At 64.4% G+C, this 57,671-nt stretch carries 49 protein-coding genes, 3 tRNA genes, 1 pseudogene and 2 riboswitches (1 of these 55 only partly in view); of the genes and pseudogenes, 24 read left to right on the top strand and 29 right to left on the bottom strand.

Annotated features, from left to right (window positions below):
* The 9 genes from mobF to GGD90_RS11595 form a co-directional block, all read right to left on the bottom strand.
* A protein-coding gene (gene mobF, locus GGD90_RS11635) for a MobF family relaxase (RefSeq protein WP_153116902.1) crosses the window boundary here: on the bottom strand, positions 1–2,981 show its 5' portion. The gene continues 574 nt to the left of window position 1, outside the view; only the first 2,981 of its 3,555 coding nucleotides appear in the window; it begins with the start codon at positions 2,979–2,981; the stop codon falls past the left edge of the window.
* Positions 2,975–5,188: a type IV secretion system DNA-binding domain-containing protein gene (locus tag GGD90_RS11630; protein WP_153116903.1), complete on the bottom strand. Its 2,214-nt coding sequence runs from the start codon at positions 5,186–5,188 to the stop codon at positions 2,975–2,977. Before GGD90_RS11630 ends, mobF begins: the two co-directional genes overlap by 7 nt.
* Before the next feature lie 15 nt (positions 5,189–5,203).
* The gene (locus GGD90_RS11625; protein WP_153116904.1) at positions 5,204–5,587 is read right to left on the bottom strand and encodes a hypothetical protein; all 384 of its coding nucleotides are present in this window, start codon (positions 5,585–5,587) and stop codon (positions 5,204–5,206) included.
* A complete protein-coding gene (locus tag GGD90_RS11620) occupies positions 5,584–5,814 on the bottom strand; it encodes a hypothetical protein (RefSeq protein ID WP_153116905.1) in 231 nt (76 codons plus the stop codon). The genes GGD90_RS11625 and GGD90_RS11620 overlap by 4 nt, the downstream gene beginning before the upstream one ends.
* Positions 5,815–6,690: 876 nt before the next feature.
* Positions 6,691–7,455, bottom strand: a complete 765-nt coding sequence (locus GGD90_RS11615) for a hypothetical protein (protein WP_153116906.1) — start codon at positions 7,453–7,455, stop codon at positions 6,691–6,693.
* Positions 7,452–7,904, bottom strand: coding sequence for a hypothetical protein (locus tag GGD90_RS11610; protein WP_153116907.1), 453 nt, complete (start codon positions 7,902–7,904; stop codon positions 7,452–7,454). Before GGD90_RS11610 ends, GGD90_RS11615 begins: the two co-directional genes overlap by 4 nt.
* A 632-nt stretch (positions 7,905–8,536) precedes the next feature.
* Positions 8,537–8,612: transfer RNA gene (locus GGD90_RS11605), tRNA-His, on the bottom strand.
* A gap of 8 nt (positions 8,613–8,620) precedes the next feature.
* Positions 8,621–8,697: transfer RNA gene (locus GGD90_RS11600), tRNA-Arg, on the bottom strand.
* Between the two features lie 83 nt (positions 8,698–8,780).
* Positions 8,781–8,857, bottom strand: a tRNA-Pro gene (locus tag GGD90_RS11595).
* A gap of 256 nt (positions 8,858–9,113) precedes the next feature.
* Here GGD90_RS11595 and dksA point away from each other — a divergent pair.
* Positions 9,114–9,536, top strand: a complete 423-nt coding sequence (gene dksA / locus GGD90_RS11590) for an RNA polymerase-binding protein DksA (RefSeq protein WP_153116908.1) — start codon at positions 9,114–9,116, stop codon at positions 9,534–9,536.
* Between the two features lie 138 nt (positions 9,537–9,674).
* Here the strand turns inward: dksA and pnp are convergent, their stop codons facing one another.
* The 16 genes from pnp to GGD90_RS11510 all read right to left on the bottom strand — a co-directional run bounded on the left by pnp (position 9,675) and on the right by GGD90_RS11510 (position 25,658).
* Positions 9,675–11,786, bottom strand: a complete 2,112-nt coding sequence (gene pnp, locus GGD90_RS11585; RefSeq protein WP_153116909.1) for a polyribonucleotide nucleotidyltransferase — start codon at positions 11,784–11,786, stop codon at positions 9,675–9,677.
* A gap of 174 nt (positions 11,787–11,960) precedes the next feature.
* On the bottom strand, positions 11,961–12,230 hold the full coding sequence (gene rpsO, locus GGD90_RS11580) for a 30S ribosomal protein S15 (RefSeq protein WP_153116910.1): 270 nt from the start codon (positions 12,228–12,230) through the stop codon (positions 11,961–11,963).
* 250 nt (positions 12,231–12,480) lie between these two features.
* A complete protein-coding gene (truB, locus tag GGD90_RS11575; protein ID WP_153116911.1) occupies positions 12,481–13,374 on the bottom strand; it encodes a tRNA pseudouridine(55) synthase TruB in 894 nt (297 codons plus the stop codon).
* Complete coding sequence (gene rbfA, locus GGD90_RS11570) at positions 13,371–13,802, bottom strand: 30S ribosome-binding factor RbfA (protein WP_153116912.1); 432 nt, start codon at positions 13,800–13,802, stop codon at positions 13,371–13,373. The genes truB and rbfA overlap by 4 nt, the downstream gene beginning before the upstream one ends.
* Positions 13,803–16,718: a translation initiation factor IF-2 gene (gene infB / locus GGD90_RS11565; protein WP_153116913.1), complete on the bottom strand. Its 2,916-nt coding sequence runs from the start codon at positions 16,716–16,718 to the stop codon at positions 13,803–13,805.
* Between the two features lie 19 nt (positions 16,719–16,737).
* On the bottom strand, positions 16,738–18,210 hold the full coding sequence (gene nusA / locus GGD90_RS11560; protein ID WP_153116914.1) for a transcription termination factor NusA: 1,473 nt from the start codon (positions 18,208–18,210) through the stop codon (positions 16,738–16,740).
* Between the two features lie 44 nt (positions 18,211–18,254).
* The gene (gene rimP, locus GGD90_RS11555; protein WP_153117001.1) at positions 18,255–18,695 is read right to left on the bottom strand and encodes a ribosome maturation factor RimP; all 441 of its coding nucleotides are present in this window, start codon (positions 18,693–18,695) and stop codon (positions 18,255–18,257) included.
* 227 nt (positions 18,696–18,922) lie between these two features.
* Positions 18,923–19,891 carry a 23S rRNA pseudouridine(2605) synthase RluB gene (gene rluB / locus GGD90_RS11550; protein WP_153116915.1) on the bottom strand — a complete coding sequence of 323 codons (969 nt, stop codon included), beginning with the start codon at positions 19,889–19,891 and terminating at the stop codon, positions 18,923–18,925.
* Positions 19,881–20,477, bottom strand: a complete 597-nt coding sequence (gene scpB / locus GGD90_RS11545; protein ID WP_153117002.1) for an SMC-Scp complex subunit ScpB — start codon at positions 20,475–20,477, stop codon at positions 19,881–19,883. The genes rluB and scpB overlap by 11 nt, the downstream gene beginning before the upstream one ends.
* Before the next feature lie 16 nt (positions 20,478–20,493).
* The gene (locus GGD90_RS11540; protein WP_153116916.1) at positions 20,494–21,327 is read right to left on the bottom strand and encodes a segregation and condensation protein A; all 834 of its coding nucleotides are present in this window, start codon (positions 21,325–21,327) and stop codon (positions 20,494–20,496) included.
* Between the two features lie 13 nt (positions 21,328–21,340).
* Positions 21,341–22,543, bottom strand: coding sequence for a tryptophan--tRNA ligase (locus tag GGD90_RS11535; protein WP_153116917.1), 1,203 nt, complete (start codon positions 22,541–22,543; stop codon positions 21,341–21,343).
* A gap of 14 nt (positions 22,544–22,557) precedes the next feature.
* Positions 22,558–23,211, bottom strand: a complete 654-nt coding sequence (locus GGD90_RS11530; protein ID WP_153116918.1) for a site-2 protease family protein — start codon at positions 23,209–23,211, stop codon at positions 22,558–22,560.
* A gap of 13 nt (positions 23,212–23,224) precedes the next feature.
* Positions 23,225–23,851, bottom strand: coding sequence for an L-threonylcarbamoyladenylate synthase (locus GGD90_RS11525; protein ID WP_153116919.1), 627 nt, complete (start codon positions 23,849–23,851; stop codon positions 23,225–23,227).
* 9 nt (positions 23,852–23,860) lie between these two features.
* Positions 23,861–24,691: a 3',5'-nucleoside bisphosphate phosphatase gene (locus GGD90_RS11520; protein ID WP_153116920.1), complete on the bottom strand. Its 831-nt coding sequence runs from the start codon at positions 24,689–24,691 to the stop codon at positions 23,861–23,863.
* A gap of 238 nt (positions 24,692–24,929) precedes the next feature.
* Positions 24,930–25,394 (bottom strand): bacterioferritin, encoded by a 465-nt coding sequence (gene bfr / locus GGD90_RS11515; protein WP_153116921.1) that lies wholly within the window; start codon positions 25,392–25,394, stop codon positions 24,930–24,932.
* Positions 25,395–25,460: 66 nt separating this feature from the next.
* The gene (locus GGD90_RS11510; RefSeq protein ID WP_153116922.1) at positions 25,461–25,658 is read right to left on the bottom strand and encodes a (2Fe-2S)-binding protein; all 198 of its coding nucleotides are present in this window, start codon (positions 25,656–25,658) and stop codon (positions 25,461–25,463) included.
* Positions 25,659–25,880: 222 nt separating this feature from the next.
* Positions 25,881–25,967, top strand: a riboswitch (glycine riboswitch).
* A gap of 3 nt (positions 25,968–25,970) precedes the next feature.
* Positions 25,971–26,126: riboswitch (glycine riboswitch) on the top strand.
* A gap of 74 nt (positions 26,127–26,200) precedes the next feature.
* Between GGD90_RS11510 and gcvT the strand changes: the two genes are divergently transcribed.
* The 10 genes from gcvT to ettA all read left to right on the top strand — a co-directional run bounded on the left by gcvT (position 26,201) and on the right by ettA (position 37,872).
* Positions 26,201–27,277, top strand: coding sequence for a glycine cleavage system aminomethyltransferase GcvT (gcvT, locus tag GGD90_RS11505; RefSeq protein WP_153116923.1), 1,077 nt, complete (start codon positions 26,201–26,203; stop codon positions 27,275–27,277).
* A 97-nt stretch (positions 27,278–27,374) separates the two neighbouring features.
* Positions 27,375–27,761, top strand: a complete 387-nt coding sequence (gene gcvH / locus GGD90_RS11500; RefSeq protein ID WP_153116924.1) for a glycine cleavage system protein GcvH — start codon at positions 27,375–27,377, stop codon at positions 27,759–27,761.
* Positions 27,762–27,808: 47 nt separating this feature from the next.
* Positions 27,809–30,736 carry an aminomethyl-transferring glycine dehydrogenase gene (gcvP, locus tag GGD90_RS11495; protein ID WP_153116925.1) on the top strand — a complete coding sequence of 976 codons (2,928 nt, stop codon included), beginning with the start codon at positions 27,809–27,811 and terminating at the stop codon, positions 30,734–30,736.
* A gap of 103 nt (positions 30,737–30,839) precedes the next feature.
* Positions 30,840–32,003 (top strand): Na+/H+ antiporter NhaA, encoded by a 1,164-nt coding sequence (gene nhaA, locus GGD90_RS11490; RefSeq protein WP_153116926.1) that lies wholly within the window; start codon positions 30,840–30,842, stop codon positions 32,001–32,003.
* A 94-nt stretch (positions 32,004–32,097) separates the two neighbouring features.
* On the top strand, positions 32,098–32,745 hold the full coding sequence (locus tag GGD90_RS11485; RefSeq protein WP_153116927.1) for a CCXG family PEP-CTERM protein: 648 nt from the start codon (positions 32,098–32,100) through the stop codon (positions 32,743–32,745).
* 161 nt (positions 32,746–32,906) lie between these two features.
* The gene (locus GGD90_RS11480) at positions 32,907–33,413 is read left to right on the top strand and encodes a glutathione peroxidase (RefSeq protein WP_153116928.1); all 507 of its coding nucleotides are present in this window, start codon (positions 32,907–32,909) and stop codon (positions 33,411–33,413) included.
* Positions 33,414–33,459: 46 nt separating this feature from the next.
* Positions 33,460–34,239, top strand: coding sequence for a ferredoxin--NADP reductase (locus tag GGD90_RS11475; protein ID WP_153116929.1), 780 nt, complete (start codon positions 33,460–33,462; stop codon positions 34,237–34,239).
* 38 nt (positions 34,240–34,277) lie between these two features.
* Positions 34,278–34,547, top strand: coding sequence for a biotin/lipoyl-containing protein (locus GGD90_RS11470; protein WP_153116930.1), 270 nt, complete (start codon positions 34,278–34,280; stop codon positions 34,545–34,547).
* A gap of 87 nt (positions 34,548–34,634) precedes the next feature.
* A complete protein-coding gene (locus GGD90_RS11465; protein ID WP_153116931.1) occupies positions 34,635–36,125 on the top strand; it encodes a sensor domain-containing diguanylate cyclase in 1,491 nt (496 codons plus the stop codon).
* Positions 36,126–36,207: 82 nt separating this feature from the next.
* Positions 36,208–37,872 (top strand): energy-dependent translational throttle protein EttA, encoded by a 1,665-nt coding sequence (gene ettA / locus GGD90_RS11460; protein WP_153116932.1) that lies wholly within the window; start codon positions 36,208–36,210, stop codon positions 37,870–37,872.
* A gap of 231 nt (positions 37,873–38,103) precedes the next feature.
* Here ettA and GGD90_RS11455 read toward each other — a convergent pair whose 3' ends face one another.
* Positions 38,104–38,388 carry a hypothetical protein gene (locus tag GGD90_RS11455; protein WP_153116933.1) on the bottom strand — a complete coding sequence of 95 codons (285 nt, stop codon included), beginning with the start codon at positions 38,386–38,388 and terminating at the stop codon, positions 38,104–38,106.
* 118 nt (positions 38,389–38,506) lie between these two features.
* On the opposite strand from GGD90_RS11455, the gene GGD90_RS11450 reads away from it, so the two are divergent.
* Positions 38,507–40,684, top strand: coding sequence for a peptidase U32 family protein (locus tag GGD90_RS11450; RefSeq protein WP_221227748.1), 2,178 nt, complete (start codon positions 38,507–38,509; stop codon positions 40,682–40,684).
* 21 nt (positions 40,685–40,705) lie between these two features.
* On the opposite strand, the gene GGD90_RS18055 is transcribed toward GGD90_RS11450, so the two are convergent.
* On the bottom strand, positions 40,706–41,005 hold the full coding sequence (locus GGD90_RS18055) for a SlyX family protein (RefSeq protein WP_228273735.1): 300 nt from the start codon (positions 41,003–41,005) through the stop codon (positions 40,706–40,708).
* 122 nt (positions 41,006–41,127) lie between these two features.
* Between GGD90_RS18055 and GGD90_RS11440 the strand changes: the two genes are divergently transcribed.
* Complete coding sequence (locus GGD90_RS11440; protein ID WP_184415135.1) at positions 41,128–41,736, top strand: YitT family protein; 609 nt, start codon at positions 41,128–41,130, stop codon at positions 41,734–41,736.
* 102 nt (positions 41,737–41,838) lie between these two features.
* Here GGD90_RS11440 and ylqF read toward each other — a convergent pair.
* Positions 41,839–42,726, bottom strand: a pseudogene (gene ylqF, locus GGD90_RS11435) (ribosome biogenesis GTPase YlqF); the annotation flags it as partial.
* 261 nt (positions 42,727–42,987) lie between these two features.
* Between ylqF and GGD90_RS11430 the strand changes: the two are divergent.
* The 8 genes from GGD90_RS11430 (at position 42,988) to GGD90_RS11395 (ending at position 50,175) form a co-directional block, all read left to right on the top strand.
* Entirely contained in the window at positions 42,988–43,830 is an 843-nt protein-coding gene (locus GGD90_RS11430) for a class I SAM-dependent methyltransferase (protein WP_322741715.1), read from the top strand.
* 23 nt (positions 43,831–43,853) lie between these two features.
* The gene (locus GGD90_RS11425; protein WP_153116937.1) at positions 43,854–44,174 is read left to right on the top strand and encodes a hypothetical protein; all 321 of its coding nucleotides are present in this window, start codon (positions 43,854–43,856) and stop codon (positions 44,172–44,174) included.
* A 131-nt stretch (positions 44,175–44,305) separates the two neighbouring features.
* On the top strand, positions 44,306–44,875 hold the full coding sequence (locus GGD90_RS11420) for a DUF3617 domain-containing protein (RefSeq protein ID WP_153116938.1): 570 nt from the start codon (positions 44,306–44,308) through the stop codon (positions 44,873–44,875).
* Between the two features lie 92 nt (positions 44,876–44,967).
* Positions 44,968–46,473, top strand: coding sequence for a TolC family protein (locus GGD90_RS11415; RefSeq protein ID WP_153116939.1), 1,506 nt, complete (start codon positions 44,968–44,970; stop codon positions 46,471–46,473).
* Entirely contained in the window at positions 46,470–47,693 is a 1,224-nt protein-coding gene (locus GGD90_RS11410; protein ID WP_153116940.1) for an efflux RND transporter periplasmic adaptor subunit, read from the top strand. The genes GGD90_RS11415 and GGD90_RS11410 overlap by 4 nt, the downstream gene beginning before the upstream one ends.
* Positions 47,693–48,412, top strand: a complete 720-nt coding sequence (locus GGD90_RS11405) for an ABC transporter ATP-binding protein (protein WP_153116941.1) — start codon at positions 47,693–47,695, stop codon at positions 48,410–48,412. Before GGD90_RS11410 ends, GGD90_RS11405 begins: the two co-directional genes overlap by 1 nt.
* A complete protein-coding gene (locus GGD90_RS11400; RefSeq protein ID WP_153116942.1) occupies positions 48,406–49,626 on the top strand; it encodes an ABC transporter permease in 1,221 nt (406 codons plus the stop codon). The genes GGD90_RS11405 and GGD90_RS11400 overlap by 7 nt, the downstream gene beginning before the upstream one ends.
* 21 nt (positions 49,627–49,647) lie before the next feature.
* Positions 49,648–50,175, top strand: a complete 528-nt coding sequence (locus GGD90_RS11395; protein ID WP_153116943.1) for a gamma carbonic anhydrase family protein — start codon at positions 49,648–49,650, stop codon at positions 50,173–50,175.
* Positions 50,176–50,317: 142 nt separating this feature from the next.
* Here GGD90_RS11395 and fliW read toward each other — a convergent pair whose 3' ends face one another.
* The gene (fliW, locus tag GGD90_RS11390) at positions 50,318–50,752 is read right to left on the bottom strand and encodes a flagellar assembly protein FliW (protein WP_153116944.1); all 435 of its coding nucleotides are present in this window, start codon (positions 50,750–50,752) and stop codon (positions 50,318–50,320) included.
* Positions 50,753–50,949: 197 nt separating this feature from the next.
* On the opposite strand from fliW, the gene GGD90_RS11385 reads away from it, so the two are divergent.
* From GGD90_RS11385 to GGD90_RS11375, 3 genes are all read left to right on the top strand, one after another.
* Positions 50,950–53,970 (top strand): PAS domain-containing sensor histidine kinase, encoded by a 3,021-nt coding sequence (locus GGD90_RS11385; RefSeq protein ID WP_153116945.1) that lies wholly within the window; start codon positions 50,950–50,952, stop codon positions 53,968–53,970.
* 53 nt (positions 53,971–54,023) lie between these two features.
* Positions 54,024–56,411, top strand: coding sequence for a Tex family protein (locus tag GGD90_RS11380; protein WP_153116946.1), 2,388 nt, complete (start codon positions 54,024–54,026; stop codon positions 56,409–56,411).
* A 102-nt stretch (positions 56,412–56,513) separates the two neighbouring features.
* A complete protein-coding gene (locus GGD90_RS11375) occupies positions 56,514–57,659 on the top strand; it encodes a GGDEF domain-containing protein (RefSeq protein ID WP_184415133.1) in 1,146 nt (381 codons plus the stop codon).
* Positions 57,660–57,671 lie beyond the last annotated feature (12 nt).

Genomic DNA, 57,671 nt, shown 5'->3' with positions numbered 1-57,671 from the left:
GTTGCGCCTTGCGATTTGTGCGTCGTGATCGCATAACCGAGCGCGAAATTGTTGTACACGCCTGCGAGCCCAGATTCCCGGGCGTTCTTGGCGAGGTCTCTGTCATCAGGATCGCCGACGAGGAAGCGAACCGATACCCCGGCGTCGGTGCGGACAGTCACGACGTGTCCAAGCTCAGTGAGGTCAATACGATCGACCGTGCCGAGCTGACCATTCATGACGCCGAGTCGCTTGCTGTTTTGGCCGAATAGCAGTCGGTCGCCCTCTCCGACCGCGAGCTTGCCCGCGGCTGTTGAGAGGGGTACCGAGTTGATAACCTCTCCGCCGGCAAAACGATGGGATTGGATGAGGGAGTTGAGCTCGGCCGCGTCGGCACGCGTCTTTGTGAGGATCAGTTTTGCGGCAGGATCAATCTCGTCGTCGAGCCAGCCGTTGACGAGCGCCGCGACAGATTCGTCTCGAGTGCGATCAACACGGACGAGACCTCGTTCGAGGTAATTGCGGATCGCCTCGCCGGCCTCGCCGGCGACAATCGCATTCGCGGCGAGGCGGTCATCCTCGGATCGCTGGCGGCGGTTCTCGACCAGTTCGGCATAGCGGCCGACAGCGCGCTGCAGCATCCGGAAGGCGCCTCCGGCGCTGATTGCCTGCAGTTGCTTTTCGTCGCCGACGAGGACGAGCTTCGCGCCAGCGTCGGCGCACTGCTGTGCAAGCCAGGACATGTCACGGGATCCGACCATCCCGGCCTCGTCACACACGAGGACGTCGCCGGCGCGCAGTTGCTGGGCTTCCAGCTTCTCAAGGGCGGTAGTGGCATCGGCGAGAAGATCAGCCGCCGCGACGACCCTTTGTTCGGCAGCCTCAAGCGATTTCTGCATGCGCTCAATCGTTTCGGGTTTGCGTGCAGACTCAAGGCGCGTTGCCAAGCGGTCGCGAATGTCGACTTGTTTTGCCAACCAATCGGCCGACTGATCGCGCCGCTCGCGAGCGCTGGCAATCGAGACGGGCAGAAATTGACGGGCGGCGATCGTCATCGAATCGATGCCAACTTCGGCCATGCCGGCGGTCGCCTTGCCAGCGAGTGCGCAGCCGAGCACCCGGCTACCCGCGCCGCGCCAGGCGTCGGCGGCAGCTTCCAGCATGGTCGTCTTTCCTGCCCCGGCAGCGCCACGCACAATCGCCAGCGCGCCGGTATCAGAAGTGACGTGCATCAGTGCGGCGCGCTGCTCAGGCGCCAAGGCGAATCCCTTACGCGCCTCGAATGCGGCGATCGCCGCATCCACCGCCGGCACATCAACGGCAACGGAATTGTCGGCGTCCATGCGCTGTGCGCGCTCGGCGAGCGCCGTTTCGAGCAGCCACATCTGGCGGGTGGTGTAGTGCCGTTCGGTGGCGCGCGGATCGCGCGCATCGCAGTCGGCAAGCTCAGGAGGGCGACGAAGAGGCAGCAGCTCGCGCTGGATCATCAGCCGCGCGACGTAGGCACGAATGCCCTCGTCGTCGAGCACGCCCTGCGCGGCGACGGCGACGGATTGATAGATCCTGTGTTCGGTGAAGACACTGTCGTGTTCGGTAATTGCGCGAAAAATCGCGTCCGGCGAGAGTGGATTGGCTGGATCAGACAGGTCGCCGAGCAAAGCATCGAGGTCGATTCCGGGCATGTCGGCCGGCGCAACAACCGGGTCAGGAGCACGAACCGGCGCGGGTTGGTCAGCCGGAACATCCTGTGCGGCCGCCACTTCGTCTTCGCGAAGGTTCAGCTTTTTCTTGCTGTTCTTATTCAGCCACTCTCGCACCTGGCGAAAATCGAACTTTTGCTCAGCCTTGGGCGCTGAGGGATTGAGTGGCTTGACCGGATCGATCTTGTCGCCGCGCGTCGCGCCGGCGGCGATGATTTTTTCCATCGCGGCGACCATGCCGGCGGTCGCGTGCTCTCCGAGTCGAGGTCCGGGCTCATGCTCAGGCGCGGTAGCGTGAGCTTGTATCCGTGCGGCGTCCGCGCAACTCTGCGCCTGAGACTGCGCCTGGCGAGCGGCGGCCGCGACCGCGGTCTTCGCCGCGCGTGCTTGGGCTTCTGCGGCAACCTCAGCAGAGCGCAGCGCTTCGATAGATTCGGCGGTGACGCCGTGCTCGGCGGCCGTCGCCGCCCATTCCGCTCGCAACTCGGATTGGGTCGAGTCTTCCTTGCCGCGCCGCGTTGCCCGAGCGGCCACCGCTGCCGCTTTGGCTGTGGCGTGTCCGAACTCGGCGAGCGCTTGCCGAATCTGCCCTGCGCGCGTCGACCACGACTGCAGGAGCGCGTCAGGCAGGCCGGCAAGACGAAAGCTGTCGCCGTCGCGTTCCGTCGCGAAGCCGAGCTTCTGCATTTCGGCGGCGAGGACCGAACGATAGAGCGCGCCTGCTGCCATCTTCCAGCGCGCGTCGAAGTCGATCGCGCAAACTGATCCGTCCGCGCGCAGGCCCATGTTGGCAACTGGGCAGTGAGTGTGCAGCTGAGGTTCTTTTTCGCGCGACGTACCGTGTTGATATCGGGCCGCAAGGACCGACGTGATTGGCGACGGGTTCTGCCGATCGCGGCTGGTGAACGCCCGCTCCTCGAGGAATTTCAACGCGGCGATCGCGGCAGCTTCCTGGGCACGCTCGATCGCGGCTCTGGTATCCTCGTTCGCAACCGCCCAAACAGAGCTGACGCTCTTCGGGGCGGAGAACGTGAGGTCCCATCCGGCTTTATGCTGATCGCCGGCGTTGTAGGCCAATGCTTCGCCCGTGCGAGGGTGATACCCCTGGAGCATTCTCAGCAACTCGCCCTGCTGCAGGTCGCCTTGCAAGCCCAGCGCTGACGCAAGCTGCCCTGCCCAGCGTCCGGCGTCCTGCTCACCAGCATAGTAGTCTTCGCGCCCCTGCCGGCTGACTTCGCTTTCCTGGTATTCGGCATAGCCGGACGCGACTTCGCCGGCACCGATAGGTGCAATACTCAACATGCGGGCCCCTCCTCCATCGCTTCATCAGCAGATTGCTGTGCAGCCATTTTTTGTTTTTTTGCGCGGAGCTTCGCCAGGGCGCCGCCCTGCGGTGCGGCGATAATTTTTGTCTCGACGACGGCCGGAGTTTTGGCGGCTTCGGCGATATCGCCGAGCAGTTTTACTGCCGAGACCACCCCGCCGGTCGCGCCGTCGGCGAGGCCAAGCGCTGCGTCGAGTTCGGCAAGTGATGGCGCCGCCGTGTGGTGGATGGCTGCATCGGCAAGCAACTCACCGGATTCGTTTTTGGCCTTGTCTTCGGAGAGGTCGGACAGGACATCAAGCGGATCGCGCGCGGTCGGTAAAACCAGCGGTTGCGTCTGATCGATTTTGATTTTGTCGGGGTCGTCACTGACGACAACAGGGGCGACTTTAGTCGCGCTGGCCTGCTCGGCGACTTCCTGCTCGCCCTGCTCGTCGTCGTCACGATCGTCGCGCTGCAAGGGCTCGGCGGTAGCGAGTCCCGCCTCGGCTGCCATTTGCTGAGTGAGCGAAGCGTCGCTTGGAATACGGGATTCCGAAGGGAAAGCAGTCCAAGGCGAAAGCACACTCGCCGGACGGAGAGTCGGCAGCGATGTAAAGGGGACGAGCAGGCGCAGGGCATAGCGACCGGTCAGCCACAAAATCCGCACGCCCCCAGCGCGAGGATCTGGGCCAAGATCACCGGCCAAGTCGGCTGGCATGACGACGGGCTCGGTGCTACGGCTGGTCGAGTAGGTCATCCCGACGCCGCTGCGGATGATGCCGCCCTGTTGCGCGCCGGGGGTGACGGAGACTTGCTCGCGCTCTACTTCGCGCTCACCGACGATGCGAGTAGCGACGAATTCGGCAGTCTCGCCCTGCGTCCTCCCGATGAGCACGTTGCCGACCATGCTCAGCCAGCCGGCGGCCTTGTGCGCGTCGTAGACACTTTTGAGCATGTCCAGCGACTGCGCAACAAGCACGACTCGAACACCCTTCGACCGGCCAACAGCGATCAGCGTCTCGACTGGATCAATGCGACCAAGCTGCGGGAACTCGTCGAGGAAAAACCAGAGGCGGCGCGTTTTGGACTCAGGCATCAACGGCGAAGCGACGATCTGCGACGCCAGGCCGATGATTGCGGCGTTGACGGCTCGCCCCAGCTGCTCGAACTGGCCGGAACTCTGCAGGATGATGGTTCTGGTTCGCTTGCCTTTGCCGGCAAGCCAGCGCGTGATTGCAAATCCCTCGCCCGGAGCCGGTGGCGTCGGCCATGCGACAGCAAGGTCAAAAATCGGGCTCAGAAACGACATCATTGAAATGAGGATGCCGGTAGTCGTGACGTTCTGCCCTTCGATCGCTCTGATCGCTTCCGGATTGCAGCGCTGCATGATGGGCAGTAATTCGGCCATTGGAAGCGCTGCACCGCGTGCAAGGTCGGCGACCCCCCACCGACCTGGCTTCTCAAGTTGGCAGTTAATGACAAGTCCAGTCAGGACTTGACGGGCGGCCGATGACCACATCGGCGATTGCTTGTTTTCGGGGACAACGCGCGCTGCAAATTCGCGGGCGGCCGACTTCGTCGACACGTCCTCCGCTACGTTCCAGACCTCGCCGCGCCGATCCCAGGGCGCGACAAGGAGGATATTTTTGAGTCCGGCGGTGAAGTCGCCTTTCACGTCGTGTATCAAAATCGAGTCGCGACGCGCCTGCGCGGCGAGGATCCAGGGCAACAGCGTCTGCGTCTTGCCGCTCCCGACGCCACCCAGGAAAAAAACGTGTTCCGGCTCGCGTATCAACGACAAGGGCGGCAAATCGGGATGGATCTGCAGGCCATCGGCCGGCGACATTTCGCGGGCAAAAAGCCGGGCGGCTTCCTTTGCATCGGAGATGTATCTGCGCCCGCGAAGGTGCTTTGCGCCCCCGTCGTGGGTGGCAGTCGCGTGATTGCGATACGTCACAAGGCCGACGGCGGCGGCGACGACTAGGGCGGCGGCGGCAGGAATTGAGACACGGAGCAAAAACTGCCAAGGCGCCGAGAGAATCAAGGCCGGCTGCTTGATTAGCGTCCAGAGTAACGACAGCCAACCGTCGGGCGATCCGACTCTAGCAATGTTGGCTGCGTCGAGCGCGGCCCATGAGGCCACGCCGCCGCAGACAAACACCAGCAGGCCAAGCGCCAAAGAAGCGATGATCCACGTTGGCATGATGTTGCAAAACAGTTATGCGAGGTTGCAAGGGAGAGACGCGAGGATCGAGCGGTAGCGCGGATCGTGCGTCGGCGAAAATCGCTGCAGCACGAACTCGATCGCAGCACGACCGTCGAGCTGCTCTTCCTCATCGGCGATGACAAGCAAGCGCGCCAATCGCGCGATTTCGAGGCCGAGCTCACGAAGCCCTTGCGCGTCTCTGCCTTCGGGGCTGCGGACGTTTTGCCACTGCTCCCCGATCAAAGAGACAAAAATGTGGGCAGCGACAACGGCCGCTTCGCCGACGCCATCAGGGTCTGCCACAGGATCCGCCGGCGCGGCCTCGACCAACAGGCGGGCGAAACAGTAATAGGCGAGGCTCTCGCGAGCCCGGGCAGACAACGAGGCGGTAGTCATGCTGCCTCCAGAATCTGCTGGAGGAGGCCAGCGAGCTTGCGATCGATGGCTGCCTCGAGATCGTTTGCAACGCGGCGAACGCGCGCCGACTCGGCCTCGGCATTGATTGCTGCACTGACCAGGGCGCGCACGGTCGCGGCAGGTGCTGCACCGGCTTCGCGCGCCCGACGCTCCACCTCGGCGGCGACGACGAGGGGCAGACGGACGGTGTAACTTTTGGTGCTCATTCTGATTTCGCTCCTGTCTGTAAACCCCGCCAGAACTGGCGGTGACAAGAAGCACTTTACCGATGTTTTTCAGGAGCGCAATGCACCTAACGCCATGTTTTTGTTCGCTTTATTTCTGTATTGCGCCCACAATACAAAAATAATTGGCGGTACGAAAATGACGCGGAATTGTTCATCGGCGGGCATTGCGCGGTTTTTTTGCCGTTTGCGTTTTGTTTGAATAACGGGCGTCCTACGATACAAAACCACGCCCCAAAAAAATATTTCAATCGATCAGCAATGAATCGATTTGCGCAAGCTATCGCGTAACGGCGGCGACGATGGTTGCCGAACGGGCAGCGCATCTGGCACTAAGGGCGACGCGCCCGAGTCCTGGAATCCTGCATCGAAGCGGCGTCGAGTCGATCCCGAGAGAGAGGCGGCGGAGCTTCCACAAGACGGAATGACGCCACGACGGTAACGCGCGGTGCCAAGGGATGCAGCACCGAGCGCCACGGGCGGCGGCGGCGGCGCCGCATTCAGTACTCCTGAAATTGCCGGAAAGCCGGCGCGGCAAGGCTTTGCCGGCGGCAGCGATCTGGCTTTTTCGGAGAGCGCACAACGTGCAGCGCTTCGGTTTTTTGAGTCGCGAAGCGACGGCAACTGATTACCCAATTGGGAGTCAGGTGTGATTGATGCTCAAAACGAAGCGAAGCGCGAAGCGCGGAAGCGAGAAAAAAGCGCCGATCCGCTAAAGCGGATCGGCGGAGAAGAGATGCGTTGCAGCGGCTCCGCCGCTGCAACGCAAAGAAGAAGCGACAAGGCGCCAAAACGTCGTCACCGGGGGCACCCCCTACCCCGCGACGCGAAAACGCCTCCAGAAGCCCGCATAGCGCATTACGCCGCCCGCGCCGCACGTCGCGCCCGGACCGAATCAAGCACCCGATTCCCCGCCGCCAGTGTTTCCGGGTCGGTCTCAAGAGGCCGCGACGCGATAGCCCGCTGCTCTTCCCGGCGCGCATCGGCGGCGAGGGCCGCGCGGTAATCGGCGAGCTGCACCAGGTCATCATCGGTCGGCCCGGCAGCATCGAGCCGCTTGCGGAGCGTCGCGGCAAAGCCGCCACGGTTTTTGATTTGCCGCCCTGCCCTACCCTCTGCCCAGACCGCGGCAGCGATCTGCTCATCCCATCTTGAACCACCACCACCGAGGGGGTTGGTGGTGGTGGTTAATACCGGTTGGTCAACTACCTTCTGGTAATCCCCCCCGCCGGCATCCATGCGTTTGCCATCCATGCTTTTTGGGGGGATGGTTGAGCCATTCCCCCTTTTTGGGGGGATGGCATACAGCGGGGCGTCCGTCACAGCGTTCCGCCACTCAAACCGCCCCATCCCCTCGCCCTCCTTCCGCCTGGTTCTCTCGCTCTCGAAAAACCCGGCTGCCCGCAGTTCGTCGCGGATCCGCGGCCATGTTTTTTCGGTCAAACCGAGCACGCGGCACATGTGCCCGATGCGTATCTCCCAGTCGGTCGGTCGGCCGAGCAGCCAAGCCAGCACCAAGCGCGCACCGAACGACATGCCGACAGCCTCGAGCACCGCGTCGGGTACCGACGACCAGCTCTGTCGCCGGTGGACACGAATCGTGCCTCCAGCCTCGCCGCTCATGATTGCCGCCCTGCTGCGTCGATGCTGCGCGACTGCTGCGCGGCAGCAGCGCGCTGCTGCAGTCGCCACTCCCTGACGCTCAACCCGGCGGCCCTCGCGCGCACTTCCTCTTCGCGGCTCGGCCGGCCGCGAAGCGCAGGCGCCGGTGCCGTGGATGCTGCTGCCGAGGGCGTGGGTATGCCGCTACCGGCCGGAATCATCGCCAGCGGTGGGGTCCAGCCAGCAGCTTGCAGCTGCTCGGCCAGGTAGCTCACCAGTGCTCCCGCGGGCACAAAGTTCTGCCGGCCACGTTTGATCAACGCCAGGGGGAACCGGCCCTGGCAGATCAGGTTACGAGACGTCTTGCCATTACCACCCACAAACTCCCAGCCCTGCGCGGCTGGGATGAGCGCGCGGCCGGGGAAGGCAGCGGCAACGCTGGCCGCTGCGTATTGAATCAGTCTGTCCATTTTGTCCTCACTGACTGCATGGCGCCGTGTAGCGGCGCGACGGCGGCGCAAAGGCGCCGCAAGGCGGTCAAGCGAGGGACAGACGCGGGGGAGGTGCGCGGGGCGCAGCAGTGAGTGATGAGAAGCGCGAAGCCGGCCGCACGACCGCTTGAGGCGGCGGCAGTCGCCACGTGCGAAGCGACTCGAGAACGACGGCAGTCTGTCCGAGCAGCAGCGCGATCGCCAGACCTGCAAGCCACACGGTGGCGAGGGCGGCAAGACCGGGCGCAAGCAGATCGCCAGCACCGGCGACCTGGGCGAGCGCGAACCCGATCGCCAGCAGCCCGGCGAGGACGCCGCAGGCGGCGGAAAGCCGGCGGCAAGTGTGCGCGTGGTCGTGTCGCATTACGCAAATCTATCGCCGATGGCGGAGAATTGCAATAACGCGTTTAAGTTCAATGCGTTACATAGTACGCACTGCGTACTATGTTAGATCAGACGGGGACAAAACCGGGACAGCTTGCGGGTGGCGTCGAATTACGCACCGGGACAAACGGGGACAATTCGGGGACACTCAGCCCGAAAAACGGGCAAAAAAATAGCCGACTCTTGAGGTCGGCTACTTTCAAACCCCTTGAATTTACAAGGAATTTTGGGGCGACATACCGGGATCGAACCGGTGACACCTGGAATCACAATCCAGTGCTCTACCAACTGAGCTAATGCCGCCATTGTTCTGGCGCGCCCGGCGAGACTCGAACTCACAACCCCCGGCTTAGAAGGCCGGTGCTCTATCCGGTTGAGCTACGGGCGCCAATGGCCGACGCTACGGCAGCCGATCAGGTCGAGATGTTCGAAAACTATGCTTCGCCGAAACGCTCGGGAGATTACAGTTGCTGGTCGGGGTGAAAGGATTCGAACCTTCGACCCTCTGATCCCAAATCAGATGCGCTACCAGGCTGCGCTACACCCCGAAGAAGCGCGCATTCTACCGACAGCTTTCCCGGAAAGCAACGCCGAGAAGCAGTAAAACTTTCACGCGCGCCGGATCGTCGACAGCGCGGGCAAGGCAGACATAATTTCCGCCAGCAGCAGCACCGGCGGACAATTCTTTCGTCATCGATTTTGGCTTCGGCAGGCGCTGCCGATGAAGAGAGGAAACATTGCTTGCGGCGGATCGGCGATTCTGATATTTAATCGCCTTTCGCAAAAAACGAACAGGCTCACATCATGTCCGCAGAACTGCACAAACCCTTTGCCCCCTACGTCCCGCAAGCCGGCGAGGAATACATGAACGGCAAGCAACTGGCGCATTTCCGTGCCATTCTTGCCGGCATCAAGGGCGACCTCATCACCGACATCGAGCGGACCGTGCATACGATGCAGGATGAAGCGACCGTCTTTGCCGACCCGAATGACCGGGCCAGCCAGGAAACCGACATCGCCATCGAATTGCGCAACCGCGACCGCGAACGCAAGCTGATCAAGAAGATTGACGAAGCGCTGGCAAGCATCGACAGCGGCGATTATGGCTACTGCGCCAGCTGCGGTGTCGAAATCGGCATCAAGCGCCTGGAGGCGCGGCCGACGGCAACACTGTGCATCGACTGCAAGACGCTGGAAGAAGTGCGCGAAAAGCAGGTCGCCAAGTAAGGGGGCGGATCGGCCGGCGAGGCGCACTGCGCGGCGCCGCCGGAGAGCAAGGATTCGCCCGCTGCTGGTGTAATAAAAAAGGGACGCCGCGGCGTCCCTTTTTCATGCCGCGACTTGCGTCGCGGCTTGCGTGCTTTCCTAGGACTGGGCAGCCGCCGCTGCTTCTTCAGCTGCCAGCGCCTTCATCGACAGACGGACACGACCCTTCTCGTCGGCTTCCAGCACCTTGACGCGAACCTTCTGGCCTTCCTTGAGGTAATCGGAGACCTGATTGACGCGCTCGTTGGCGATCTGCGAGATGTGCAGCAGGCCATCACGACCCGGCAGGATGCTGACGATGGCACCGAAGTCGAGCAGCTTGAGCACGGTACCTTCATAGACCTTGCCGACTTCGACGTCGGCGGTGATCGCCTCAATGCGCTTCTTCGCTGCATCGGCGGCTTCGCCGCTGACCGAAGCGATGGTGATCGTACCGTCGTCCTGGATGTCGATGGTGGTGCCGGTCTCTTCGGTGATGGCACGAATGACCGCGCCGCCCTTGCCGATCACGTCGCGGATCTTTTCCGGATTGATCTTCATCGTGTACAGACGCGGCGCGTAGGTCGACACCTCTTCGCGGTGACCGGACATCGAAGCCTGCATCTGGCCGAGGATGTGCAGACGCGCGTCCTTGGCCTGCGCCAGCGCCACCTGCATGATTTCCTTGGTAATGCCCTGGATCTTGATGTCCATCTGCAGCGCAGTGACGCCGCCGTCGGTACCGGCAACCTTGAAGTCCATGTCGCCGAGGTGATCTTCATCGCCGAGGATGTCGGTCAGCACCGCGAAGCGGTTGCCTTCCTTGATCAGGCCCATGGCGATACCGGCGACGTGCGCCTTCAGCGGCACGCCGGCGTCCATCAGCGCCAGCGAACCGCCGCAGACAGATGCCATCGAGCTGGAGCCGTTGGATTCGGTGATTTCCGAAACGACGCGCATCGTGTAGGAGAAGTCTTCCGCCTTCGGCAGCACGGCGATCAGCGCGCGCTTGGCCAGACGACCGTGGCCGATTTCGCGGCGCTTCGGCGAACCGACGCGACCACATTCACCGGTGGCGTAGGGCGGCATGTTGTAGTGCAGCATGAAACGCTCGCGGTATTCGCCAGCGAGCGCATCAATGATCTGCTCGTCGCGGCCGGTGCCAAGCGTGGCAACCACCAGCGCCTGCGTTTCGCCACGGGTGAACAGCGACGAACCGTGCGCACGCGGCAGAACGCCGGAACGGATGGCGATCGGACGAACGGTGCGCGTGTCGCGACCGTCGATACGCGGCTCGCCGGAGAGGATGCGGCCACGAACGATCTTCGCTTCAACTTCGAAGAACAGGTTCTTTACCGTGTTGGCATCGGGCGCGTCCTCACCGGCAGTCAGCACGGCAACGGCGTTCGCGGCGATTTCCTTGACGCGCTGGCTGCGTTGCTGCTTGTTGGTGATGTTGTAGGCGGCCTGCAGGTCGGCGTCGACCAGTTCGTTGAGGCGCGCAACCAGCGCTTCGTTGCGCGGTGCGGCGACCCAGTCCCATTCGGGCTTGCCGGCTTCTTCCACCAGATCGTTGATGGCGTTGATCGCCGCCTGCATCTGGTCGTGACCGAAAACGACGGCACCGAGCATCACCTCTTCGGACAGCTCCTTGGCTTCCGACTCGACCATCAGCACCGCCGACGACGTACCGGCGACAACCAGATCCAGCGCGCTGGTCTTCAGTTGCGTCAAGGTCGGGTTGAGCACGTAGGCGCCGTCGATATAGCCGACGCGTGCCGCACCGATCGGGCCGTTGAACGGGATGCCCGAAATGGCCAGCGCAGCGGAAGCGCCGATCAGTGCCGGGATGTCCGGATCGATTTCCGGGTTGAGCGACATCACCGTCGCGACGACCTGGACTTCGTTGTAGAAGCCGTCCGGGAACAGCGGACGCAGCGGCCGGTCGATCAGGCGCGAGGTCAGCGTTTCCTTTTCCGAAGGACGGCCTTCGCGCTTGAAGAAGCCACCGGGGATCTTGCCGGCAGCGTAAGTCTTTTCGACGTAATCGACGGTCAGCGGAAAGAAGTCCTGACCGGGCTTGGCGGCACGGGCACCGACAACGGTGACCAGAACGACCGTGTCATCCACCGACACCATGACGGCACCACCGGCCTGCCGGGAGATTTCACCGGTTTCGAGCGTGACCTGATGGGCACCGTAAGTGAAGGTTTTCTTGGCGACGTTAAACATTGTTCCCTTTCTCATGAATTCGGCGCGCGCGCACCCACGACTCCGGTACGCAATTACCCGACGCGCCAATGGCTGAAACGAAAACAGCGGCGCAGCCCGACATGGGCTGGCCGCTGTCGTCGATGCGATGCATCTGCATGCCCGACCGCAATGGATACAAAGCGGCGGCGTGACTTACTTGCGCAGGCCCAGACGTTCGATCAGCGCGCGATAGCCTTGGGCGTTCGTGCGCTTGAGGTAGTCAAGCAGCTTGCGACGACGGCTCACCATGCGCAGCAGACCGCGACGCGAGTGGTGATCCTTGACGTGCTCCTTGAAGTGACCAGTGAGGTCATTGATGCGTGCGGTCAGCAGTGCCACCTGGACTTCGGGAGACCCCGTGTCACCGGTAGCACGCTGGTAATCGGTCATGATTTGCGCTTTTTGCGCGACGTTGATCGCCATCTCAAACTCTCTTTCATGAAAACGACGCAGCCCCGGTTTGATAGAGCCCGCGCCAGATTAGTAAAGGACCATCCTCGCTTGGCGAAGCGAGCCGTGGATTATAGCGGCGCCGAACAAGTGCCGGCAAGCTGAATCGTCCCGCGGGCCATGGCGCGCGGTGCGGCGGCACCTGAAAAATACAGTTGCCACGCGCCGACATCCTGGTGCGTTGCCTCAGCGCCGCATTTGGCACGTTGACGGCAAGGCGAGCTCAGGCGCAGACCAGTCGGCGCGGCTGCACCGTGCCATCGTCCTTGCCTTCGCCAAGACCGAGCAAGCGTCCGTCGGCATAGACACGACAACGGCCGGGCGGCGCGCCGGCGGCCACCGCGCGCCCCTGCGCAAAACGCGTCGCCGCCGGGCCGGCCAGATGCACCGCCGGCAGCGACTGCAGCAAGGCATCGGGCGGCGCCAGCAGCGCCAGGCGGGCGTCATCGTCAAGCTCCGCTAGCATCTCCAGCGTGCTCGCGTCCTCGACCCGCAGACCGGCGATCGCGGTACGGCGCAAAGCCGTCAGATGCGCGCCGCAGCCAAGTGCTTCGCCGATGTCCTCAGCAAGCGTGCGGATGTAGGTTCCCTTGCTAACCGTCGCGCGCAGGCGACAGCTGCGCGCACCCAACTCAAGCAGATCGAGCGCATGAATGGTCACGGCGCGGGACTCACGCGCCACTTCGATGCCCTGTCGCGCCAACTCGTAGAGCGGACGGCCGTTGCGCTTGAGTGCCGAATACATCGGCGGAATCTGCTGCTGCGGTCCGCGAAAGCGGGCAAGCACGGCGTCAAGATCAGCGGCCGAGAAAGCGACGGAACGCTCCTCGATCACCAAGCCTTCGGCATCGCCGGTATCGGTGCGCTGACCGAAGCGCAGATCGGCTTCGTAGGTCTTGTCGGCCTCGAACAGGTCGGCGGAAAACTTGGTCGCATCACCGAAGCAGAGTGGCAACAGACCGGTGGCGAGCGGGTCAAGCGTGCCGGTGTGACCACCACGCGCCGCCTGAAAGAGACGCCGCGCTGATTGCAACGCGGCGTTCGAAGTCATGCCGGATGGCTTGTCGAGCAGCAGTACGCCGTCGACGCGCCGCCAGCGGCGGCCGCTTGTGCTCAAGACGCGGCGGAACCTGTCGTTTCGTCTGGCTCGCCGCCCTCGCCATCCATATCTTCAAGCGGCGTCTGATCGGAGAGCGCGGCGGCTTCCTGGATCAGCTTCGACAGATCGGCGCCGCGCTCGAGCGAGCGGTCATGGACAAAATGCAGTTGCGGCGTGGTGTGGATGCGCACGCGCCGGAACAACTCGCGGCGCAGGAAACCCGAAGCGGTATCGAGCCCTGTTTGCACCGCCGGCAGATGCTCGGCGTCGGCCAGCGTACTGAAGAAGACCTTGGCATGCGCGTAGTCCGGCGTCAGTTCGACGCCGGTCAGGCTAACCATGCCAACGCGCGGATCCTTCAGCTCGCTGCGGATCAACTCCGCCAGCTCGCGCCGGATCTGCTCTGTCACCCGGTCCTTGCGGGAAAAGCTCTTGCCTGCCTTCACTTAGAGCGTCCGCGCAATTTCCTGGATTTCATAGACCTCGAGCTGGTCACCTTCCTGAATGTCGTTGCTGTTCTTCAGCGACAGACCGCACTCGTAGTTGGCCTTGACTTCCTTGACGTCGTCCTTGAAACGCTTCAGCGACTCGAGTTCGCCGTCCCACTGCACGACATGGTTGCGCAGCAGACGGACACGCGAATTGCGCTTGATCAGGCCGTCGAGCACGTAGCAGCCGGCGATCGTGCCAACGCGCGAAATGACGTAGACCTGACGCACCTCGACCATGCCGATGACCGCTTCACGCTTCTCCGGCGACAACATCCCGGACAGCGCGGCCTTTACCTCGTCGACCGCGTCGTAAATGATGTTGTAGTAGCGGATATCGACGCCAAAAGCCTCGGCCGCCTTGCGTGCACCGGCATCGGCGCGCGTGTTGAAACCGATGACCACAGCCTTCGAGGCCTGCGCCAGATTGACGTCCGACTCGCTGATCGCACCGACGCCGGCGTGGATGATATTGACGCGGACTTCGCCGGTGGACAGCTTGACCAGCGACTGAACCAGTGCTTCCTGCGAACCCTGCACGTCGGCCTTGACGATCAGCGCCAGCGACTTGACCTCGCCCTCGCCCATCTGCTCGAACATGGTTTCGAGCTTGGCAGCCTGCTGGCGAGCCAGCTTGACGTCGCGGAACTTGCCCTGACGGAAGAGCGCGATTTCGCGCGCCTTGCGCTCGTCGGCGAGCACCAGTGCTTCTTCGCCGGCAGCCGGCACATCGGAGAGGCCGAGAATTTCGACCGGAATCGACGGCCCGGCTTCCTTGATAGGCTTGCCGTTTTCGTCGAGCATGGCGCGGATGCGACCGAACACCTGCCCGGCGAGCAGCACATCGCCCTGACGCAGCGTGCCGGAGAGGACCAGCATCGTCGCCACCGGACCACGACCCTTGTCGAGACGCGCTTCGATGATCAGGCCCTTGGCCGGCGCTTCCTTGGCCGCCTTCAGCTCAAGCACTTCAGCCTGCAGCAGCAGGTTCTCGAGCAGTTCATCGATACCGGCGCCGGTTTTCGCCGACACCGAGATGAACGGCGAATCGCCGCCGTATTCTTCCGGAACGACCTGTTCGGCGACGAGTTCCTGCTTGACGCGATCCGGGTTGGCATCGGGCTTGTCAATCTTGTTGATGGCGACGACGATCGGCACGCCGGCCGCCTTGGCATGGTGGATCGCTTCGCGCGTCTGCGGCATCACGCCGTCGTCGGCAGCAACCACCAGAATGACGATGTCGGTGGCCTTGGCACCGCGGGCACGCATTGCCGTAAAGGCTTCGTGACCCGGGGTATCAAGGAAGGTGACGACGCCGCGTTCGGTTTCGACGTGGTAGGCACCGATGTGCTGGGTGATGCCGCCGGCCTCGCCACTGGCGACGCGGGTACGGCGGATGTAGTCGAGCAGCGAGGTCTTGCCGTGGTCGACGTGACCCATGACGGTCACCACCGGCGCCCGCGATTCGAGAACCGCATCGGCCGCCTGTTCGCCGCTCTCATCAAGGAAGGCGTCAGGATCGTCGAGCTTGGCGGCAAACGCCTTGTGCCCCAGTTCCTCGACGAGAATCATCGCCGTTTCCTGGTCGAGCACCTGATTGATCGTCACCATCGAGCCCATCTTCATCAGGGCCTTGATCAGCTCGGTCGCTTTCACCGACATCTTGTGCGCCAGGTCGGCGACAGAAATCGTTTCCGGCACGTGTACGTCGCGCACCACCGGTTCGACGGGCGCCTGGAAGCTGCTCTCATCGTCGTCGCCGCGGCCATGACGCTTGCCGTGACGGGCGCCATCGCGCCAGCCGGAACCGCCCGTGGCACCGCGCGTACGCAGTCCGGGACGCTTGTTGGCGCCTTCGTTCTTCCAGGTTCCGCCGCCCTTCTTGTCGGCGCCGCCCGGCTTCTTGTCGCCTTCGCCGGCACGTGCGGGCGGACGCGCTGCCGGCTTTTCCTCGGCCGGACGATCGTTCGCCGTCTGCGCCGCAACCTGCTTGGCGACTTCGGCGGCTTTCGCGACGACGGCCTTCTGTTCGGCATCGCGCTTCAGCCGCACCAACTCGGCACTGCGTTCGAGCTTGTCCTGCAATTCCTTTTCTTGGCGTGCACGCAGTTCGGCGTGACGACGCTCTTCCTCGGCACGCAGGCGTTGCTGATCTTCGCCAATGATCGAAGCGCGTGTGACCACGGTGCGCACGGTGCGCGGCGCGGCGGGCGCCTGGCCCGGCGCTGCCGGACGCGTCGCTGCAGCGGGGGCCGGTTTTCCTTGGGGCTTCGGCGCAGTGGCGACGGGCGTTGCCGCGGGCGCGGCCGGTGCGGGCGCGACTTCGGCCGGCTTGGCGGCAACAGCCGGCACCACCGGCTCGGCAACGGGTTCGGGCACTGGAACGACCGCTGCCGCAACAACAACCGGCGCCTCGACCTTGACTTCCGGCTTCACTTCCGGCGCCGGAGCGGGGGCACTGGCAGCCGGCGCAGGCGCCATCGGCGCCGGCGTCGCGACGACCGGCGCAGCTTCGGCGACGATCTCGGGAACTGCGGAAACGGGAACTTCAGGCGCTTCGAGCGGACCGCCTTGCGCATCGCGCTTGACGAGCACGCGCTTCTTGCGCACCTCGACCTGAACCGTACGTGACTTGCCCGACGAGTCATGCGCGCGGATCTCGGAAGTTTCCTTGCGCGTCAGGGTGATCTTCGTCTTCGCCTGGGCGTCGCCGTGCGAACGACGCAGGTAGTCGAGCAAACGCGTCTTGTCCTGCTCGGAAACCACGTCTTCCGGCTTTTCCTTGCTCACGCCAGCGCGGCTGAGCTGCTCGAGCAGCGAGCCGGCCGGCATCTTCAGGTCGGCGGCGAATTGGGCAACGGTTGATTGCGCCATGTCAGTTCCTCATCTTTGCTTATTCGAACCAATGCGCACGCGCCGTGGTAATCAGTTGTTTGGCACGTTCCGCATCGATTCCCGCGACTTCGGTCAGCTCGTCGACCGACAGGTCGGCAAGATCGTCGCGCGTCTTTACGCCGCCGGCAGCAAGTTTCGCCGCCAGCGCTTTGTCCATCCCCTCGAGCGCCAGCATGTCTTCGGCAACATCCTCGAGTTGTTCTTCGGTCGCAATCGCCTCGGTGAGCAGCACGTTACGGGCACGCTCACGCAGTTCCTGCACGACGTCTTCGTCGAAAGCCTCGATCTCCAGCATTTCCGATAGCGGCACGTAGGCGACTTCTTCCAGCGCCGAGAAGCCTTCGTTGATCAGGATATTGGCGACATCCTCGTCGACATCGAGCTTTTCCATGAAGAGGACACGCGTCGCCGCCGTTTCGGCTTCGGCGCGGGTCTTCGACTCTTCCTCGGTCATCAGGTTGATCGTCCAGCCGGTCAGTTCAGAAGCAAGCCGCACGTTCTGACCGCCACGACCGATGGCGATGGCGAGGTTGTCGTCATCGACTACGACATCCATGCTGTGCTTGTCTTCATCGACAACGATCGAGCTGACTTCGGCCGGCGCCAGCGCGCCGATCACCGACTGCGCCGGATCAGCCGACCAGAGGATGATGTCAACACGCTCGCCGGCGAGCTCGTTGGTCACTGCCGTGACGCGCGTGCCGCGCATGCCGACACAGGTACCGATCGGATCGATGCGCTGATCGTTCGACTTGACGGCAATCTTGGCACGCACGCCGGGATCACGGGCGGCCGCCTTGATTTCGAGCAGGCCGTCATCAACTTCGGGAACTTCGAGTTCGAACAGCTTGATGATGAATTCGGGTGCCGTACGCGACAGGATCAGCTGCGGACCACGCGGCGAACGGTCGATACGCAGCAGGAAAGCCTTGACACGATCGCCGACGCGCAGGTTTTCGCGCGGAATCATCTGGTCGCGCGGCAGCAGCGCTTCCATCTTGCCGGCTTCGATGATCGCCGAACCGCGCTCCATGCGCTTGATCGTGCCGGTCACCAGGAATTCCTTGCGCTCGAGGAAGTCGGCCAGAATCTGCTCGCGCTCGGCGTCGCGGATCTTCTGCAGGATGACCTGCTTGGCCGCCTGCGCACCGATGCGACCGAAGTCGATCGGCTCAAGCGTTTCTTCGAGGTAATCACCGACCTCGACCTCGGCGTCCTGCTCACGGGCTTCGGACAACGACACCTGCAGTGCAGCGTCCTCGAACTCCTCGTCGGCCGTCACCAGCCAGCGCCGGAAACTCTCGAAGTCGCCGGTATCGCGATCGACGGAAACACGTACATCGGCATCATCACTGATGCGCTTCTTCGTCGCCGAGGCGAGTGCAAGCTCAAGCGCACCGAAAACGATGTCGCGAGTGACGTTTTTTTCTCGGGCCAGCGCATCCACCAGCAGCAAAATTTCGCGGCTCATTATTTTGATTCCTCCTCGTCCTGCCTGCTCATCAAATCCGTGCGCTAATCGAACTTCGGCACCAGCCGTGCCTTGTCGACATTCTCGAGATCGATCGTGGTTTCCACCCCGTCGATCCGCAGGCCTAGCTTGCCGTCCTGCAAACCGAGCAGGACGCCGTTGAAATTGCGTCGCCCGGCCACCGGCAAGCGCAAACGCAGATGCACCTCGGCGCCGGCAAAGCGCTCAAAATCCGCCGGACGCGTCAGCGGCCGGTCCAGTCCCGGGGACGACACTTCGAGACGGTCATAGTCGATATTCTCGACCATGAGCACGCGCGACAGCTGATTGCTGACCAGAGCACAGTCCTCGACATCGATACCGCCCGGCTTCGCCTGCGTATCGATAAAGAGGCGCAGCACGCGAGCACGCGGGCTTTGCTCGAGATCGACGAGCTCGAAGCCGAGGCCGACGACCGTCTGTTCTATGAGTTCACGCAAATTCATCGCCACAAATAAAAAATGGGCGAAACGCCCATCCCCGAAAAAAACCGCGCCCTTGGGAAACAAAGCGCCAGCGGAAGAAAACGCGATTATAGCGGCAAATGAAGGCAGCGTAAATCGCAGCGACGGCCGGCCAGCAGCCTGCCGTGCCCGGCGCGCAAGGAAAACGCCCTGACTGCCGCCGCCTCGGGCGACGCGCGGCCGGCCTCGTCGGGCAGCTTGCCGCGGCGTCAGCGGCGCGGCGAACGACGCTGCGGACGCTCCGGCGTCAGCTCGCCAAGATCGAAATCGGCGAGCAGCTTCTCGACCTCGGCCGGATCGAGCTCGCGCACCTGACCGCGGCGCAGCCCAGGCGGCAGCGGAAACGGACCGTAACGCACGCGCATCAGCCGGCTGACGACCGCACCGACGCTTTCGAACATGCGCCGTACCTCGCGGTTACGCCCTTCGAACAGCGACACGCGGTACCAGTGATTGACGCCCTGCCCGCCGGCGTCCTCGAAAGAGGCGAACTGCGCCGGACCGTCCTCGAGTTCGATGCCTTCGAGCAGGCGCTTTTTCGACTCATCCGAAATCTCGCCGAGAACGCGCACCGCGTATTCGCGGACGAGGTTGTAACGCGGGTGCATCAGACGGTTGGCAAGCTCACCCGAGGTGGTGAACAGCAACAGGCCGCTGGTATTGAAGTCGAGACGACCAACCGCTACCCAGCGCCCACCGGCCATGCGTGGCAGCGCGTTGAAGACGCTCGGACGGTGCTCCGGATCGTCGCGCGAAACGATCTCGCCTTCCGGCTTGTGATAGAGGATGACGCGCGGCAGGCGATTGGAGAACTTGACCTGCACCAGACGGCCATTCACCTTGACGCGGTCGCCGGGGCTGACCAGCTGGCCGACGCTGGCGGTTTCGCCGTTGACGTTGACCCGGCCGTCGATGATCAGCGCTTCCATCTCGCGCCGCGAACCGAGTCCGCTCTGCGCCAGCGCCTTGTGCAGACGCTCGGGCTTGCCGGGCGCTTCCTGGTGGCGGCCACGTTTTGACGGATCATGCGCCGGTCGCGGTGAGCGCCGTGGCGACACCGATGTTGCGGGAACCTCGCCAAGATCCTCGCGCACATCTTCCTGCCGCAACGGCGTCGGTGCCGCCGCGCGTACGCGCGGAGCGGGTTTTTGTCGGGGTTTGCGGGGCTCAGCGGCCATCGGCTTCTTCCAGTGTGGGGTTGATCTGTTCCAGCGGCGGCAACTCGCTCACGCCGCGCAGGCCGAGATCGTCGAGGAACTTCTTGGTGGTGGCAAACAGTGCCGGACGACCGGGCGTATCGCGGTGGCCGACGACATCGACCCAGCCGCGCTCTTCGAGCGTGCGGATCACCTGCGTGGCGACGGTCACACCGCGGATTTCCTCGATGTCGCCGCGCGTCACCGGTTGCCGGTAGGCAATGATCGCCAGCGTTTCGAGCACTGCGCGCGAGTATTTTGGCGGTTTTTCGGGGTTCAGGCGTTCAAGATAGGGCAAATATTCGGGACGCGTGCGGAAACGCCAGCCGCTGGCCAGACGCAGCAGCTCGACCGGGCGTGCCGGCGTCGACCACTCCTCGCACAATTCGTCGAGCAGCACGCGCAACACGTCGCTGCCGATGCGGTCGACGAACAGTTTCCTCAGCTCGCTGGTCGACAGCGGCTGCTGCGCGGACAGCAGCGCCGCCTCGAGAATCCGCTTGATTTCCGCAGGCGGCGGCAGCTCTCCGCCAGCATCGGAGAAGGCGGCAGCAATGGCTTCGGGCATCGGCTCGGGGCTGCGTTCAGGCGCCGGATCGGCCATCGGTCATCCTCACGTAAATCGGGGCGAAGGTCTCGGCCTGCGTCAGCTCAAGCAGATGCTCGCGCGCCAGTTCAAGCATCGCCAGAAAATGCACGACCAGCATACGCGGTCCGAGTGTCGTGTCGAACAGATCGACGAACTCGACAAAGCCACCCGCCTCGCGCAGGTGGCGCAGGATGATGCCCATGTGCTCGCGCACCGACAACTCCTCGCGCTGCACGCGGTGGTGCGAGGACAGCCGCGCCTGGCGCAGGATAGTGCCCCAGGCAGCGCGCAGATCGTCGGCATTGACTTCCGGCAGACGCACCGCCAGCGACTTCTCGACCCAGGTTTCGACCCAATGGAAATCGCGCTCGGCCTGCGGCAAGGCATTGAGCTCCTGGCCTGCGAGCTTCATCTGCTCGTACTCGATCAGCCGGCGCACCAGTTCGGCACGCGGATCGCCGGCCTCGTCACCGCTCTCGGCCGGCGGCCGCGGCAAGAGCATGCGCGACTTGATCTCGATCAGCATCGCCGCCATCACCAGATAGTCGGCGGCGAGCTCGAGGTTATGTACGCGCATCGCCTCGACGTACTCGAGGTACTGCACGGTCAGCGGCGCCATCGGAATGTCGAGCACATTCACGTTGGCCTTGCGGATCAGGTAGAGCAGCAGGTCGAGCGGGCCTTCGAAGGCGTCGAGCATCACCGCCAGCGCATCCGGCGGGATGTACAGGTCGAGCGGCAGCTGCGCCATCGGCTGGCCGTAGATGCGCGCGACCGGCACGCTGGCGGCGTCAGTGGCGGGCGGCAGTTCGCTGATGGCGTCGCTCATCGGGACCGGATAATCAGCTGTAGTCGAGGCCCATCGCCTCGCGCACGTCGCGCATGGTTTCCTGCGCCAGACGGCGCGCGCGCTCGTTGCCGTCGGCGATGATGTTGCGCACCAGTGTGGGATCGTCGAGGTAAAGCTGTGCGCGCTCACGCATCGGCGCCTGTTCCTTGAGGATGCCGTCGATCACCGGCTGCTTGCATTCGAGACAGCCGATGCCGGCGCTGCGGCAGCCCTGTCCGACCCACTCGCGACAGGCATCGTCCGAGTAAACCTGATGCAACTGCCACACCGGGCAGCGCTCGGGATCGCCGGCGTCGGTGCGACGAACGCGCGCCGGATCGGTCGGCATGCGGCGAACTTTCTGCGTCACCGACGCCGCGTCCTCGCGCAGGGTGATCGTGTTGCCGTAGGACTTGGACATCTTCTGCCCGTCGAGGCCGGGCATCTTCGATTCTTCGGTGAGCAGGTAGCCGGGTTCGACGAGGATCATCTTGCCCGAGCCTTCGAGGTAGCCGAACAGGCGTTCGCGGTCGGCGTGCGACAGGTTCTGCACTTCCTCGAGCAGCGCGTGCGCCCGCTCGACCGCCTCGGCGTCACCGCGCTCCTGGAAGCGTTTGCGCAAGTCCTCGTAGAGACGCGCCTTCTTGCTGCCGAGCTTCTTCACCGCTTCCCTGGCCTTCTCCTCGAAACCGGGTTCGCGGCCGTACATGTGGTTGAAGCGGCGCGCCAGTTCGCGGGTGAATTCGACGTGCGGAATCTGGTCCTCGCCGACCGGCACCTTGTCGGCGCGGTAGATCAGGATGTCGGCGCTCATCAGCAAGGGATAACCGAGGAAACCGTAGGTCGTCAGATCCTTGGTCGACAGCTTCTCCTGCTGGTCCTTGTAGGTCGGCACGCGTTCGAGCCAGCCGAGCGGCGTCATCATCGACAGCAGCAGGTGCAGCTCGGCGTGTTCGGGCACCTGCGACTGGACGAAGATCGTCGCCTGCGTCGGATCGACGCCGGCGGCCAGCCAGTCGATGACCATGTCACGCGACGAGCGCTCGATGCCGCGCGGATCGTCGTACTGCGTCGTCAGCGCGTGCCAGTCAGCAACGAAGAACAGGCAGGGATACTCGTGCTGGAGCTTGACCCAGTTCTTCAACACACCGTGGTAGTGGCCAAGGTGCAGGCTGCCGGTCGGGCGCATGCCGGAAAGGACTCGTTCTGCGTACATGGTGAAGTTGCGGCTCAGTAGGGAAGTTGGAAGACGAAGTCGATCAGCGCGCCGATCAGCCGCATCGGCGGGCCGATCAGTGCGGAAAGAATGCCGGAAAACAGCAGCACCAGCAGGATCGGCAGACCGAAGCGCTCGATCCTGGAAAAGCGGAAGGCTTGTCGCGGCGGTAACAGGCTGACCGCGATGCGGCCACCGTCAAGCGGCGGCAGCGGCACGAGGTTGAGCACCATCAGCGCGACGTTCACCGCGATGCCGATTTCGCCCATGCGCGTCAGCGGCAGCGTAAACGGGTTGATCGGCAGTACCCAGGCGAGCTTGACCATCATCGCCCAGAACAGCGCCATGCAAAGATTCGCCGCCGGGCCGGCAGCGGCGACCCACAGCATGTCGCGGCGCGGATCGCGCAGGCGACTGAAATCGACCGGTACCGGTTTAGCCCAGCCGAAGAGAATGCCACCGGTGGACAGGATCAGGATTGACACCGGCACGATGATGGTGCCGACGAGATCGATGTGGCGCAGCGGATTGGGCGTGATACGCCCCGCCAGCCACGCCGTCGGATCGCCGAAATGACGCGCCGCGTAGCCGTGTGCCGCCTCGTGCAGGGTGATGGCGAAAATCACCGGCAAGGCGGCGATACTGATCGTCTGCAGCAATGAATCCACGCGCGCGCCCCGCTCAGTCGAAGCCGAACGGTGCCAGCGGCCCGCGCCCGGCGCGCACCAGCAGCGGCGTCGCAGCGGTGAGATCGACCACCGTCGTCGGCTCGACGCCACAGTGGCCGCCGTCGATGATCAGTTCGAGCTGATCATCAAGACGGTCCTGGATTTCCCAGCCCTCGGTCAGCGGCGCTTCGTCACCGGGCAAGATCAGCGTTGAGGACAGCAGCGGTTCGCCAAGCGTGTCGAGCAGCGCCAGCGCGATCTGGTTGTCCGGCACGCGCAGGCCGATGGTCTTGCGCTTCGGGTGCAACACACGCCGCGGCAACTCCTTGGTACCTTCGAGAATGAAGGTATAGCTGCCCGGCGTCGTCGCCTTGAGCAGCCGGTACTGGGCGTTATCGACACGCGCGAACTGCGCGATTTCGGAAAGATCACGACACATCAGCGTCAGGTGGTGGCGCTCATCGACGCCGCGCAGCGCACGGATGCGTTCGACGGCGTCCTTGTCGCCCAGCGTGCAGCCGAGCGCGTAACACGAGTCAGTCGGAAAGGCGATGACGCCCCCGCCGCGCAGCACGTCGGCGGCGCGCTGCAGCAGGCGCGGCTGCGGATCTTCCGGGTGGATGGAGAGGAAGTGTGCCATCGAGACCGCTCAGAACGCGGTCCACACCGGTTTCAGCCCGGCGGGCAGCGGCGCCAGCGCGCCCAGATCGACGTAGCTTTCGCCGGGACCATGGAAGTCGGAACCGCGCGAGGCAAGAAAATCGTATTCGCGCGCCAGACGATCGAAGAGCGCCACGTGCTCCGGGGTGTGGCTGCCGGAAGCCACCTCGATGCCGCGGCCGCCGAGATCCTTGAATTCACCGAGAAAGCGCCGCAGATCGCGCGGCGACAGCTTGTAGCGCCCCGGATGCGCAACGACGGCAATCCCGCCGGCGCCGTGAATCCAGCCCAGACAGTCCGGCAGGCTCGCCCAGCGATGCTCGACATAGCCGGGCAGACCGGGTTTGAGGTAGGCGTCGAAAACGCTGCGCATGTCGCGACAGACGCCGATGCCGACCAGATAACGCGCGAAATGCGCGCGGCTGATCAGGTTCGGATCCTCGGCGTAATGCATGGCACCTTCGAAACTGCCGCGGATGCCGACCCGCTCGAGATCCGCCGCCATGCGCCGCGCGCGCTCGATACGCCCGGAGCGGATAGCGGCGAGTCCGGCATTGAGCGCGGCGTCGTCAGCGTCGAAAGCCAGTCCGACGATATGGATCTGCCCGCCTTCCCACTCGATCGACACCTCGACGCCGTTGACGAAGGCCATGCCGCACTCGACTGCCGCGACCCGCGCAGCAGCGAGGCCGGCGATGTTGTCGTGGTCCGTCAGCGCCAGCATGTCGACGCCGTTGGCCGCCGCCCGACGTGCCACATCGGCGGCCGGAAGCAGCCCGTCGGACGCCGTGGAGTGACAATGAAGATCGCAGTTGAGCACGAAAAATCAGCAGAAAGCCGGAAAAAACAAGCGCGGATGATAGCACAGCCGCGCAGCCTTCCCGGTGACGCCTGCGGCGAGGGAGCGACAGGGGCAGCCCTGACAAAGGCGCCCGCAAATGCACGCTGCCCCAAGAAAAACCGAAAAAGCGACTGTCAGGGGCGTCAACCGGGGAAGCACAGACCTTCGCGCCCGGCACCGCGCCCCCGGCCTATACCGTGGGCCACGCAGCGCAGGCTTACATCTGCGACTGCAGATAATTGTGCAGGCCGACCTTTTCAATCAGGCCGAGCTGCATCTCCAGCCAGTCGACGTGCTCTTCCTCTGCTTCAAGAATGTCCGCAAACAGCTCGCGGCTGACGTAGTCGGACACCGACTCACAGTGGGCGATGGCCTCGCGCAGCAGCGGAATCGCATCGTGTTCGAGCTTGAGGTCGCATTCCAGCATTTCCTGCGGGTTCTCGCCGATGCGCAGCTTGTTCAGATGCTGCAGGTTGGGCAGGCCTTCGAGGAAGAGGATGCGCTCGATCAACACGTCGGCGTGCTTCATCTCGTCGATCGACTCGTGCCGGGTCACCTCTTCGAGCTTCTTGAAGCCCCAGTTGCCGTACATCCTGGCGTGCAGGAAGTACTGGTTGATCGCGGTCAGTTCGTTGGCCAGTGCCTTGTTGAGGAACTGGATGACTTGCTTGTCGCCATGCATGCCCGTCTCCTTGCTTGTGCGAAGACAGCAGAGTAGCACATGGCCGCGCGTCCGATTATTTCGCGATCATGAAGGACACGCAGCCGCCCCGCAAGGTGGCTGCGCCTGTTGCTGGCGCAGGAGATTGTGCGCATCCAGACAGCACTTGCCGCAACAGTTGCCAACGCCGAGACGCTCGCGCAAGGCGCGCAGCGAGTCGGCCCCCTGGGCACGCGCCTCGGCGATGTGGCGCGTAGTCACGGCGTTGCAGATGCAGACGTACATGGCTCACCTCCGCAGACGATCATTGATGAGAATTATTCCCAAATAAAGCGCTTAATGCAAGCACTTCTCATTGACGGCGAAAAACACCTTGCCAGGCCACGTTGCCGAGCACTGCGCCGACGCATCCGGCCATAGCCCGAATGACGCTTGCCCACAACTGTTGCGCTTTCCTGCGTGGCAATCCGTTTGCCTTGCCGGCCGGATGCCGCCACGCTATAGTTCGCCCCGCGAACGGGAGAGTGCGGCCAACCCGCCGCCGAAGGCGCAATCCACCCGAAAACGCTCAGGCAAATGGACCGTTCGTGCAGTGAACTCTGGAGAGCGGCGTTCCCGTGAGGAACGCCCACCGATGGGGCAACGCGACTGCAGCAGTGCGTTACCGATCACCGTAACAACGCCCGGCAGGTCCGGCGCTGACGGGGTCGGCGATGCCGGCGGCGCGGCAATCTCTCAGGTACAAGGACAGGGGGGTGAATCCGTATGGGGTTCGCCCCTTTTTCGTTTGCGGAATCCGCCTCAAGGATTCCCGCCAAGGACCTGACATGACGAGAGAAACTGTCCTCAACGCGGAGCACCGGGCAAGCGGCGCCAAGATGGTCGACTTCGGCGGCTGGGACATGCCGCTGCACTACGGCTCGCAGATCGAGGAACACCACAGCGTACGCCGCGATGCCGGCATGTTCGACGTCTCGCACATGTGCGCCGTCGACCTTGCCGGCGCCGACTGCCGCGCCTTCCTGCGCCGGCTGATCGCCAACAACACCGACAAGCTGCAGGTGCCGGGTAAGGCCCTCTACTCGGCCATGCTCGACGAGAGCGGCGGTGTCGTCGACGACCTGATCGTCTACTTCCTCGACGACACGCACTTCCGCATCGTCATCAACGCCGGCACCGCCGACAAGGATCTGGCGTGGATCGAGGCGCGTCGCGCCGAATGGAATCTCGCCGTCGCCATCGAAGCACGGCGCGAACTGGCGATGATCGCCGTGCAGGGACCGAACGCCCGCGCCAAGGCGCTGGCGGCGCTGCCCGAACTCGCTGCTGCCGACGTGCTGAAGCCTTTCTTCGCCGCCGCCATCGGCGACGTGTTCATTGCCCGCACCGGCTATACCGGCGAGGATGGCTTCGAGATCGCCCTGCCCGCCGCACGCGCCGCCTCCGTCTGGCAGGCGCTGGCTGCTGCCGGCGTCGCCCCTTGCGGTCTCGGCGCGCGCGACACGCTGCGCCTCGAAGCCGGCATGAACCTCTACGGTCAGGACATGGACGAGTCGGTTTCGCCGCTCGACGCCGGCCTCGCATGGACGGTCGACCTCGTCAGCCCGCGCGATTTCGTCGGCAAGACGGCGCTGCTCGCGCACGGCCAGCAGAAGCAGTTCCTCGGCCTGCTGCTCGAAGACCGCGGCGTGCTGCGCGCGCATCAGCATGTTTACTGCGATCAGGGTGAAGGCGAAATCACCAGCGGCAGCTTCTCGCCAACGCTGCAACGCTCGATCGCACTCGCCCGCCTGCCGCTCGGCGTCGCCGTCGGCGACCACGTCGAAGTCGACATCCGCGGCAAGCGCCTCGCGGCTCGCGTCGTCAAACCTGTCTTCGTGCGCCACGGCAAGCCGTTGATCTGAGTCCGCATGACGCGGCACTGAAGCAAAATACGCACTCCGATTTCCCCTGAACCTCGTCCCCTTCCCCCTTTATTCCTACCGACCCCGGAGAACCAACATGTCCGCACTGCCCGCCAACCTCAAGTACACCAAGAGCCACGAATGGGTTCGCGCCGAAGCCGACGGCAGCGTCACCATCGGCATCACCGACCACGCGCAGGAAGCGCTCGGCGACCTCGTTTTCGTTGAACTGCCGCCGGTCGGCAAGGCGATCGCTGCGGGCGAAGAAGCCGCTGTCGTCGAATCGGTGAAGGCCGCCGCCGACGTTTACGCGCCGCTTTCCGGTGTCGTCACCGCCATCAACGATGCCGTCGTCGATGCGCCGGAATCGGTCAATCAGGACGCTTTCAGCGCCTGGCTGTTCAAGCTGCAGCCGAACGACGCCGCCGCCGTCAACGCCCTGCTCGACGCTGCTGCCTACCAGCAGGCCATCGACGCCGAATGAGCGGGTTGCACAGCCAGTCCGGCCATCTTTCGCCACAGGAATCCGCCATGACCGCCAGCGCCGCATCTTCTTCTGCCGCTTCTTCTGCCTCTCCTGCCATTTCGCTCGACGCCCTGCTCCAGCGCGACGAATTCGTCGCGCGTCACATTGCTCCGGCGAGCAATGACATCGCCGAGATGCTGGCGGCGATCGGCGCCGACAGCCTCGACACGCTGATCGCGCAGACCGTGCCGGCGGCGATCCACCTGCCGCAGCCACTGGCGCAGTCGCTGCCGGCGGCACGGCCCGAGCACGAGGCGCTGGCCGCGCTGAAAGCGCTCGCTGGCCGCAACCGGATGAACAAATCGCTGATCGGCATGGGTTACGCCGACACGCTCCTGCCCAAGGTGATCCTGCGCAACGTGCTCGAAAACCCGGGCTGGTACACCGCTTACACGCCGTATCAGGCGGAAGTCGCACAGGGCCGGCTGGAAGCGCTGCTCAACTACCAGCAGATGGTGATCGACCTCACCGGTCTCGAACTCGCCAACGCCTCGCTGCTCGACGAAGCCACCGCCGCCGCCGAGGCGATGACGATGGCGCGTCGCGTCAGCAAGTCACGTTCGAACGTGTTTTTCGTCGATGCCGCCTGCTTCCCGCAGACCATCGACGTGATCAGGACGCGCGCCGCTTACTTCGGTTATGAACTCGTTTTCGGCGCCCCCGAAGAAGCCGCGCTCCAGGAAACCTTTGGCGCGCTGTTCCAGTACCCGAACGACGCCGGCGAGATCAGCGACCTCAGCGGCCCGATCGCCGCGGCGCAATCGCGCGGCGCCGTCGTCGCCGTCGCCAGCGACCTGATGGCGCTGACACTGCTGAAATCGCCCGGCGAAATGGGCGCCGACATCGCCCTCGGCTCGGCGCAACGCTTCGGCGTGCCGCTCGGCTTCGGCGGCCCGCACGCGGCATTCTTCGCCACGCGCGACGCACACAAGCGCGCCGTCGCCGGCCGCATCATCGGCGTTTCCGTCGATGCCCGCGGCAAGCGCGCGCTGCGCATGGCGCTGCAGACGCGCGAACAGCACATCCGCCGCGAGAAGGCCAACTCCAACATCTGCACCTCGCAGGTGCTGCTCGCCAACATCGCCGGCATGTACGCCGTCTATCACGGCCCCGCAGGCTTGCGCGCGATCGCCACGCGCATCCACCGACTGGCCGCGATCCTTGCCGAAGGCCTGCGTCTGGCTGGCGTTACCGTTCCCAACCGGCAGTTCTTCGACACCATCCGCGTCGAACTCGGCGCGCGCGCGCTGAGCGTGCATCAGGCGGCCGCCGCTGCCGGCTACAACCTGCGCGAAGCCGAAAACGGCGTCCTCGGCATCGCCATCAACGAAAAGACGACGCCCGACGACGTCGCCACGCTGATCAAGCTGATCACCGGCGTTGCCGCCGACATCGCCGCGCTCGACGACAAGCTGCGCCAGAACGACCCGTCGCTGCCGGCCACACTGCTGCGCCGCGATGCCATCCTCACGCATCCGGTGTTCAACGCGCACCATTCCGAGCACGAGATCCTGCGCTATCTCAAGCGCCTGCAGAACCGCGATCTGGCGCTCGACCACTCGATGATCGCGCTCGGCTCGTGCACCATGAAGCTCAACGCCACCAGCGAGATGATCCCGATCACCTGGCCCGAATTCACCGACATCCACCCCTTCGCCCCGCTCGACCAGGCGCAGGGCTATCTGGAAATGATCGGCCAGCTCGAGGACTGGCTGGCGAAGATCACCGGCTTCGACGCGGTGAGCATGCAGCCGAACTCCGGTGCGCAGGGCGAATACGCCGGCCTCGTTGCCATCCAGCGCTACCACGCCAGCCGCGGCGACACGCAGCGCGACGTCTGCCTGATCCCGAAATCGGCGCACGGCACCAACCCTGCCAGCGCGCAGATGTGCGGCATGCAGGTCGTGGTGGTCGACTGTGACGACAGCGGCAACGTCGACGTCGCCGACCTGCGCGCCAAGGCGGCAGCCAATGCCGAGCGCCTGTCGTGCCTGATGCTCACCTACCCGTCGACGCACGGCGTTTTCGAAGAAGCCGTGTGCGACATCTGCGCCATCGTGCATGCGCACGGCGGCCAGGTGTACATGGACGGTGCCAACCTCAACGCGCAGGTCGGTCTCACCTCGCCCGGTTTCATCGGCGCCGACGTCAGCCACATGAACCTGCACAAGACCTTCTGCATCCCGCACGGTGGCGGCGGCCCGGGCATGGGACCGATCGGCGTGCGCGCGCATCTGGCGCCCTTCCTCTCCAGCCACGTCGTACAGCCGGTTCCCGGCCGCAACGCCGGTCAGGGCGCCGTCTCGGCGGCGCCCTGGGGTTCGGCGTCGATCCTGCCGATCTCGTGGATGTACATCGCCATGATGGGCGGCGACGGTCTGGCGCGTGCCAGTGCGACGGCGATCCTCAACGCCAACTACATCGCCAGCCAGCTGTCGGCGCACTACCCGGTGCTGTACACCGGCAGTCAGGGGCGCGTCGCGCACGAGTGCATCCTCGACCTGCGTCCGCTCAAGGCCGCTACCGGCATCAGCGAAACCGACGTCGCCAAGCGCCTGATGGACTACGGCTTCCACGCGCCGACGGTCAGCTTCCCGGTCGCCGGTACGCTGATGATCGAGCCGACCGAATCGGAGCCAAAGGAAGAGCTCGACCGCTTCATCGCAGCGATGATCTCGATCCGGCAGGAAATCGCCAAGGTCGAGGCCGGCGGCTGGCCGGCGGACAACAACCCGCTCAAGCGCGCGCCGCACACGCAGGCCGATCTCGCCGACGAGCTCTGGGAGCGGCCGTACAGCCGCGCCGAAGCCGTCTTCCCCCTCGCCTGGGTGGCGGCGAACAAGTTCTGGCCGAGTGTGAACCGTATCGACGACGTTTACGGCGACCGCAACCTGTTCTGTTCCTGTCCGCCGCCCGAAGACAGCGCTAGCTGACGAGCCCGCCGCCGCCGCGGGCAAATCCGCGGCGGCGGGGCAAGGCGCGCAAGTCCTGCGCGCTTTCGAAAGCGGATTGTCGCTGGATTGGTAGAATCCAGCGATGCTCGACAGACCGACAGTACTCACCCGGACTTTCATCGCCTTCTTCGATTCGGAGAAAGCCGGTGGTGTGCTGCTCATTCTGTGCACGCTGCTATCGCTCATCATCGCCAACTCGCTACTGGGTCCGGCATATCAACAGCTCTGGCAGGCCAGGTTCCTCGGTCTCAGTGTCGAGCACTGGATCAACGACGGCCTGATGGCGGTGTTTTTCCTGCTCATCGGCCTTGAGCTTGAACGCGAGCTCTACGTCGGCGAACTGTCCAGCTTGAGCAACGCGGTGCTGCCGATCGTCGCTGCGCTGGGTGGCATTGCACTGCCTGCACTGATCCATTTCAGCCTCAACGCCGGCACACCGGCACAAGCCGGCGCCGGCATTCCGATGGCAACCGACATCGCCTTTGCGCTTGGCGTGCTGGCCTTGCTCGGCAAGCGCGTCCCGGCTTCGCTCAAGATCTTCCTGACCGCACTGGCGGTGATGGACGACCTCGGCGCGATCATCGTCATCGCGGTTTTCTACACTGCGGAAGTTTCGCTTGCCTATCTGTTCGGCGCTTTCGCCGTCTTCGCGACGCTTGTCCTGCTCAACCGCCGCTTCCGGGTGATGTCCTTGCTGCCTTACCTGCTTGGCGGCGCCCTGATGTGGTTCCTGATGCTGAAATCAGGCGTCCATGCCACCATCGCCGGTGTCCTGCTGGCGTTTGCCATTCCCTTTTCTTCGCGCGCCGAAGATCAGACATCACCTTCACACCGCCTCGAACACCTGCTGCACAAGCCGGCGGCGTTCATCATCCTGCCGCTCTTTGCGCTGGCCAATACCGCCGTCGTGATCAATACCGGCTGGCAGGATGATCTGCTGAGCAGCAACAGCCTGGGCATCATTCTTGGCCTGCTGCTCGGCAAGCCGCTGGGCATCACACTCCTCTGCTTCATTGCCGTCAGCATCGGGTTCTGCCGGCTGCCGCAGGATCTCGGCTGGCGACACGTGTTCGGTGCCGGACTGCTCGGCGGCATCGGTTTCACCATGTCGATCTTCATCACTAATCTCGCCTTCGCCGACAACGAGCAGTTCGTCAACGCTGCGAAGATCGCCATCCTGCTGGCGTCGATCAGCGCCGGCGTGCTCGGTTTCCTGTGGCTGAAGATGGCGCTCAGCAGACGCTGAACAAGACGTGACTTTGTGCGCAGAAGCACTACTGCAAAGTACGTACAATGCTCGCCAGCCAGCAACTTTTCGCTATTTTTTGGCAGTCAAGAAGATGAACAAAATCATCAACAAGCTCGCACTCGCCGCATGCTTTTGCAGTCCGCTCATTGCTCAAGCCAGCCTCATCACTATCGAAACCGGCTATTCAACTGCCGGTTCACAACTCTCTGCGGCTGCCTATCAGAGCGTTGTTGAAAGCACCAGCAAGCAGTCGGTGGTCGTCGCGAGCTATGACAGCATCAGCCCGCAGAGCATTCTCGGTACAGGCAGCAATTTTGCCTTCAAGTCGACCGTAAATTTCGGTGTAACTGCGGCCAATGCGGGAATCTGGGAAATCCGGGCTGGCGTTGATTTCGGTAATGGTGGCGCGATTTTTGTCGATGGTATTGCGCAGGATTTCAAGAGCAAGGACATGTGGTGGGGCAGTAGCTATACAAGCCCGAGCCAGTATTTTGACATCTCGCTGAATCTCGGTGCCGGCAACCATGTCCTGCAAATTTATGGCCTTGAAATGTGCTGTTCCGGTCCCCAGCAAGCGCAATTCAAAGCTCCCGGAAGCACCTCGTTTACTTCGTTTAGCTCCAGAGATGGCTTGAATGCAAGCGTGCCCGAGCCCGCAAGCCTTGCGCTGACACTTACCGGCGTCGGGATGATGGTCGCACTTGGACGTCGCCGACAAAAAGTCCAGGCTGCCGCCTGAGATACTGCTGATTGAAGCGATACACGGGGGCTGATGCCCCCGTTGCTATTTGTGCGCCCGAAGAGTGACGGGCACAAGCGAACGTTTTTCTGCTGCAAGCATCAGAAACCCAAGCTGAGCGCACCCAGCCCGCCCGACTACCCAGCAAAACGGAGCACCCAATGCCCGCCAGTCCGACCCGCGTCCCATCAGCAGAAATTTATGGTTTTTCCGCCGACCGCATCGACGGCAGTCCGCAATCGCTTGCCGACTACGCCGGCAAGGTGCTGCTGATCGTCAACACCGCGAGCCACTGCGGTTTCACACCGCAATACAAAGGTCTGGAGGACCTCTTTCAGCGCTACCGCGAGCGCGGTCTGGTCGTTCTCGGCTTTCCCTGCAACCAGTTCGGCGCGCAGGAGCCGGGCAGCGAGGCCGAGATTGGCAGCTTCTGTCAGAAGAACTACGGCGTCAGCTTCCCGATGTTCGCCAAGATCGACGTCAATGGTGACGACGCGCACCCGCTCTACTGCCACCTCAAGCAGCAGGCGCGCGGCCTGCTCGGCAGCGAGGCGATCAAGTGGAACTTCACCAAGTTCCTCGTCGACCGCGATGGCGAGGTAATCGAGCGCTACGCGCCAGCGACGGCGCCCGCTGCACTCGCTGACGACATCGAGAAGCTGCTGTGAGCGCAAGCCACTGGGCAGCGCTCCGCCGCTTGGCCGTCCCCGCACAATGAGCACGGTCACTGTCGAAAACGTTCTCTCCGTCAGGCACTGGAACGAACGTCTCTTCAGCTTCCGCACCACGCGCAAGGCCGCTCTGCGCTTCGAGAACGGACAGTTCGTCATGCTCGGTCTGCCGCGCGACGATGGCCGGCCTCTGCTGCGCGCCTACAGCATGGCCAGCCCGAACTACGCGGACTATCTGGAGTTCTTCAGCATCAAGGTCGACAACGGCCCGCTCACCGCGCGTCTGCAACACCTCAAGCCCGGCGACGAGGTGCTGGTCGGGCAGAAACCGACCGGCACGCTGACGCTGCACGACCTCAAACCCGGCAAGCGTGTCTACCTGCTGTCGACCGGCACCGGGCTGGCGCCCTTCATCAGCCTGATCCAGGACCCGTTGATCTACGAGCGCTTCCGGCAGGTGATCCTCGTACACGGCGTCCGCCATATTACGGATCTGGCTTACGCCGATTTCATTCGCGACGAACTTCCGCACAACGAATACTTCGGTGAGGCCGTCGGCAAGCAGCTCCGCTACTACCCGACGGTGACACGCGAGGGCTACGTCAACCACGGCCGCATCACGACGCTGATCGAAACCGGCCGACTGTTTGCTGATCTCGGCCTGCCTGAGCTCGACCCGGAACTCGACCGGGTCATGCTTTGCGGCAGTTCGGCGATGCTCAAGGATTGCCGGGCGCTGCTCGACGCGCGCGGTTTCCACGTCTCGCGCTTCATCGGCGATCCCGGCGATTACGTCATCGAGCACGCTTTCGTCGAGAAATAGTGCGCGACACGCGGGCGTCCTGTAGCCTTGCCGCAGCCATGACACGCATCATTGACGTTCTTCTGCCGGTGACGCCCGAGTGCTGGGAAAGCTGCGGCGCCTGCGCCAGCGGCGATCTGCGCATCGACGACATCCGCGTGCTGCCCGGCGACCGGGTCGAACGCGACGACACACTGCTTGTCGTCGAAACCGGCAAGGTCGCACTGGATATCCCGGCGCCTTGTGCGGGGCGCGTACACTCGCTTTGCGTCGCAGCCGGTGACACGATTTTCACCGGTCAGCGCCTGTTGCGACTGGAAGCGGCCTGAAAAACCCCCTGACTGACAGCGGCTCGCGGCTTGGCGGGCATGGTCTGCTGCGTCAGAATTATTTCGATCAATCGCAAAATGCAGGCAATGAACTCTCCCCGCGTCGCCGACCGCAGCAAACTGATCGCACTGGTATGTCTGCTCCTTTGCGCCGGTTTTCTGGCAACAACGCTGATCAGCTATTTCGCCTCGCGCGACTCAATACGCGCGTCAATCATCGCTACCGAACTGCCGCTCACTTCGGACAACGTCTACTCCGAAATCCAGAAGGATCTCGTTCGCCCGGTGCTCATCTCGTCGATGATGTCGCGCGACACCTTCCTGCGCGACTGGGTGATCAGCGGCGAGCGTGACGTTGGCCAGATGACGCGCTATCTCAAGGAAGTGATGTCGCACTACGGCGCCTTCACCGCATTTTTCGTTTCGGACGCGAGCAAGACCTACTACCACGCCGACGGCGTGCTAAAACAGATCCTTGCCGACGAGCCGCGCGACGCCTGGTATTTCCGCGTACGCGACATGAAAGAGCCATACGAGATCAACGTCGACCCCGATCTCGCCAATCGTGACACGCTGACCATCTTCATCAACTACCGCGTGCTCGACTATCGCAACCGCTTCATCGGCGCCACCGGCGTCGGGCTGACCGTCGACGCCGTCGTCGGCATCATTCAGGACTACCAGAAGCGCTACGGCCGCACCATCTACTTCGTCAATGGCAGCGGCGACATCGTGCTCGCCGGCCGGCACGATGAGGGCGGCGAGCGTCGCGGCAACATCCGCGACATTCCCGGCCTGCGCGAACAGGCTGACGCCGTTCTTCAGAGCACTGGCGGCAGCTTTGAATACGACAGCGAGCAGGGACGCCACTTCCTCAATGTGCGCTACATCCCGGAGCTCAAGTGGCGGCTGTTTGTGGTCAAGGACGAAAGATCGGCTGTTTCCGGGCTGCAGCGGGCGCTGTACATGAATCTGGCGGTATGTGCCGGCGTTACCCTGCTCGTGCTGCTGCTCGTCTATCTCACCATCAACCGCTACCACCGCGCACTCGAGCAGATGGCGGCGACCGACAGCCTGACCGGTCTCGCCAACCGGCACGCGCTCAAGCTGCTGCTCAGCCAGGCGATGCGCGACGCAGCCCGGCAGCGCTCGCCCATGACGGCGATTCTCATCGACATCGACCACTTCAAGGCGCTCAACGACAGTCAGGGGCACGCAGCCGGCGACCGCGTCCTGCGCCAGCTCGGCGAAACGCTGCGCGGCTGTCTGCGCGCTTCCGACATCGCCTGCCGCTGGGGCGGCGAGGAATTTCTCGTCGTGCTGAAGAACACCGATCTGGCTGCGGCCCTGCCCCTCGCCGAAACACTGCGTCAGCACATCGCCGAAATGCCGGCTGGCGCGGGCGAAGCGGTACGTATCAGCGCCGGTGTCGTCGCTTGGCAGGCCGGTGACTCGGTCGAAACGCTGGTCGAACGCGCCGACGCGCAGCTGTACCGCGCCAAGCAGGAAGGGCGCGACCGCGTTTGCAGCGAAGCCGTCAGCCTTCCGCCATCACCGCCGCCGCTTGACACGGAGTAAACTGTCGCGCTTTGCCGCAGCAGCTGCCTTCCCGCAGTTCTGCACTGACCCGAATTACTTCCATCCAGGCATTCACACCCAAATGGCTCAATACGTAATGTCGATGCTCCGCGTGAGCAAGACCGTCCCACCCAAGCGCAAGATCATCACCGACATCTCGCTCTCGTTCTTCCCCGGCGCCAAGATCGGCCTGCTCGGCCTCAACGGCTCGGGCAAATCGACCGTGCTGCGCATCATGGCCGGCGTGGATAAGGACTTTGAAGGCGAAGTGCAGTGGCAACCCGGCCTGAAGATCGGCTATCTGGCGCAGGAACCGGAGATCAATCCGGAAAACACCGTACGCCAGGAAGTCGAATCGGGAATGGGCGAAATCATGCAGGCGCAGCAGAAGCTGGAAGAGGTTTACGCCGCCTACGCCGAACCAGACGCCGATTTCGACAAGCTCGCCGAAGAACAGGCGCGGCTTGAGGCAATCATCGCCGCGTCGGGCAGCGATCTTGAACACCAGATGGAAATAGCCGCCGACGCACTGCGTCTGCCGCCCTGGGACGCCTCTATCCGCAACCTTTCCGGCGGCGAAAAGCGCCGTGTCGCGCTATGCAAGCTGCTGCTCTCGAAGCCTGACATGCTGCTGCTTGACGAACCGACCAACCACCTCGACGCCGAATCGGTCGAGTGGCTCGAACAGTTCCTCGTGCGCTTCCCCGGCACCGTCGTCGCCGTCACCCACGACCGCTACTTCCTCGACAACGCCGCCGAGTGGATTCTCGAACTCGACCGCGGCCACGGCATCCCGTGGAAGGGCAATTACTCGTCCTGGCTGGAGCAGAAGGAAGCGCGCCTGGAGACCGAGTCGAAGCAGGAAGCGGCACGCATCAAGAGCATGAAGCATGAACTCGAATGGGTGCGACAGAATCCGAAGGCGCGGCAGGCGAAGAGCAAGGCGCGTCTGGCGCGCTTCAACGAACTGTCGAGCCAGGAATATCAGGCACGCAACGAAACGCAGGAACTGTTCATCCCGGTGGCCGAGCGCCTCGGCGACAAGGTGATCGAGTTTAGCGACGTGAGCAAGGCTTTCGGCGACCGCCTGCTCATCGACAAGCTGAACTTCAGCCTGCCGGCAGGCGCCATCGTCGGCATCATCGGCCCGAACGGCGCCGGCAAATCGACGCTGTTCCGCATGATCACCGGCCAGGAAAAACCCGACTCAGGCGAAGTCGTCGTCGGCCCGACGGTCCATATGGCCTACGTCGACCAGAGCCGCGACAACCTGAGCGCGAACAAGACGGTGTTCGAGGAACTCGCCGACGGCCGCGACATCCTGCAGATCGGCCGTTTCGAGATGCCCAGCCGCGCCTACATCGGCCGCTTCAACTTCAAGGGCGGCGACCAGCAGAAGATCGTCGGCAACCTCTCCGGTGGTGAGCGCGGCCGGCTGCATCTAGCGAAGACGCTGATGACCGGCGGCAACCTGCTGCTGCTCGACGAACCGTCGAACGACCTTGACGTGGAAACGCTGCGCGCGCTCGAAGAAGCGCTGCTCGAATTCGCCGGCTGCGCGCTGGTCATCTCGCACGATCGCTGGTTCCTCGACCGCATCTGCACGCACATCCTGGCTGCCGAGGGCGACTCGCAGTGGAGCTTCTTCAACGGCAACTATCAGGAATACGAAGACGACAAGAAGCGTCGTCTCGGCGAAGAAGGCGCCAAACCGAAGCGCATCCGCTACAAGCCGATCACGCGCTAGGGGAAGCCGGGTAATGGCGCCGCGTGACTGCGGCGTCGGAATTCACCGAGGAGCGTGCGGTGCTTTCGCGGCGGATTCGTGGTGCTTTTGCGGCGTTTGGCGGCACAAGAAACCGCGCGGCAAAAGCGAAAGGGTCCGTAAAACGGACCCTTTCCAGTTCTCCGCCCCCGATCTACCGCTTGGGAACGGAGAAGCACTCTGGCCGGTGACACCACACCGGCAAAACCGTGTTCAGACGGCCGCCTTGAGATTGGCGGCGAAGCGCGCTTCAAGGGTTTCCGGAAACTGGAACTTGTTGAAGGTCTTGCGGATTTTGTCGAGGTTGGTGCCAGCGCTGCGATCTTCAAAGCGGATGCCGAGCGGGCCACCGTTGGCCGCCAGCGTGGCGAAGGCGAAACGCCAGCGCTGCACTTCGGCAAGGCGTTCGCGCAATTCGCGCTCGTTGCTGATGGCAACACCCGCCTGTTTGAGGGAATCAAGGAATTCGCTGAAGGATTCGTTGCTCAGACTGCCCATTTTTTTCTCCGTTTGCATCCGGTGATTGCTCACCCTTGAGGCGAATAACGCGGAGCACGCAAGCTGGTTGACAAGACATTCATACGGATTTTCTGAGGCCGCTGGCGCAAGCCTTACAATGCCGCCCATGTCGAACGAACCGCAAAAGCTGGAACTGCTGGCGCCGGCGCGCGATGCCGACTTCGGTATCGAAGCCATCCGCCACGGCGCCGACGCCGTCTATATCGGCGCACCGGCCTTCGGCGCACGTGCTGGCGCCGCCGCCTCGCTGGCCGACATCGAACGTCTGGCGGGCTTTGCCCGCCGTTTCAACGCACGCACGCTGGTCGCGCTCAACACCATCCTTTACGACGACGAACTGGAGACGGCGCGCAAGCTCGCCTGGCAGATTTTCGACGCTGGCGCCGATGCCCTGATCGTCCAGGACATGGGCCTGCTCGAACTCGATCTGCCGCCGATCGCCCTGCACGCCAGCACGCAGACCGACATCCGCACACCGGAAAAGGCGCGTTTCCTGCAGGACGCCGGTTTTTCGCAGCTGGTGCTGGCGCGCGAACTGACGCTGGCCGAAATCCGCGCCATCGCCGACGTCACCGAGGTGACGCTCGAATTTTTCGTGCACGGCGCGCTGTGCGTTTCCTTCAGCGGCCAGTGCCATCTCAGCCATGCGCTGAGCGGCCGCAGCGCCAACCGCGGCGAATGCGCGCAGCCTTGCCGCCTGCCGTGGACGCTCGCCGATGCCGACGGCCGCGTGCTGGCAAAAGACACGCATCTTCTCTCGCTCAAGGACAACGACCAAAGCGCCAACCTGCGCGCGCTGATCGACGCCGGCATCCGTTCGTTCAAGATCGAGGGGCGGCTGAAAGACCTCGCCTACGTCAAGAACGTCACCGCGCACTACCGCCTGCAGATCGATGCGCTGCTCGACGAGATGGGTGTTGGGACGGCCGGCAAAGCAGCGCAAGACTCGTTGGCGTTTCGCCGCGCCTCGTCCGGGCGCAGCGTCGCCGCGTTTACGCCGCAGCCGGAAAAGACCTTCAACCGCGGCCGTACCGATTATTTCCTCAACGGTCGCCAGACCGGCATCGCGGCTTTCGCCACACCGGGCTTTGCCGGCGAAACGATCGGTCAGGTCGTACGCGTCAATCGCGACAGCGTCGACGTGAGCGTCACGGTGCCGCTCGCCAACGGTGACGGTCTCTCGTTTTTTCACAGCGACGGCAGCCTTGGCGGACTGCGCGTCAACCGCACCGAACGCAGTGCCGGCGCCAGCGGACAAAACGGCAACTGGCGCATCTGGCCGGCGCCGGGCGATGGCGAGGCACTGACGGAACTGCGTCCCGGCCAGGTCCTGCAGCGCAATCGCGACCAGGACTTCGAGCGCGCGCTGCAGAAATCCTCGGCCGAACGCCGTATTCCGCTGCAGATCCGCTTCAGCGAAGCGATCGGGACTGCAGGACAGCCTGCTCCCGGCGCATGTGCTGATCCAGCCACGGTAAACGAAGGCTTCAAGCTGCAACTCACCGACGATGAAGGAATCGGCGTCAGCGTGTTTCTCGCGCACCCCTGGCAGGAAGCCAGCGACAGCGAGCGCGCCGACGCGGCGATCCGCAGTGCGCTGTCGCGCCTCGGCGAGACGATCTACACGGCGGAACGCATCGATATCGAGCTGCCGGCACCACGCTTCATCCCGGCATCGGCATTGAATGCGCTTCGCCGGCAGGCGATCGCCGAACTCGATGCGGCGCGCGAAAGCGCCGCCAAGGCGCGACGCCTCGCCGCCGCCCGGCGCCCGGAAAGCTCGCCGCCGCCACAGTGGCCGCAGGCGACGCTGGACTTTCGCGCCAACGTCGCCAATACCGCTGCGCGCGCTTTCTGGCAGCGTCACGGCGTGAGCACGATCGAAGACGCCTACGAACGCGGCGGCGGCAAGGGCGAGGTAACGCTGATGAGCATGCGTCACTGCTTGCGTTTCAGCTTCGGCGGCTGTCCGCGGCTGCCGGCGGGTGCCGGTCAAGGCAGGGAAACAGCGGGAATCGGCAAGGCGATCGCGAAAGCGGGGGCAACGAACGAAGCAGCGATTTCCGAACGCACAAAACCGCTGCCAACGCTCGGCCGCAAACCGACGCCGCTGATCATTTCACGCGGCAAGCAACGCTTCACGCTACGCTTCGACTGCAAGAACTGCGAAATGCAACTTGTTCGCGAGCGCAACGGCGGCACGGCCGCAAGCGAACGCAGCGACGAGCCGAGCAGCGAACAAACGCCCGAGCGCAAACGTCGCCGCCCGCGCTGAACGCGTTTTGCGGCACCCGCGTCAGTAGTGCGGCGGAATCTCGTCGCGCGCGTTGCGCGGCGCGCCGGCGGCGTTCGCTTCGGCGGTATTGCTCATCTGCCGGTGCAGGTGGCGCAGTTGTCCCTGCAGCAGATCGAGTTGCTGCTGCTGGCGGAAGAGTTCGAGGTTGAGCGTTTCCACCAGATCCTCGGTGGCGGCGAGGCGGATTTCCAGATCGGCGATGCGTTCGCTCACCGCCTCCAGCCCGTCGCTACCCGCTGCCGGCGAATGATCGGCCACCGCTGCCTGCGCCGGAACGACGTTTTCCTGCGTATCTTTCACGAAATTTCTCCTCCCATGCTTGCGCGCCGAACGCAGCACGCGGCCGCTGCCGGCGACTGCGCTACACTGCGCGCTCTCCAAATCAGCCTTTGCCTTGCCTGCCCGGCGAGGCCCGCCCGACGATGACGATGTCCGCCGCCGACCGCCACAGCCTGTTCGAGGATGCGCAGGCACTGCTCGTCGCGCCGCTGTTCATGGCCTTTGCCGTACTGCTCTTCCGTGACGCAGGCCTGCTCACCGGCGGTACCGTCGGCATTGCCTTCCTCATCCACTACGTCTACGACTGGCCGATGGGCGCCGTCGTCTTCATCATCAACCTGCCCTTCTACGTCTTCGCGCTGCGTGCGCTCGGCCGCGCCTTCACCATCAAGACCTTCATCGCCGTCAGCCTGCTCGCCGCTTACACCGAGTTGATGCCGCATCTGGTCGAAGTCTCGCGGCTCGACCCGCTCTTCGCTGCGCTGATGGGCGGTTTTCTCGCCGGCATGAGCATGCTCATGCTGATCCGGCACAAGGCGAGTCTCGGTGGTGTCAGCGTGCTGGCGATCTACCTGCAGCAGAAGCGTGGCTGGCGTGCCGGCCACCTGCAGATGGCGGCCGACGTGCTGATCGTCGGTTGCGCCTTGCTGGTGCGCGAACCGCAGGCCGTTGCGCTATCGATCGTCGGCGCGCTTGCCCTCAATCTGGTCATCGCCGTCAATCACAAATCCGGGCGCTACATGGGCGTCTGAAGCCTCGCTGCTGTCGGCAGCCGCGTCGGCGTTCGCCTGTGCGGCAAGGGCTTCGGCACGCGCCGCTTTTTCCTTCGCCTTCTCCGCGGCCGCGACGCGACGCGCCTCGGCCTGCGCTGCCACTGCCGCAGCGGCCGCTTCGAGCATCGCCGCGCGCGTCTGCGGCGTTTCCAGGCTGATGCGGCCGAGAACGCCGTCACGGTAGTCCTGCAGCAGCACGAATGCCGCCTTGTCGAAATCGGCGTCGCCGCCCTTCAACCGGAAACCGCGCCGCCTGGCGACCGCTTCGATGACGCCGACTGCGTCGAGGCCTTCCACCGGAAAACCGTAGCGCGCGGTCAGCAAGGCGGCATAACGCGCCAGCAGCAGGTCGCCAAGGAAGCACGACACCTCGATGTCAGAAAAGGCGTTGCGGCCGATCGAATGGCTGGCCGCCAGCATCAGGCCGTCGCCGGGGTGTTCGATCTTCGGCCAGAGCAGCCCCGGCGTGTCGACAATGGTCCGCTTCTGCGGCAGATCGTAGGTGGTAAGCGCCTTGGTGATCGCCGGCTCGTCGCCGACGGCGGCAACACGCCGTTTGACCAGCGCGTTGAGCAGCGTCGATTTGCCGACGTTGGGAACGCCCATGATCATCATGCGCAGCGGCTTCAGCAGACTGTCGCGGTGCGGCGCCAGTGCCTGACACAGCGTCGGAATACGCTGCGCCTCGCCGGGCTTGCGGCACGACAACGCGACGGCGTGCACGCCGTCCATGCGGTTGTAGTGGTCGAGCCAGGCGCGCGTCGCCGCCGGATCGGCGAGATCGGCCTTGTTGAGAATCTTCAGGCAGGGTCGCTGCCGGTGCTTGCGCAGTTCGTGCACCAGCGGATTGGTGCTTGCTTCGGGTAGGCGCGCATCGACGACCTCGATGACGACGTCGACACCTGCCATCGCCTCGGCGGCTTTCTTGCGCGCCGACGCCATGTGACCGGGAAACCACTGGATTGCCATGAGAATGAGCGGATTTATACAAAACGCTGTCGTGAATAGTGCGCCATTATCCGCGATCCGGCGGCTCGCGGGCGAAGCAAGCGTGGCGATCAACGTCAGTCGGGGCTCTGCGCCGGGAGCGCACACCGGCCACGGGCAACGCCTGCGGTAGAATGTCCCGCAGCAAAGATGGCGGCACCGGCACATCGGCAGCCACCGTTTTCCACCTTCATACCTCGCCGGCAGCGCTGGCGGGAAGCCACAGTCGCATCGAGGTCAGCCTTGCCGAGCACTCCCCCCATTCCGGAAATCCGCCCCGAGCAGTCGGTCGAACTGCTCAAGGAACTGCACATCCTGACGCGCGACGGCAAGCTCAACCAGGACAGCCGGCGCAAGCTCAAGCAGGTGCAGCACCTCACCGGTTTCATCGCGCCGCTGCTCGGTGAGTGTTTTGCCGGCAACGACGATCCGGTGCTGGTTGATCACGGCGCCGGCAAGTCCTACCTCGGCTTCATCCTCTACGACCAGTTCTTCAAGGCGCGCAGCGGTGGCCGCGTCGTCGGCGTCGAAACACGCGAGGAACTCGTCGACAAGTCGCGCGCGCTGGCGTCGCGACTGGGTTTCACGCGCATGGACTTTCACGCGCTCTCGGTCGAAGAAGCGATTGTCTCGCCGGCCTTGCCGGCGCAGGTGGACATCGTCACCGCACTGCACGCCTGCGATACCGCCACCGACGACGCGATCCGCTTCGCGCTGGCGCGGCGGGCGAAGTTCGTCGTGCTGGTGCCCTGCTGCCAGGCCGAAGTGGCCGCCGCGCTGCGCCAGAACAAGGCGGCCGCACTGGCGCGCAGCCCGCTTGCCGAGCTGTGGCGCAGGCCGCTGCACACGCGCGAGTTCGGCAGCCAGTTGACCAATGTGCTGCGCTGTCTGCAACTCGAAGCCGCCGGCTATCAGGTGACGGTGACCGAGCTGACCGGCTGGGAGCATTCGCTGAAGAACGAATTGATCGTCGCCCGCCACACCGGCCAGCGCCGTGGCGACGCCGCCGCACGTCTCGACTGGCTGCTCGCCGAAGCGGCTATCGAGGAACTGCGGCCGCGATTCGTTGCCGCAGGGGCTGACTGAAATCACCCGGAACGAGATCGCGAATGGACACCTGGATCACCCGTTTTGCCGCCCTGCTCTGCGCCGTCGGCGCCATTGCCCTGTACTGGAGCTTCGGCATGTTCGTCGCCATCCCCTGGCACGAGGGGCGAATGCTGGCGTTGAGCGCAGTCGAAATGCAGGTTGTCGCCATCCCGCTCGTTACCGGGCTTGCCGTCGGCTGGGGCGCGCTGCATCTTTTCTCGCTCGCCAGCGACGAGGAAAACCTGCAGCGGCGGCGCGCGCGCCTGGCTGTCTTCGCACTGGTCGCTCTGGCGGCGATCGCGGGAGGGCTGTCCTGGACGCTGGCGCGCGTCGTTTCCTGAAAACTCCGGGCAAGCGCCTGCGCCGGCCAGCGCAGCGGCGCCGCGCCGCTGGCCGCAAACGCCGTCTGGGCATACCCTCCGCGCACAGGCATTCCTGTGGCAAACCCGCCCACTTTTTCGAGGAGACCGTCATGTCCGGAAACGCGATACCCCACCAAGCTTCAACTTCACTCCCGTTGCTCGCGCTCGCCGTTGCGCTCGCCTTGCCTGGCGGCACGGCCTTCGCCGCCGACGCGCCGCTCCGCAAACCGGGCCTCTGGGAAATCATGACCCGTTCCGACAACATTCCGGGGGCCGGCATCGCAATCCAGCAATGCATCGACCAGAACACCGACAACCTGATGCAGCAACGGGCAAAAAACGAGAAAACGGACTGTAGCGTGATGGACCTCAAACGCGCCGGCGAGCGGGTGACGCTGCACGCCGTGTGCAAGGTCGAAGGTTCGACGGTGACGACCGACGCCACCTACCTCGGCAATTTCGAAGCCGGTTACAAGGGCGACATGCGCAGCCGTTACAGCCCACCGTTGCAGGGAATCAGCGAGACGCACATGACACAGGAAGCGCGCTGGCTCGGCGCGTGCAAGCCCGGCCAGAAACCGGGCGATGTGATCATGCCCAACATGGGCTCGATGAACCTGAACGAACTGATGAAAGACCCGCGTGTGCAGGAAGCAATGAAGCGGCATGGCGCCAACTGAGCACACCGGCGGGCCCGCAGGAAATATTTCTTAACAGGAAGATCGGCCTGAGGCGTCCGGGGTTTCGGGCGAGGTCGCTATACTTGCTCGCCATGCCCTACACCTCCCGCCGCGCCCTTCCGGCGCACTGCCCGCTGAAGCTCACCCTCGCCGTTATCGGCGCCTTCGCGGCACTGAGCATCGCTGCTGTGCCCGGGGCCCGGGCGAACGGCTTCGATCCCTTCCCGGTTGCTGCGCTGACGCCCCCTCCTGCAGCTGCCAGCAACGGACTGCCCTGCCAGGAACCCGCCGCCGAGCACGCGCTGTCACTGGTCAATGTCGTCGACGAAGCGCTCTGCCACAACCCGCAGACGCGCGAAGCCTGGGCCACCGCGCGCTGGCGCGCGGCGCAGGTCGGCGTGGCGCAGGCTGCCTGGCTGCCGACGCTGGCGGCGACGCTGAGCGCCAGCCGCATACGTCCGGACACCAGCCTTGCGCGCGAGGACTACAACCAGCAGAAAAGCGCGCTGACGCTGTCCTGGCTGCTCTGGGATTTCGGCGGACGCTCGGCAACGCTGGAAAGCGCGCGCCAGCTCCTCGCCGCCGCCAGTGAAACGCAGAGCAGCACGCTGCAGTCGGTCTTCCTCGCCGCAGTGCAGGCGTTCTACCAGGTGCATGCCAATACGGCGGCGCTCGCGGCGACGCGCGAATCGGAGCGCGCCGCCGGCGAGAGCCTGCGCGCCGCCGAAGCGCGCTACCGCATCGGTACGGGAACGCCGGCCGACCGCCTGCAGGCGCAAACCGCCTATTCGCAGGCGACACTCGCGCGCATCAGCGCCGAAGGCAGCCTGCAAACGGCCTACGGCACGCTGGCCAATGTCATCGGTCGCGACGCGCAGCGCGCGCCGCCGCTGGCGCCGGTGCTCGACCCGGCGCCCGACGCGCGTTTCGAGCGCGACGTCGGCGCGCTGATCGACGAAGCGCGCCGCCAGCGCCCCGACCTGCGCGCCAGCGAGGCGCAATTAGCTTCTGCCGAGGCCGACATCGCGGCGGCGCGTGCCGCCGGCCTGCCGACGCTATCGCTGGTCGCCGCCGCCAACAACACCGACAGCAGCCTCGGCTCGACGACGCGCGACGGTTCGCTCGGCGTGCGCGTCGACATTCCCGTCTTCTCCGGTTTCGCCACGCATTACCGCGTGCGCAGCGCCGAAGAACAGCGCGCGATCAAGGCGGCGCAGCTGGAAAAAACCCGCCTGCAGGTCAGCCTCGACGTCTGGAACGCCTACCAGAACCTGGTCACGGCAACGCAGTCGGTGAAAAGCGCTGCTGACCTGCTGGCCAGTGCCGAACAGTCGGCGCGCGTGGCGCGTGGCCGCTACGAAGCCGGCGTCGGTACGCTGATCGAATTGCTCAACGCGCAAAGCGCACTGGCCAGCGCGCGCCTGCAGGATGTGCAGGCCAAATTCGCGTGGCGCACGGGTCGCGCCACGCTGGCGCAAGCCATCGGCGTGCTCGATGGCAGTCTCTTGCAACTGCCGCCAGCCGCTGCCGGCAATCTGCCGGCAGCTGAACCGATACTGCCGGCCACCCCGCTGACCGACACGAAAGTCAGTCCATGAACGCCAAGCTGAAGAAACCTCTTGCCCTCGGGCTCGCCGCAGCCCTCGTCGCCGTCGCCGGCTATTTCCTCATCAAGGAAGCCAACGCGCCCAAGCTTGAGGAGCGCTACCGTCTGCAGGCGGTCGACCGCGGCGGCATCCGCCAGACCGTCTCGGCCAACGGCACGCTCAACCCGGTGACGCTGGTCAGCGTCGGTACGCAGGTCTCGGGAACCGTGCGCAAGCTTTACGTAGATTTCAACAGCAAGGTCGAGAAAGGGCAGGTTCTCGCCGAGCTTGACGATGCGCTGCTCTCGGCGCAGGCGCGGCAGAGCGCCGCCAACGTGCAGGCCGCCGCGGCCTCGCTCGACCTCGCCGTCGCCAACGAAAAGCGCATGGCGTCGCTGCTCGCGCCGGAATACGTCTCGCGCCAGGAGTACGACCAGTCGCTGCAGGCGCTGCGCGCCGCACAGGCGCAACTGGCGCTGACGCGCGCGCAAGCCGACAAGGACCGCGCCAACCTGGCCTACACGGTGATCCGCTCGCCGGTGTCGGGCGTCATCGTCGCGCGCAGCGTCGATGTCGGCCAGACCGTCGCCGCCAGCTTCCAGACGCCGACGCTGTTCCAGATCGCGCAGGATCTGGCCAAGATGCAGATCGATTCAAGCTTCGCCGAAGCCGATATCGGCGCCATCCGTGTCGGCCAGGCGGTACGCTTCAACGTCGACGCCTTCCCGAGCAAGAGCTTCCAGGGCGCCGTGCGCCAGCTGCGCCTGAATCCGACGACGCAGCAGAACGTCGTCACTTACAACGTCGTCGTCTCGGTCGACAACCCCGAGCAGATCCTGCTGCCGGGGATGACCGCCTACGTCAGCATCGGCGTTGCCGAGCGCGACGACGTGCTGCGCGTGCCCAACGCCGCGCTGCGCTTCCGCCCCGGTGACGCCGTGGCCAAGGCCGAGACGCCGGCGGACAAGTCCGCCGCGGGTGCCGGCGCCGGTGGCCGCAACGGTGGCGAGGCGCCGACCGGCAAGCGCAAACGCGACGGCAGCAGCGGCACTGTCTACGTAATCCGCGAAGCTCGCCTGCAAGCGGTCAGCGTCGCTCTCGGCATCACCGACAACCGCTTCACCGAGGTGCTCGACGGTGCGATCGCCGCCGGCGACCAGGTGGTGATCGGCGACGCGCTGCCAGCCGGCGCCAGCGGACCACCGAAGAGCGTCGGCATGAGGATGTTCTGATGTCCGACACGGTCATCCGCGTCGAAGCGCTGTGCAAATCCTACGACACGGCCGCCGGCCCCTTTCCGGTGCTCAAGGAAGTCGACCTGGCGATCGCTGCCGGCGAGTTCGTCGCCGTCATGGGCCCCTCGGGCTCGGGCAAGTCGACCTTCATGAACATCCTCGGCTGCCTCGATCGCGCCAGCAGCGGACGCTACCTGCTCGACGGGCGTGACGTCGCCACGCTCGACCGCGACGCACTCGCCGCCCTGCGCGGACGCACCATCGGCTTCGTCTTCCAGGGCTTCAACCTGCTGCCGCGCATGTCGCTCGAGGACAATGTCGCGCTACCGCTCGTTTATGCCGGCGTCGAGCGCGACGAGCGACGCCGGCGGGCGCGCGAACTGCTCGCCAAGGTCGGGCTCGAAACTTACGCCGCTTCGCTGCCCAACCGCATTTCCGGCGGTCAGCAGCAGCGCGTCGCCATCGCCCGCGCGCTGGTCAACCGGCCGCGCCTGATTCTCGCCGACGAGCCGACCGGCAACCTCGACAGCCACACCAGCGAGGAAATCATGGCTTTGTTCACGGCCTTGAACGACGAGGGTATCACCGTCGTCCTCGTCACCCACGAACCGGACATCGCGCAGTTCGCCAGCCGGCAGGTACGCTTCCTCGATGGCCGCATCGTGCACGACGGACCGACCGTGCACACGCCCGCCACGGAGCCCGCGCCATGCTGAGCGCGATGCTCGGCGAAGCCTGGCGCGCCATGGGCGCCAACCGGCTGCGCACCTTCCTCACCATGCTCGGCATGATCATCGGCGTCGGCGCCGTCGTGCTCATGCTCGCCGTCGGCCAGGGCGCGCAGTACGCCGTCAGCCAGTCGATCAACACCATGGGCAGCAACCTCTTTATCGTCCTCGCCGGCCCGCCGAGTTCGGGCGGCGTACGCTCGGCCAGCGGCGGTGGCGCCACGCTGACGCGCGCTGACGGCGATGCCATCGCCGAGCTGCCGGGAATCGACGTCGTCGCACCGGTGCACTCCGGTTCAGCGCAGGTGGTTTACGGTCCGAACAACTGGAACACTTCGGTCTTCGGCACGACGCCCGACTACCTCGAAGCGCGCTCGTGGACCGTTGCTGAAGGCGATGCCTTCACCGATTCGGACGTGCGCGCGGCGACACGCGTGGCGCTGATCGGCAAGACGGCGGCGAGCAACCTGTTCGGCAGCGAAAGTCCGGTCGGCAAGACGCTGCGCATCAAGCAGACGCCTTTCGTCGTTCTCGGCGTGCTCGCCAGCAAGGGACAGAGCCTCGACGGCCGCGACCAGGACGACACCATCATCGTCCCGATCACCAGCGCACAACGCAAGCTGTTCGGCACGCCCTTCCCCGGCGCCGTGCGCATGCTGATGATCAAGGCCAGCTCGGCGGAGGCGATGCCGAGCACCGAGAAGGCGATGGTGGCGCTGCTGCGCCAGCGCCACCGCCTGCGCGAAGGCGCCGACAACGACTTCATGCTGCGCAACCTGACCGCCATCGCCGATTCGGCGGCGGAGACGACGCGCATCATGTCGCTGCTGCTCGGCGCCATCGCCTCGGTCAGCCTGCTCGTCGGCGGCATCGGCATCATGAACATCATGCTCGTCTCGGTGACCGAACGGACGCGCGAGATCGGCATCCGGCTGGCCATCGGTGCGCGTGAACGCGATGTGCTGCTGCAATTCCTGCTCGAAGCGATCATCATCTCGCTGGCCGGCTGCTTCATCGGTCTGTTCGTCGGCATCGGCGGCGCGCTGCTGGTGAACGCACTCACCGACACAGCGGTGATCATCTCCGGCAGCGCCGGGCTGATCGCCTTCGCCGTCGCCGCCGGCATCGGCATCTTCTTCGGCCTCTACCCGGCGAAGAAGGCCGCGGCGCTCGACCCGATCGAAGCGCTACGCTATCAGTAACCCGCGCGAGGACATTCCTGCATGCCGCTTTACCGTTTTGGCGATCAACGCCCGCAAGTCGATCCGCAAACCTGGATCGCCCCTGACGCCGTGCTTATCGGCGACGTCCGTCTCGGCCGCAACGCCTCGGTGTGGTGGAAGGCCGTGCTGCGCGGCGACAACGACCCGATCACCATCGGCGAGGACAGCAACATCCAGGACGGCTCGGTGCTGCATACCGACATCGGCGTGCCGCTGACCATCGGCCGCGGCGTCACCATCGGCCACCGCGTCATCCTGCACGGCTGCACCATCGGCGACGGCGCGCTGATCGGCATGGGCGCCACCGTGCTCAACCGCGCGCGCATCGGCGCGCAGAGCATCGTCGGCGCACACGCGCTGATTGCCGAAGGCAAGGAATATCCGGAACGCTCGCTGATCGTCGGCGCCCCGGGTCGCCTGATCCGCCAGCTGAGCGAGGAAGAAGCCGCGGCGCTGGCCAGCGGCGCCGCGCACTACATCGAGAAATGGCGGCGCTGTCTCGGCGAACTGGAGCGGCTAGCGGATTGAATCGCGCGCTGCACGGCGCGAACAGTCGAATGCGGCAAGACTCGTCGCTCCTTGCTCAGCACGCCCGCAGAAGTGCAGGCGCTGCGACCAAACGGACGCCGGAGCGGAAGCCCGCCCCGCTATCGCCCGTTATCGTCAGGTTTCAGCGACCGGTAACCAGCACCGCCGAGCGCAGATCGCGCAGGATCTTCTGCATACCCTTGCGCGCGGCAAGGTTGAGAACGATCGGCGAGCGCGTGTTGGCACCAATGCGGCCACCGTCGGCCTCATTGCGATAGATGATGACGACTACCGCCACATCTTCAACGGATTGACCGTCGAGCCCGAGTAGCGCCGAATCTTCCGGCGAAAGCTCGATGCGGTATTCGAGATCGATCATTTCCGGGGTAACGATCGGAAAACTGACGCTGACGTCGTCAAGCGACTGCAACCAGAATACCGTCGGCTTGCCTTCTTCATGAAAGACCTTGAAGCGGCGAAAGTCCTCGAAGCCGGCAATGCCTTGCGGAAACTCAAAAATGGTCTGGGGATCAACCGGAACGTTTTTCAAGCCAAGGCGTTCGATGTCAATTTCCATATTTCGTCCTCTCTGATGATGATCACGGGCCACGACATGCCTCCGTCCCGAACTGGAGCCCGCCGCCAGCTGCTCAACTCACCCGTTGGCAAGCGGGTGGCCGCCATCGGCGACACCCCGCATGTCTTGTGGTAAAGCAGCCAGCACGGTAACTTGTGCCCGCTAATGTACCCCGAAGGGAAGCCTTGCGGTAAGCCATGGATGCCAGTTCGATAAACGTCTTTCTGCTCGCCAGCACCCTCGTCTGCGCCATCGCCGCCGCCCTCCTTCTTGCCCGCAACCGTCAGCTTGCCGGCCTGCTGGCGCTGCGAGGGCAGAAGCAAACCGGCGCAACCAACGCTGACTCGTTGACTGCCGCACTGCTCGCCAGCGAGGAACGCCACGCCAAGACCTTTGCACTGCTGCCGGAAGTACTGTCGGTCAGCGATGTCGAATCGGGTCTGCTGATCGAGGTCAACGAGGCGTGGACGGCAACCAGCGGTTTCTCGCGCGCAGAAGCCATCGGCCGCACCTCTGCCGAGTTGGGCTTGTGGTGCGACGAAGGCGACCGCCTGGAACTGCTTGCGCAACTGCGCCGAAAGGGCAAGGTCGTCGACCACGCCGTGTCAATGCGCCACAAGAACGGCAACATCATTCGCTGCGAGATGAGTGGCGAAATTTTTTCGGTGCAAGGACGCAGTTTCCTCCTGATGATGACGCGCGACATCACCGCGAGGCTGGCCGTCCTGGCAGCGCAGCATCAGGCCGAGGCAGCCTTGCGCGAAAGTGAAACCAAGTTCTCGCGTGTGTTCCAGTTATTGCCCGATCTGGCGATGATCAGCGATGCCGACAGCGGCATGCTCATCGACATGAACGAACAGTGGACGCCGATGACCGGCTGGACACACGCCGAAGCGATCGGTCGTTCGTCGCTCGATATCGGTTTCTGGGCCAGTCCCGCAGATCGCCGCGAAGTCATTCGCGAACTCGCGGAAAAGGGCCAGATCCAGCGCCACGACATCCGTCTGCGGCGCAAGAACGGCGAATTGTTCATCGCCGAATATTCGGGACGTTTCTTCAGCGCCGGCGAGCACCGCTACCTGATCTCCCTGATCGCCGATGTCAATGCACAGCGGCTCGGCGAACTCGAACGCCTGCAGGCACTGGAAGCAAAAGCCGCCTCCGAGCGCAAGCTGCGTGCGATATTCGACCAGGCTTTCCAGCTCATCGGCACGCTTTCGCTTGACGGAATCCTGCTCGAAGTCAATCAGGCGGCACTGCGTCTGGTCGGCGCCGAAGCGGCCGCGGTGCTCAGTCAACCTTTCTGGGAAGGTCCATGGTGGCGACACGATCCGGAGAAGCAGCGCTGGCTGCGCGATGCGATCCGGCTGGCTGCGAACGGTGAGGATGTCCGTGCCGAAGTGCTCAGCATCGATGCCGACAAGCAGCTGCGCCAGATCGACTTTTCACTGCGCCCGCTGCGCGATGACGCCGGCCGGGTAAGCATGCTGATCGCCGAAGGGCGTGATATCACGGCATTGAAACGGACCAGCGGGGCGCTCGCCATTTCCGAGGCGAAGTTCGCCGGTGCCTTCAAGGCCAGCCTCGACAGCATGACGATCAGCCGTCTCGATACGGGGATATTCATCGAAGTCAACGAGGCTTTCGAGCGGATGACCGGGTGGCCGCGCGACGAAGCCGTCCAGCGCGACGCCTTCGATCTTGGTCTGTGGCCGTTTCCCGAAGAACGCGAGCAGCGTCTGGCGATGCTGCGGAAACAGGGTTTCGTGCAGGAGTTTCCCTGCCGCACCCGACTGCGTAACGGCGAAATACGCAACTGCATGGGCAATGCGTCGATCATCCACGTCGTCAACGACCGGGGCGAACAGGAAAACTACCTCCTCAGTGTGATGCGCGATGTCACCGAGCAGAAACGTGCCGAAGAACATCTGCGTGAAAGCGAGCGCAAGTTTTCGCTGATCTTCCGCCTGTCGCCACAACCCCTGGCAGTTGCTGGAATGACGCATGGCCGTTACATCGACGTCAACGACGCCTGGGTCGACACACTCGGCATCGCCCGCGAAGACGCCATCGGCCACACGGCGAGCGAACTCGGTCTCTGGGCAAGTACCGACGATCGCGCCCGCCTGCTTGAGAAGCTCGAGCTGCAAGGCAGTGTCGACCGCTTTGCCTGCGCCTATCGCTTGCGCGACGGCACACTCATGCACTGCCTGACCTCCGGCCGCGTGTTCAGCTTCCGTGGCCAGAAGCGCGCCATCTTCAGTTTTACCGACGTCACGCTGCAAAACGAGGCGCGGCAGCGTATCGAGGATATCAACGAGACGCTCGAACAGCGCGTCAGCGAACGTACCGCGGCGCTTGAGGAAAGCTACCGCGAACTGGCCACGGCGCTCGATTCCCTGAAGCTGACGCAGGCGGAGCTGTTCCGCGCCGAAAAGATGGCGGCACTCGGCGCGCTCGTCGCCGGTGTCGCGCACGAGCTCAACACACCGATCGGCAACGGCGTCACCGTCGCCAGCACGCTGGCTGAGCGTACACGCGAATTCGTCGCCGAAATCGGCAGCGGTGGCCTGCGCCGCTCGACGCTGAACGACTTTGTCGACACGGCAAAGACGGCGTCCGAACTGTTGTTGCGCAATCTGGCGCAAGCCAGCGAACTGGTCACCAGCTTCAAACAGGTGAGCGTAGACCAGAGCAGCGAACAGCGGCGCAGCTTCGATCTGGCGACGGTGATCGAAGAAGTCGTCGCCACGCTGCTACCGAATCTGCGCAAGACGCCCTACCGCATCGAACTGACCCTTGCCGCCGGCATCACGCTCGACAGCTACCCGGGACCGCTCGGCCAGGTGATCAGCAACTTCATCAACAACGCCGTGCTGCACGCCTTTGAGGGACGCGACAGCGGCCACATGCGCATTGAAAGCCACGAGCTCGATGACGGCACGGTCGAGATCGTCTTCAGCGACGATGGCGTCGGCATCGTGGAAGAGAACCTGCGCCGCATCTTCGATCCCTTCTTCACCACCCGGCTCGGGCGCGGTGGCAGCGGGCTCGGGCTGCATATCGTGCACAACATCGTCAGCGGCACGCTTGGCGGCCGCATTACCGTCGACAGCCAGTCTGGCGCCGGTACGCGCTTCACGCTGACGCTGCCCAGCGCGGCGCCCGCAGCAAAGGCAACACCGACAGCCGGCGGCAGGCTGCCCGGCGCCGCTTGAGTTTTACCCCCCGATTCTGCATAGTTCGCCCCTTTTCAGGAACACCCCGCCCGATGACGATTGCGCTCGAACGCCGCCTTGCCGAAGAACTCGGCTGCCAGCAACGACAGGTCGCCGCTGCCGTCGCCCTGCTCGACGAGGGCGCCACCGTTCCCTTCATCGCGCGCTACCGCAAGGAAGTCACCGGCGGCCTTGACGACACGCAACTGCGCCTGCTCGCCGAACGCCTCGTTTACCTGCGCGAACTCGAGGAACGGCGCACGGTGGTCCTCGCCTCGATCGAAGAACAGGGCAAGCTGACTCCCGAACTGGCGAGTGCGATTGCCGGCGCCGACAGCAAGCAGCGTCTCGAAGACCTCTACCTGCCGTTCAAGCAGAAGCGCCGCACCAAGGCACAGATCGCGCGCGAAGCCGGCCTCGAGCCGCTCGCCGACGCGCTGATCAAAGACCCGACACTGGTACCGGAAGACGCTGCCGCGGCCTACCTCAACGCCGAAGCCGGCTTTGCCGACGCCAAGGCCGCGCTCGACGGCGCGCGCCAGATCGTCATGGAGCGCTTGGCCGAAGACGCCGAACTCCTTGGTGCGCTACGCGAGCGCCTCGCTGACAAGGGCGTCGTGCGCAGCAGCGTCGTTGCCGGCAAGGAAGTCGAAGGTGCCAAGTTCCGCGACTATTTCGACTACAGCGAAGCGCTCGGCGAAATCCCCTCGCACCGCGCACTGGCGCTGTTCCGCGGCCGCAACGAAGGCGTTCTGCAACTGGTGCTGCTGCCCGAAGCCGAAGCGCCGGTCAGCGAGAGCAGTGAAGGCAGCGCGCGTTCCGCCAGCAGCCCCGGCGAACTGCGCATGCTCGGCCTGATCGCCGCGCACGCCGGCGTGCGCGACAGTCTCGGCAGTACTGCCCGCGCCGCCGACCGCTGGCTGGCCGAAACGGTGCGCTGGGCCTGGCGCATCAAGATCCAGCCGCACCTCGAACTCGAACTGATGGGCGCGCTGCGCGAGCGCGCCGAGGAAGAAGCGATCCGCGTCTTCGCCAACAACCTGAAAGACCTGCTGCTCGCCGCGCCGGCCGGCCCACGCGTCACCATGGGCCTCGACCCCGGCATCCGCACCGGCGTCAAGGTCGCCGTCGTCGACAGCACCGGCAAGCTCGTCGACACCGCCACCGTGTATCCGCACGAACCGCGGCGCGACGTCGAGGGTTCGCTGGCGACGCTGGCGGCACTGGCGAAGAAGCATCGCGTCGAACTGATCGCCATCGGCAACGGCACCGCCAGCCGCGAAACCGACCGTCTCGCCGGCGAACTGATCCGCCGCCTGCCCGAACTGCACATGAGCTCGATCGTCGTCTCCGAAGCCGGCGCCTCGGTCTATTCGGCGTCCGAATTCGCCGCGCGCGAATTCCCCGAACTCGACGTCAGCCTGCGCGGTGCCGTCTCGATCGCCCGCCGCCTGCAAGATCCGCTCGCCGAACTGGTGAAGATCGACCCGAAATCGATCGGCGTCGGCCAGTATCAGCATGACGTCAGTCAGACGAAGCTAGCGCGAACGCTCAACGCCGTCGTCGAGGATGGCGTCAACGCCGTCGGCGTCGACGTCAATACGGCCTCGGTACCGCTCTTGGCGCGCGTTTCGGGGCTCAACGCCACGCTCGCCGCCAATATCGTCGCGCACCGCGACGCACACGGCGCTTTCCGCAGCCGGCGGCATCTCGCCGACGTGCCGCGGCTCGGCGACAAGACTTTCGAGCAGGCCGCCGGCTTCCTGCGCATCAACGACGGCGACGAGCCGCTCGACGCGTCGGCGGTGCACCCGGAAGCCTACCCGCTGGTCGCGCGCATCCTCGCCGAGGTGAAGAAAGGCGTGCGCGAGCTGATCGGCGATACGCGCCTGCTGCGCTCGCTGACGCCCGAGCGCTTCGCCGACGAGCGCTTCGGCGTGCCGACGGTGAAGGACATCCTCGGCGAACTGGAAAAACCCGGCCGCGATCCGCGCCCCGAATTCAAGACGGCGAGTTTCCGCGACGGCGTCGAGCAAATCGCCGACCTGACGCCGGGCATGATCCTCGAAGGTGTCGTCACCAACGTCGCGAACTTCGGCGCCTTCGTCGATATCGGCGTGCACCAGGACGGGTTGGTGCACATCTCGGCACTGTCGAAAACCTTCGTCAAGGACCCGCGCAGCATCGTCAAGGCCGGCGACGTGGTCAAGGTGAAAGTGCTCGAGGTCGACCGTGCGCGCAAACGCATCGCGCTCACGATGCGTCTCGACGACCAGCCGGGCGCTGCCGGTGGCGACGCTCGCGGCAGTTCGCGTACCGATTCGCGCCCGCCACCACGCAGCGACGCGCGCACGGCGCCACGCAAGGACGGGCGTGCGCCAGCAGAAGCGCCACATGCCGGCGGCGCCATGGCGGCAGCGTTCGCACGACTGAAAAACTGAGTCGTCGCAACGCCCTCCGCTCGCCGCCAGCGCCCTTCTCCCTGCTCGTCCGCAAGCAGCATCGCCACGCCCACCCCAGCCATGCAGCCTGACGTTCCGATCATGGCCATGATGATCTCGGTCGCCGCGTTGACGATGAGTGGAGCGATGCTGTGGCTGACGCACGGGCTGGGCAGTGAAGGCCTCAAGCAGTGGGGCTGGGGCCTGTTCACCTACGCCGTCGCGCTGCCCGTCCTCACCTTGCGACCGATGGTTCCGGAACCGCTATCGATCGTCGCCGGCAATACGCTGCTCGCTGGCGCCGTCTCGCTGATGCTGTGGGGCTACTACCGTTTCCTCAAGCTGCCGGCAAACCGCTGGCTGATCATCGGTCCCGTGCTGCTGACGACCCTGTGCATGCTGGTCTTCATCGACCAGCTCGCCGCGCGCGTCATCGCCAATGGCCTCATCTCCGGAACCCAGGCACTGCTCATGGGCGTGATCGTCTATCGGCACCGTCAACTGACACCGGGGCGTGGCTACCAGCTGCTGCTCGCCGGCTGTTGCATCGGGGTGACGATCTTCTATGGCCGCTTCATCACCGTCGGTAGCGGCGCCGTCACCCACATCGACAGCCTTGGCGCCCACCTGCTGCAGACGCTGAGCTTCGTCGGCTCGCTGGCCTCGGTAATGCTCGATTCGCTCGGCTTCATCGGCATGATCAAGGAGCGTGCCGACGAACGCAACCGGCGTCTGGCGATGTTCGACGAACTGACCGGAATCGCCAATCGGCGCGCGATTCTCGACGAATTCGGCAAACGCTTTTCCGAAGCACTGCGGCACCGGCTGTCGCTATGCGTGCTGATGATCGACGTCGACCATTTCAAACAGGTCAACGACAACTACGGCCACCAGGCCGGCGACCGCGTGCTCAAGGCCATCGCCGAAGCGATCGGCACGCGCCTGCGCACGCAGGACAGCGTCGGTCGGTATGGCGGCGAGGAGTTCATGGTCGTTCTGCCCAATACCAGTCATTCTTGCGGAATGCTCGTTGCCGAAAAACTGCGTTGCAGTATCCGCTCGACGCCGATCGATATCGACGGCAGAACACTCACGCTGAGTGCAAGCATCGGCGTTCTCGGCTCGCCGATCACTGCCGGCAGCACGGTCGACGCGATGATCCGTGCCAGCGACGCGGCGCTCTATCGCGCCAAAAGCCTCGGCCGCGATCGTGTCGAGCAAGGCGTGCTCGACATGAGTCAGACATAACCGGCGGCAAGG

The sequence above is a fragment of the Rhodocyclus tenuis genome (genome assembly GCF_014197755.1).
In the GTDB taxonomy this organism is placed as follows: domain Bacteria; phylum Pseudomonadota; class Gammaproteobacteria; order Burkholderiales; family Rhodocyclaceae; genus Rhodocyclus; species Rhodocyclus tenuis.
This window is presented reverse-complemented; position numbering and strand designations above follow the sequence as displayed.

What these genes read in the sequence shown, in the direction of transcription:
- GGD90_RS11630 (WP_153116903.1), bottom strand. Translation starts at nt 5,188, where the DNA reads ATGCCAACGTGGATCATCGCTTCTTTGGCGCTTGGCCTGCTGGTGTTT.
- GGD90_RS11625 (WP_153116904.1), bottom strand. Translation starts at nt 5,587, where the DNA reads ATGACTACCGCCTCGTTGTCTGCCCGGGCTCGCGAGAGCCTCGCCTAT.
- GGD90_RS11620 (WP_153116905.1), bottom strand. Translation starts at nt 5,814, where the DNA reads ATGAGCACCAAAAGTTACACCGTCCGTCTGCCCCTCGTCGTCGCCGCC.
- GGD90_RS11615 (WP_153116906.1), bottom strand. Translation starts at nt 7,455, where the DNA reads ATGAGCGGCGAGGCTGGAGGCACGATTCGTGTCCACCGGCGACAGAGC.
- GGD90_RS11610 (WP_153116907.1), bottom strand. Translation starts at nt 7,904, where the DNA reads ATGGACAGACTGATTCAATACGCAGCGGCCAGCGTTGCCGCTGCCTTC.
- dksA (WP_153116908.1), top strand. Translation starts at nt 9,114, where the DNA reads ATGTCCGCAGAACTGCACAAACCCTTTGCCCCCTACGTCCCGCAAGCC.
- pnp (WP_153116909.1), bottom strand. Translation starts at nt 11,786, where the DNA reads ATGTTTAACGTCGCCAAGAAAACCTTCACTTACGGTGCCCATCAGGTC.
- rpsO (WP_153116910.1), bottom strand. Translation starts at nt 12,230, where the DNA reads ATGGCGATCAACGTCGCGCAAAAAGCGCAAATCATGACCGATTACCAG.
- infB (WP_153116913.1), bottom strand. Translation starts at nt 16,718, where the DNA reads ATGGCGCAATCAACCGTTGCCCAATTCGCCGCCGACCTGAAGATGCCG.
- nusA (WP_153116914.1), bottom strand. Translation starts at nt 18,210, where the DNA reads ATGAGCCGCGAAATTTTGCTGCTGGTGGATGCGCTGGCCCGAGAAAAA.
- rimP (WP_153117001.1), bottom strand. Translation starts at nt 18,695, where the DNA reads ATGAATTTGCGTGAACTCATAGAACAGACGGTCGTCGGCCTCGGCTTC.
- rluB (WP_153116915.1), bottom strand. Translation starts at nt 19,891, where the DNA reads ATGGCCGCTGAGCCCCGCAAACCCCGACAAAAACCCGCTCCGCGCGTA.
- scpB (WP_153117002.1), bottom strand. Translation starts at nt 20,477, where the DNA reads ATGCCCGAAGCCATTGCTGCCGCCTTCTCCGATGCTGGCGGAGAGCTG.
- GGD90_RS11540 (WP_153116916.1), bottom strand. Translation starts at nt 21,327, where the DNA reads ATGAGCGACGCCATCAGCGAACTGCCGCCCGCCACTGACGCCGCCAGC.
- GGD90_RS11535 (WP_153116917.1), bottom strand. Translation starts at nt 22,543, where the DNA reads ATGTACGCAGAACGAGTCCTTTCCGGCATGCGCCCGACCGGCAGCCTG.
- GGD90_RS11525 (WP_153116919.1), bottom strand. Translation starts at nt 23,851, where the DNA reads ATGGCACACTTCCTCTCCATCCACCCGGAAGATCCGCAGCCGCGCCTG.
- bfr (WP_153116921.1), bottom strand. Translation starts at nt 25,394, where the DNA reads ATGCATGGCGACAAGCAAGTCATCCAGTTCCTCAACAAGGCACTGGCC.
- GGD90_RS11510 (WP_153116922.1), bottom strand. Translation starts at nt 25,658, where the DNA reads ATGTACGTCTGCATCTGCAACGCCGTGACTACGCGCCACATCGCCGAG.
- gcvT (WP_153116923.1), top strand. Translation starts at nt 26,201, where the DNA reads ATGACGAGAGAAACTGTCCTCAACGCGGAGCACCGGGCAAGCGGCGCC.
- gcvH (WP_153116924.1), top strand. Translation starts at nt 27,375, where the DNA reads ATGTCCGCACTGCCCGCCAACCTCAAGTACACCAAGAGCCACGAATGG.
- gcvP (WP_153116925.1), top strand. Translation starts at nt 27,809, where the DNA reads ATGACCGCCAGCGCCGCATCTTCTTCTGCCGCTTCTTCTGCCTCTCCT.
- nhaA (WP_153116926.1), top strand. Translation starts at nt 30,840, where the DNA reads ATGCTCGACAGACCGACAGTACTCACCCGGACTTTCATCGCCTTCTTC.
- GGD90_RS11485 (WP_153116927.1), top strand. Translation starts at nt 32,098, where the DNA reads ATGAACAAAATCATCAACAAGCTCGCACTCGCCGCATGCTTTTGCAGT.
- GGD90_RS11480 (WP_153116928.1), top strand. Translation starts at nt 32,907, where the DNA reads ATGCCCGCCAGTCCGACCCGCGTCCCATCAGCAGAAATTTATGGTTTT.
- GGD90_RS11475 (WP_153116929.1), top strand. Translation starts at nt 33,460, where the DNA reads ATGAGCACGGTCACTGTCGAAAACGTTCTCTCCGTCAGGCACTGGAAC.
- GGD90_RS11470 (WP_153116930.1), top strand. Translation starts at nt 34,278, where the DNA reads ATGACACGCATCATTGACGTTCTTCTGCCGGTGACGCCCGAGTGCTGG.
- GGD90_RS11465 (WP_153116931.1), top strand. Translation starts at nt 34,635, where the DNA reads ATGAACTCTCCCCGCGTCGCCGACCGCAGCAAACTGATCGCACTGGTA.
- ettA (WP_153116932.1), top strand. Translation starts at nt 36,208, where the DNA reads ATGGCTCAATACGTAATGTCGATGCTCCGCGTGAGCAAGACCGTCCCA.
- GGD90_RS11455 (WP_153116933.1), bottom strand. Translation starts at nt 38,388, where the DNA reads ATGGGCAGTCTGAGCAACGAATCCTTCAGCGAATTCCTTGATTCCCTC.
- GGD90_RS11450 (WP_221227748.1), top strand. Translation starts at nt 38,507, where the DNA reads ATGCCGCCCATGTCGAACGAACCGCAAAAGCTGGAACTGCTGGCGCCG.
- GGD90_RS11440 (WP_184415135.1), top strand. Translation starts at nt 41,128, where the DNA reads ATGACGATGTCCGCCGCCGACCGCCACAGCCTGTTCGAGGATGCGCAG.
- GGD90_RS11425 (WP_153116937.1), top strand. Translation starts at nt 43,854, where the DNA reads ATGGACACCTGGATCACCCGTTTTGCCGCCCTGCTCTGCGCCGTCGGC.
- GGD90_RS11420 (WP_153116938.1), top strand. Translation starts at nt 44,306, where the DNA reads ATGTCCGGAAACGCGATACCCCACCAAGCTTCAACTTCACTCCCGTTG.
- GGD90_RS11415 (WP_153116939.1), top strand. Translation starts at nt 44,968, where the DNA reads ATGCCCTACACCTCCCGCCGCGCCCTTCCGGCGCACTGCCCGCTGAAG.
- GGD90_RS11410 (WP_153116940.1), top strand. Translation starts at nt 46,470, where the DNA reads ATGAACGCCAAGCTGAAGAAACCTCTTGCCCTCGGGCTCGCCGCAGCC.
- GGD90_RS11405 (WP_153116941.1), top strand. Translation starts at nt 47,693, where the DNA reads ATGTCCGACACGGTCATCCGCGTCGAAGCGCTGTGCAAATCCTACGAC.
- GGD90_RS11400 (WP_153116942.1), top strand. Translation starts at nt 48,406, where the DNA reads ATGCTGAGCGCGATGCTCGGCGAAGCCTGGCGCGCCATGGGCGCCAAC.
- GGD90_RS11395 (WP_153116943.1), top strand. Translation starts at nt 49,648, where the DNA reads ATGCCGCTTTACCGTTTTGGCGATCAACGCCCGCAAGTCGATCCGCAA.
- fliW (WP_153116944.1), bottom strand. Translation starts at nt 50,752, where the DNA reads ATGGAAATTGACATCGAACGCCTTGGCTTGAAAAACGTTCCGGTTGAT.
- GGD90_RS11385 (WP_153116945.1), top strand. Translation starts at nt 50,950, where the DNA reads ATGGATGCCAGTTCGATAAACGTCTTTCTGCTCGCCAGCACCCTCGTC.
- GGD90_RS11380 (WP_153116946.1), top strand. Translation starts at nt 54,024, where the DNA reads ATGACGATTGCGCTCGAACGCCGCCTTGCCGAAGAACTCGGCTGCCAG.
- GGD90_RS11375 (WP_184415133.1), top strand. Translation starts at nt 56,514, where the DNA reads ATGGCCATGATGATCTCGGTCGCCGCGTTGACGATGAGTGGAGCGATG.